This is a genomic window from Hyphomicrobium sp. (genome assembly GCF_036262015.1).
Lineage (GTDB): Bacteria > Pseudomonadota > Alphaproteobacteria > Rhizobiales > Hyphomicrobiaceae > Hyphomicrobium_C.
This window is the reverse complement of the sequence record NZ_DATAJR010000004.1, coordinates 112,062-167,038: the sequence shown is the minus strand read 5'-3', so window position 1 is coordinate 167,038 and position 54,977 is coordinate 112,062. Positions and strand designations below refer to the sequence as shown.

Here is a 54,977-nt window from a genome sequence, read left to right as displayed (position 1 = left end):
AAAATGCCGGCCCCGCATTGTGCCACTCCAGCAGCAGCGGATCCGTGAACGCGATCGCACTTGCTCCGAGCATCGCGATCGCGACAGAAATGCTGACGATCTGGGCTTGCCAGATCTCGAATGCGCGCATCAACAGACGGAAGACGACCTGTCCAACCGGCCTTACTCTCGTTCCGTTTGCGACGAAAGCAAGGGAGCATCCGGCCAGGAAGACGAACAATTCTGCCGCATCGGATATCGCGTAGTTGCGAAGCGTCAGGATCGAGTAGTCGAGGCCAGGAACGTGATTGACGAAGATCATGACGAGTGCGACGCCACGCCAAAAATCAATCGCATTGGGGGGCCGCATGTCGCGCTCTCGGGTCTTCTTGATCTTGTCGTGCCCGATGGGCGTGCCTGAGCGTTAAAGCGTACCTGGGTGCCCGAAACAAGCGCTTGATCTTGAAACCCCCTCAGTATCTCGCTCGACGTGATTGTGCGCCGCGACCTTTTTCGCACTGCAACCTTGAGGTCTACGTGGTTCTCCCTATCTACGCGTCTACAGGAGAAAACTTGGGAGACCTCAATGATCGACGCATCGAAGCTTCTCGACTTGGTACTCGGGGGAGCGCAAGGGCCGCAGGGCGCGGGATCGGTACCTGCGACGCGCCCGGGTTATGATGCCGGCGCACAAGGCGGCCCACAAACAAGCGATCTTCTCGAACAGGCAAAAAGCTTCCTCGGAAGCCGGGGCGGAAGCTTTGCAGGCGGCGCGGCAGCCGGCACGCTGGCAACACTTCTCCTTGGCAGCGGCTCCGGCCGCGAGCTTGCCGGTGACGTGTTGAAGCTCGGCGCCGCGGCGGCCGTCGGCGGCCTCGCCTACAAAGCCTATAGCAACTACCGCGAAGGTAAGCCGCTGGTCGGGACACGAGCAGCCGAGTACATCGCGGCCGCCCGGTCCGGGGCAACGATCCCCGGTGCACCTCCGGCAAACGAACACGCGCTTCTGCTGCTGAGAGCAATGATTGCTTCGGCTCTCTCCGACGGGCTCATCGATGCGACCGAGCGCCAGCGGATCGTCGGGCGCCTGGGCGATGCTGGTGTGGGTGGAGAGGAGCAGCAGTTCCTCGATCGCGAAATCGCGATGCCTTGGTCGCCCCAGCAGTTCGCTGCGGCGGCGGCAACGCCGGAGGTTCGCAGCGAAGTGTATCTGGCGTCGGCGATCGCTATCGAAGCCGACACGCCCGCCGAGAAGGCTTACCTTCGCTATCTCGCGGCTACGCTCGGCCTTGAAGACGCACTCGTCGACCATCTCGATGCAGCGGTTCAATCCGCGAAGGCGCCGGCGAGCTCGGTGCCCCAGGTGCGCGCGGCCGGGGCCTAGTCGGGCTTACCCGTGTGCGGCAAACGGCAAGTTAAATACCTGCTCCGCGGGGCTGAGGGTTCTCCTCATCCCCGCGGACTTCCACGACGCCGACCTCACGATCCAGTACGTAGATCATGCGGTCGGGAAGCTCGCGTGCCAGCCGGATGGCGAGCGGGCGGGCCAAGGCTTCGTGCGCCCGATGCTGATCTTCGCTCCATAGGCTTTCCGCCGGATCGTCCGGATTGAGAGACGCCGTGAAGGAACCTGCCCAGGCGTTGAGATCGTTTGTCAGCTCAACGGAGAGGTTCAGCTCTTCCGGCGCAAAGTCTCCGTAGACATCCTCGTCGAGCGCCCAAAGGGGGTGGCATTGGTAGTCCGCCATCACCTTGATACGGGTGCAATCCGCAGGGTTCTTGTGTGATCCCTCAGGGGAAGCTGCACCGAATCCGGCGAGCGGCGACCTGGATCCAACACCAGACGGCAATTTGGTGAGCATCCAGAACACGTAGACCACGTATGCCACGAAGGCTCCTGCCGGAATGGCAGCAAGAGGCCCGTCGGCATCTCTCCAGCTCCCCAGTTTACCTTGCGAGGCGGCCCAGATGACAAACGCGGTAGCCGCCAAGTAGATCACGAATGCATTCGTGGACTGGCGGCGGCCGGCGGCGGGGGTTGGTTCCGCGGCGTCAAAATATCGGGGCGCAAGAAAGAACAGATAGACGGCCTGTCCGGCGGCGGACACGAGAAACAGCCAAACGGCGACGTCCAATAGAAAAGCGAGCGCCATCCCTCCGGCCAGAACCAAACCCGCCGCCCCGAGCAGCCAATAGGTCTGCGCGGTTTCTCGGGGATCCGGCCGCTGCGCTCCGATCGCCGCGATCGCGCGGTCCAAAAAATGCGATGTCAGAGCAGCCCGCGTCGCTACATATCCGGCAAAGGCATAAAAAGCGCCAATGGCGCACAAACCTATCTTGATCCCGTCCACGGGGCTCAGCTCCGTCCTACGCGAGGTGCTCCGTATGCTTCTTAGCCGAACGGGCATCAATCGTGGCACTTTTTTGGGGTGCCGAACGAGCCCGCGGCCGGGAATGATCAGGAGGTTGCAATGACGGACATGTTTTGGCGCTTTTCAGATGCTGCTTCGCACGCGGTCGGCACGTACTGGGCGTTCCTCCTTGCGTGCGTGGTCGTCGTCGTGTGGGCGGGCACCGGTAGCTTTTTCGGCTACTCGGATACGTGGCAGCTCGTCATCAACACGGGTACAACAATCGTTACGTTTCTCATGGTGTTCCTCATCCAAAATACGCAGAACCGGGACGCGCGCGTGGTGGCGCTCAAGCTCGACGAACTTCTAAGAGCTGTCGAAGGCGCGCGGACCAGCATGGTCGAACTCGACGACATGTCGGACGACGACCTCACGCTCGTTCAGCGGGAGTTTCACCGCTTGCGTGAGAAGTACGCGCCCTTGATCGACGATGATCTTGCCCATGTGGAACAAGAGCTACGCGCGCGCAAAAAAGGCGGGCATTGAGTGCACACTCGACGCCCGCGGTTCTCTGACTGACGGCCTACGCAGGCGACTGCAGGTAGAAGAACACGTACACGATGGCAGCCACAATGACCGCAATGACGAGTGAGCGTGTTAGTACGCGGTAGTTGGTTTGCTGCGGCGTAGCCTGTCGCGCTTCCGTAGGTGTGATGACCTTGCGATCTGCCATATTTCGCCTCCTCGCGATGTCCCAACCAACGCGGTAGCGAGGGGCTTTGTTCCTCTGAAATGGCGGAGGAATCCCGGCGCAATGAGGTTGTTCATTCCTACCTAAAAGGAATGAATTATCGATTTGTTCACCAACATTTCAGATGCTCTCTCAAGGCGCAGGGAATGGGTTTGAACATGGCTATCTGGAAGACGCTGGTATCTACGCTGTCGGGAGACCACCCGTCGAAGCCGACGAAATCCGACGGCCGCACTTTGAAGCCGACCGACTTCCGCAATCCGCAAAGGATGAAGGAGGGTTATATCTGGTCGGAAGGCATGATCATGCCACGCCCCTGCACCATTCGCGACATGTCGCCCCTCACCGCGCAGATCGTACTCTGGCAAGAGGATATCAAACCGCATCTGCTGGCGCGTCCGCTCAAGCTCTATTCCAGCGCCGACAAGAAGGAAGCGGACTGCGTGGTCGCGAGCAGCGATGGAAACGTCTTGTCGCTGCGGTTTCTCGGTGCCTTCAAGGTGCCGACACGCCGGTACCCGTAGCGTCGGCGCCAGAGTTCGCCCTCACGCGGCCATCTTCGCTGTCCTGCACGCCGTGCTGATAAAGCCGACATGACGGCTATCGGTGCCGCAGCAGCCGCCGACGATCGATAAATTGGGAAAGCGCCGCATGAGATCGCGGTATTGATTGCCCAACTCAACCGGGTCGCCTGCGTCGAGATCCGGCGCCTCGTTGAGTTCGGCATGGCTGCGCCTAGATGCATTTGCGCGCAGACCTGTGAGGCGCACGCGCCAATCCCCCTCTGCCGCCAATGCATTCTCGATGTGCGTGGGGTGTGCGCAGTTGATCATGTAGTAGGCTGGCCCGTTTGCGGTTGCCGCATCACAGGCTTCAATCGCGCCGCTCAGGGTTTGGCCCGTCGGCAGCAAACCATCGGTCTCCAGGGTGAATGAAATCGCGACCGGTATAGAGACAGCCTGTGCCGCGCGTGTGATGCCGATCGCTTCGTTGACGTTCGTCAGTGTGAATGCACACACCATGTCAGCTCCGGTATCGGAGAAAACCTCGATCTGCTCGCGGTGATAGGCTTCCGCCTCGTCGAGCGTCATGATGTTTCCCGGTTCGTATCCGTCGCCTCGCGGTCCGATTGCGCCGCTCACGACCATCGCCGCCGCCGGCGTTTCGAACTCGTCCCGCAATTCCTGCATCAGCTCGATACTGTCGCGATTGACTGCCGCGAGGGCGTCCCTGGTGTATCCGAGCTTTGTGCCCCATTCAGGGTTGGCGCGCCACGTCGGGCTGTCCAAAATGAAGCCGAAACCGTTCTGGCGCGCACTCTCGATGTAGGGAAGATAGTAACGGCGCAAAGTTACCCTGCCCTTTTGCGTGCGCATGAGATCGAATGCCGCGAAGTGGGGTAGATCGAGGCCATTGTGGAAGATCAAAGTCGTTTCGAGGCCGCCGTCGGTCAGAAAGAGACCGCCGTCGCACTGGGGCAGCTGCTTGCGGTACTTGCTCATAGGTTCGCGCTCCTCTGATTGCTGCGGCCGAGTTCGAAACTTCGGCCGCCGATCAGCAGAACAGCTATGGAATGCCGCGCGCGGCGGCTAGTGAACCCGTGGTGCAGTTGCGCGAAACTATATTTTCCAGGTATGAGTCAGCCGGTTACAGCCGTTACAGCGCCAATATTTGTGGCGTGAAATACATTTCTCCGAAGCCAAACTGTACCAAAGGTCCAGTTCACATGCTGTCGGACGTGCCAAAGAAAAGAGGCGAGGCCCGGGAGCGCGTTCTGCAGCTTGCCGAGGCGGCTGTGCTCGAGAAGGGTTTCGCGGCGACGTCTATCGACGAACTGATCGCAGCCGCGGGCATTACAAAGAGCGGCTTCTTCTACCATTTCAAGGACAAGACAGAGCTCGCGCGTGTCCTTCTCGAGCGCTACATCGCGCGCGAAACGGGCCTGTTCGACACATTGTTCGGCCGGGCCGACGAACTCAACGAAGATCCGCTGCACGGATTTCTCGTCGGCCTCAAGATGATGGCCGAGATGATGGGTGACCTGCCGAACGGTCATCCCGGGTGCCTCATAGCGGCCTGCTGCTACCAGGAAAGCATGTTCGACCAGGAAGTACGGAACCTGAATAGGTCGGCGGTGCTGAATTGGCGAAAGCGTTTTCGCGACCGGCTCGATAGGATTGCGGAACGATACCCCCCGCGCGCACTTGTCGATCTCGACGATCTCGCTGACATGCTTTCGGCAGTTGTCGATGGCGGCATCGTATTGTCCAAGGTACTCAAGGATAAGGATGCATTACCGCGCCAGGTGATGCTCTACCGTGAATTCGTCCGCGCCACGTTCTCGGATGCAAATTCGTAACGGATCATCCAGCCATGCGGCGTATCGCATTCGGCATTCTGAGCGTCCTGCTCTGGACGTTGGCTGCCTGGCCAATAGATCCGGCGCGCGCCGATGGGGTCGTGCGGCGCGAAATTCTGGCGCTGTACGATTCCGATCATGAGTCCGACGTTGCGAATTCCCGGCTGCATCGCTTTGCGGAAATGCCGCTCAATCATCTCGGTTATCATTTGCTCTATCACGACGTGAACGAGCCGCTTCCGGAGCCCAAAAGCCTCATGGGGTATGCCGGGGTCATGTCGTGGTTTGCCGATCCTCTCAAGAACCCTTTCCCCTTTTTGGGATGGGCCAGCAAGGTGGTCCGTCAGGGCACGAAATTCGTCATACTCGGGGAAACCGGGGCCGATCCCACGGGCACCGCCCGGGTCGCGCTCAACATGTTCGTCGGCAGCATTGGCCTCGGCTTCACCAGCGGCTACGTCAGCACGACCTTCGGCACGCGCGTGCTGGTCAAAGATGCGTCGATGATCGGATTCGAGCATGATCTCGATCCGACCTTCCCTTCCTATCCCATCACAGAGATCGTCGCGCGCGATGTCCAACCCCTGCTCTCCGTGCAAGCTCCGCGCCGCGATCGCGACCGTCGCAGCATTCTCGTTGCTACGAGTCCGCGCGGTGGCTACGCGGCGTTCGGATATGAGTTCTTTCCCGAACTGCAATCCCTCGAACTCGGACAGTGGATCATCAATCCATTTGAGTTCTTCCGCCGCGCATTCGGAAGCGGATTTGCTCCTATTCCCGACGTCACCACCGTTTCAGGCCGTCGAATTTATTTCAGCCACGTCGACGGTGACGGCTGGAACAACGTGACAACCGTTGACCGGGAGCTGCCGCGCGGCGTGCTTTCGGCGGAAATGATGCTCGACGAACTCATCGCACCGTTCCCGGACCTTCCGGTTACGGTGGCCTTGATAGGAGGCGACGTCGACCCCAGGCTTGGCGGAAGCCCGGAGGCTCGCAACATCGCCCGGCGCATCTTCGCGCTGCCGCAGGTGGAGGTGGGGAGCCATACTTACACGCATCCATTCAACTGGGAGTTCTTCGCCAGCTACAATCGAAACCGCGAAATCGCCCTGGTCAAAGAAAATACCCCCGAGCCCGGCCTTGCGAACTACCTGCAGAATTTTAGAGCCGTGCTCGGGTTCGGGCATCGCCACCGGGCCGGTGACTACGTCGCCGGTTCCGCTGATCTACCTCGCGCGTTTATGCGAGACCCATTTGTTCTCGAACAGGAAATTGCCGGCTCCCTTGCATTGGCCGAAAGCCTCGCGCCGCACGGGAAGCGGACGATGGTGCTGCAGTGGAGCGGCAATACGAGGCCTTTCGAGGATGCGATCAAGGCAACGCGTGCTAGCGGAGTTCTCAACATCAATGGCGGCGACTCGCGCTTTGATTCGAGCTATCCGTCCGTCGCCTACGTGCCTCCAATCGGCCGTGCCGTCGGCCGCGAACGTCAGATCTACGCGGTCAACAGCAACGAAAACACCTACACGAACGGATGGACGTCGAACTTCGCGGGGCAGCAACAACTGTCGCAAACATTGGACAACACAGAGTTGCCGCGGCGGCTCAAGGGGATGAATGTCTACTATCACGTGTACTCAGCGGAGCGCCGGGCCTCTCTCGACGTCGTGAAGAGCTTTCTTATGACGGCTCGCAGCTCCAGTATCGCACCAATCACGACATCGCACTATGCAGCGATGGCCAACGGCTTCTTCAGCACCCAAATTGCGCCGCTCGAGCCGCAGGTCTGGTCGATCGCCAACCGCGGCGCACTCGAGACCGTGAGATTTGACGACGCGGAGGAACACACGCTCGACCTCGGACGGAGCCACGGTGTGCTCGGGCAGAACCGTCATGCAGGATCACTCTATGTCGCGCTCGATCCCGACGTGCTCGATCCGATCGTTGCGTTGAATGCCGGAAAAGGCGGCCCGACGGGCGGAGCGTCTCTTGCGGAGAGCCGTTGGCGGCTGCGAGAACTGGCGAGAGGCGACTGCGGCTTTCGCTACCGAACCCACGGCTTCGGTCCCGGAGAATTCGTTTGGGAGGGGCTCACTCCCGGGGCGGGCTATCAGATCACGGCCGAGAGAGCTGAAAGGGAGACATGGACTGCGAAAGTCGAAGCTGACGACGAGGGCAAGCTGGAATACACTCTACCTATTAAGGATATGAGCCGTTTCGTTAACACTAACGAACTCACCACGGTTAGAGTGGAGTGTGTGCCCTAGACTGAGGTCGCTCATGCGCGCGGTGATGCGGTGCCTGCCCGTTGTTGGCGTGGGTGCGCTGGTGATGGGCTTCCTGGCTCTTCCCGGATCCGAAGAGCGTATCACGATGCTGCTTCGCGATGGCAAAACGCTCGAAGCCCGGAACGCCTTGGAATCCCTGTACCGTGCCGGAGACCGGCGCCCCCAGATCTTGCTTCAGGTTGCGAACCTGGATCATGAAGCCGGCAAGCTGACGAACAGCATCCGCTATCTCGAAGCGTACACTTCTGTGCGTCCGGATGATCCTATCCCTCTGCAGCGCCTCGTCGAATTTTATCGGGTGACAGGCCAACTAGATCAGAGCATCGCGACGCTGGAGCGGCTGTTCGCGATCTCGCCTTCGCCGGAGATCGCAGACAAGTTGCTGGGGTTTTACCAGTTGCACGGCCGCCTTGACGCCGAAGAGCACCTTCTCAGGACGCTGATCAACACGCCTTATCTCAAATCCGAGGGGCTCGTGCGGCTCGGCGCTATCGCCGCAAACAAAGAGGATTTCCATACCGCATCAACGGCTCTGGCCCTGCTCGACAGTCAGGCCGATATCCAGATGCAGAGTCCCCGGATCACGCTTTTTCATGTGCTGATCGAGCAGCGACGTTATTCCGAGGCATTCGAAAAGGCCTTGAACTGGACGAAGGCTTGGAAGGACCGTGATTGCGCACTCGATTTCGTTCTCACGTTCGCACGCGCAGGTCAGGGCGATCTGGCTCGCGATTTTGCAAAGTTGCACGACGCGGCGTTCCGGGATTTCACGTTTTCGGCGGTCGATAGCCTCATCGCTACGGGTTTTCGGAACCCCGCCCGCAAGCTGCTGGCCGATTGGATCTCAGAGTCTGGGCCAAAGACGGGACGCGAGGCACGCCGTTTTGTCGAGCTCTCCTCGCAGCTCGGCGATGTCGGTACGCCTTACAGGGCGATGTTCGCGCTCGCAAAGGCATCAGGAAAAGAGCGACAAGCGATGTTGGTTGCGGAGGCAATAGCGGACGGGCATGGCTCGGCGAGCGCGTTTCCGTTTCGAACCCTCTTCTCTCAACGGACCCTCAGGCAACATCCTCTGTTTGCTGCCAAACTCGCGCTGGCAGACGGCAATGTCCCGCTAGCTCGGCAATATTTTGCTACAGTCGACTATTCGCGGCTCGCGCGCGACGATAGGCACACCTGGATTGCCCTCGGGAACAAACTCGATCCGAACGGCATCTATCGAACTCTCATCTACGCTTGGCGCGTAGCGGCTCTCGCTCCAGAGTTTCGCGTGGCATTGGCGGATATCGCCTCCGCGAGAGGCGACTGGCGGACGCATGATGCCGCTCTGCGTGCGAAGAGCGGCAAAGACGCATACGGCTCTTCACGGTGAAACGATAAAATTAATACTAATTAAATCTTTAATTTTAGACACGCTTGAATTGTAGGCACCTACTTACGCTGCTTCAGAATGAAGTTTTTGCAATGGCTCGCCTGTCGTTTCGGACCCTTGTCGGCGATCGCACAGACCGGACACCCGGGCAATCTGGCGTCGGGGCCCGGTTGTTTCCGGCGTTCAAATGGGGAGCTGACTTTTCTCTTTCCTCATTGGCCGGCCTGGAGATCGTAGGCCTCTTCGCGTTGCTGTTGGCCGTCGAACACCTCGCTCCCGGCCGAGGGCCCCTCCCGACCTTTTCTCCGCATCCCTATTGGGTCCCCGTTCTGCTCCTCAGCGTGCGCCATGGTACGGCCGCCGGGCTCGCGGCAGCGCTTGTCGGTATCGCTCTCTATTGGCTGCATGGGGTGCCCAGTCGTATCCCCGACGAAGATTATTATGTCTACGCGCTCCGCGTCTGGCACGAGCCGATGTTGTGGCTGGTGGCCGCGTTGATCCTCGGGGAGATCCGACTTGGACACATTGAGGAGAGAGACACTCTCGCCGAGATGTTGCAGGCGGCACAGCGGCAACGCGCAACAATCGCAGCCCACTGGACGCAGCTTGCGGACCACATCGAGGTGCTTGAACGCGATATCGCAACGGCATCCGAGACGTCCATCGACACGCTGCTTGCGTCTCTTTCAAAGCTCAGGTCTGCGGATGAGCAGGATCTCTCTGCGCCTTTCGTACTCGCTACGACGGCTCTGCTCGGGCCCGATGCGCGCGTTGCCTTCTGGCGCGCGGTCTCTCCACGGGGATCGACCTTCACGCTCGACGAGGACTTGAGCTGCAATCCTGATACCGGTCACGCCCCTCCCACCCTACCCATCCAATTCGGTGGCACGGGCCCGCACCGTGTCCTTTCCATCGCGTGTGATGCCGATCGTCCGGCTCTGAATGGGGCCGGATTGCTCGCTGGACCGGTTCCCAGCTCACGATCCCATGGGCTTCACGGCGTGCTCGTCGTGCAGCACATCGATCGCGATCGGCTATCTACCGGCCCTATCGCTGTATCCATCTTGTGCCAGCAGCTCGCGTTGACACTCGACCGGTGCGACGCCGCCCGCAGCGCCCGGAAGGCGCTGCAAGAGGAGCAACCAAGGCTTGTGTCGTGATGACTTCCCGGCCGAGATATTCCCTCAGATCGTTGCGGAACGCAGACATCTGGAGCTTCTGCGTTCTCGCTGCAACATTCGCTGCCGATACGGCCGTCCTCATGAAGGCGCTTGAGGGAACGCTTTCCCTTTCGTCGGCCGTCCTCCTGCATCTTGCCGTTCTCTGCGCGGCGGCCCTCGCGATATCCCGTGTCATGCCGGACGATCAGACCTTGCCGGTTCTCTGCTTCTCATTTGCCGTGTTTTCGGGTCCCGTCGGAATGGTCGCGGGCATGATCCTCGTTGCCGGCGCATGGTTCTCCGGCAGCGGTGCGCGACTGCTTGAACGCTGGTCCGATTGGTCAAACGGCGGCGGCGCATTCGACTCCAGCATGCTGCTTGCTGAATCCATCGACAATGGGCGCGCGGTACGAACGTCGCGGCCAGCGCGGCGGCTGTTCCCACACATCATGGCCTGCGGCTCCTTCACCGAGAAGCAATGGCTTTTGGGTATCGTGGCTCAGAAATATCATGCGGATTATGGTCCTGCTCTCGATGCAGCTTTGAGCGACACCGAACCGGGACTGCGCGTGCAGGCCGCTGCGGTCCGCGCTCGCCTCAATGATCGTATCAAGGCCGAATACAACGACATCCTGCGAACGGCTGGCGGCACAGCGGCGCAAGTCTCTGCTGCGACCGCCCTCGCTGCGCGCACTGTCCATTGCCTGAAGTCAAACCTGCTCGATCCTTCTGAAGCCCGACGGCTCCGAGAGGCTGTTCTCCGACATTGCCAGCGCGCCGCGGGACTTCACGAGCATTCGCCACGGCTCGAAGAGCAGATCCGATGGCTATTGTGGAACGGCGGCCATTACGAGGCTGCACTCTTCTGGCAACGGAACGGCGAGAACAGCGGCTCTCACAATTGAGACTTCCTTTCCCTGCGGAGACACCAAATGCTCACGCAGACCGACACACACTTCGCTACCGACGCTCGCGGCACAGAGGCTGACGTGTGCCTGATCGTCGAGGGCTGCTACCCCTTTGTTTCGGGTGGCGTGTCGACTTGGCTGGACTGGCTGATGCGAACGCAGCCCTCCCTTACCTTTCATGTCGTCGCAATCGTTTCTGATGAAGCTCCGCGCGTGTCACGCTATGCGCCTCCGAGCAATCTCATCTCGCTCCAGCGGCTCGTTCTTCATCCTCCGGTCGCGAAACGCTCCCGCGGAACTGCGGCATCGGTTGCGGAGAGCGCTGAGCTCGCCAACGCGATGCTGGCTCTCTTGAAACCCAGCGGCGGTTTCGACGCCCTCTCCCATCTGATCCGTGTGATCCGCACCGACGGATGCACTCCGACACTGACCGATCTCAAGGCGAGCGAGACGAGCTGGGACGCCATCGTGAAGATGTACCAGGCCCTGATGCCGCAAGCCTCGTTCCTCCACTTCTACTGGGCTTGGCAGGCCTTGTTTGGTGGTCTCTTTTCTGTCCTGCTCTTTCCACTGCCAAGGGCCCGGATCTACCATACGATTTCGACCGGCTACGCAGGTCTTCTTGCAGCTCGCGCGGCTGCCGAAACAGGACGCCCGGCTATCCTGACGGAACACGGCATCTACACGAACGAACGGCGCATCGAAATCCTGATGGCCGAATGGATCGCGGACACGGTTCAGAAAGGTATTGCCGCCGACGAGCGCATCGATCTCCGAGACCTCTGGACCAAAGCGTTCGAATCCTTTGCACGCGCATGTTACGAAGCGTGCACGGATATCACTACGCTCTATCGAGACAATCAGCGGCTGCAGCTCGCACTCGGCGCCGAACGCGAAAAGCTTTCGGTCATCGCCAACGGCATCGACCCGGCGCGTTTCGGCAGGCTGCCCGTGGCTTCCCACGACACGCCACCGACGCTTGCCCTGATCGGGCGTGTCGTCCCCATCAAGGATGTTAAATCCTTCATTTCGGCGGCCGCTCTGCTGCGGCGCCAAATTCCAGATCTTTGCGCGCTTGTTCTCGGTCCGCTCGACGAAGATCCCGCTTACGCCGACGAATGCTCCGAGTTGATCCGAGAGCTTGCGCTCGAGGACTGCGTTCGCCTGCTCGGGACCGTCAACATCGTCGACTACATGCCACGCATTCACGTCGTGGTTCTGTCAAGCTTGAGCGAAGCCCAGCCGCTCGCCCTGCTTGAGGCGGGCGCCGCGGGCATTCCCTGCATTGCCACCGACGTGGGGGCCTGCCGCGAAATTATCGAGGGCAGCGCGGAAGAACAGCCTCGCCTTGGCCCCGGTGGATATGTGACTGGTCTCGTTGCGCCATCCGAAATTGCAGCCGCTGCCAAGCGCCTTCTCGAAAGCGAAGACCTGCGCCGGACAATGGGCGAAACACTAAGGCAACGCGTCAGGAGATATTACGACTCCGGCCAAGCGAGCAGCAATTATCACCTCCTCTACGAAAGACGCGGCGCACGTACGAGCGGCGCCAGAGAATTGGAGGGTTCGCAACAATGAGCGGTGCAGTGCCAGTCCTGTTGCACGGCAGGAAGGCGGATACGCCTCGCGAGAGAGTGACTTCTTCCGACGCGCTTGGTGCCATCGTCGCAACCGGCCCATGGATCCTGACAATCCTGGCCTTGGCTGCCATCAGCCTGACGACGCGCGAAGACCTTGAACTCGACACGCTCGCCGCCTTTCGCACCATAGTCGTGTACGCGTTTGCACTCTCGCTTGTCGCAACAGCCCCAATCACCATCATCTCCATCAGAATGACGGCGGATCTTCTCCATCTTGGGCGCACGGAACTTTTGCTCGGATGCTTTCTCGCGTCGCTCCTGCTTGGCGCGCTGCTTTCCGCAGCCTCCTTTGCGGTTCTGGCTCTCGTTTCTTCCGTTTCGCCCGCAGGGCTCGCCGTTGTGATCTGCTCGTCAGTCGTAGGTTTCGTTTGGATTGCACTGGCCCTCAGCACGGCGCTGCGGGACTATCGCGGAATTCTGATGGCGTTTGCGGGCGGGCTTGCAGTTTCCGCATTCGTCACAGTCGGCGTTGCACAAGCGGGCGGAAGTTATGTCCAGATGGCCTACGGGTTTGCCGTCGGATTGTTTGTGACCATGCTTTTGCTCTGCTACCGCGTCCTGACCGAGTTCCGGCATCCGATGCGGAACATCCTCGCTCCCCTTCAGGCGTTCGGCCATTTCGGGCGCACTTACAAAATGCTGGCGATCGGCGCCACGTTCGTGACCGCAGGTGTTTGGGTCGACAAGTGGATCATCTGGTCGGGCCCTGAAGGCGAACAGGCGCTCAGCGGCCTTGTCCATGCCCCGACCTACGACGGCGCCATGTTCATCGCCTACCTAAGCATCGTACCCTGCCTCGTCTTATTCGTAAGCATTCTCGAAACGTCGTTTACACGAAACTATCGCCGCTACTATCTCGCGATCAGCGCGCACGCGACGCTTACAACAATCGAACGCAATGCCCGCGACCTTGCGGTACAGACACATCGCGCACTCCTCCGAACTGGCAGAGCGCAATTCATCATATGCCTCATCTTCGTCATGGCCGCTCCGAACATCGTCGAGCTGGCGGGACTGCACTATGAGGATACCGGGCTTCTCCGCGTCGGAGCGATCGGCGCGAGCTTTCATTTTCTGTTTCTCGCCAGCCTCTCGTTCCTCCTGTTCTTCGAGCGGCACACCGAGTTCTGCCTGCTGGGTGCCTGCCAGTTTACTCTCAACAGCATTTTCACAATCGCCACACTATTGGCCGGGCCTGACTACTACGGCCTCGGGTATCTGGCGGCCGCCGTCATATCGAGCCTGATCGCGTTCGCCGTCGTCGACCGTTCCATCGGCCAACTCACGTACTTCACCTTCTCCAGAGCACTCGGGGCAGCGCGTATGTAGCTGTCTCAAGGGAGTTGAAATATGCGTAGTGTTCTTTGCCTCATCGCGTTCTTGCTGGTCAGCGCTTGGAGCGGCCGCACGTACTCGGCTGTCGATACCCACGAGCAAGCAGGCGCTCCGGCGCAGAGAGAGACCGCAAACGGTCCGCGCGATGACGGCATCGGCGAGCAGACCGAAAGCGTGGCACAAGCCGAACGCCTGATGTCCGGAGATACTGTTAAGGTCGCGGTCTTCGAGATGGTCAATGTCTCGGATGATCGTCAATTCACTGGGCCGACAGCGAACGCGGCAGCCCCATTGCCAGCCTCATACTTTCAACGCCTGGATCTCAGCGGCGACTACGTCGTCCAGCAGGATGGCCGCATCAGCATGCCGCGGCTCGGCTTCGTGGCGGCCACCGGCCGCGCGTTGCAGGATGTTCGCGAGGAGATCCAATCTTCATTCACGCAGGTCATGGGAACGGCAGCGGAGGTCAATCTCACCATTGTCAAGCGCCAGCCGATCTATGTGGTCGGCGCAGTCAAGAACTCCGGCGCTTATGACTACGCCCCGGGAATGATCGCAATCCAAGCCATTTCTCTGGCGGGCGGTATCGATCGCGGGGCGGGCCGGTCAGCTCAGCTTCTCGAACGGCTCCGCGGGGCGGAAAAGCTCGAACAAACACGCGCTGGTTTGAAACGCCTCATTGCCAAGAAGGCGCGTCTCGAGACCGAGCGAGATGGGGCGTCGACCATTGCCGTGCCTGCTCGGCTCAAAGAGCTGGCGGGCTCCGATGAAGCCGAACGGCTTATCCGCGACGAAACGGAGCTTCTGCACGCCGGCCGCCGCGCCCGCGCAGCCACGACCAACGATCTCGACCAGCAGATCGAAAGCACGGAAAAGCACCTCGCCCAACTGCGGCAGCGCGCAGACCATTTCGACGCCCAGAAGGAGAGCCGCTCGACCCGCATCGATCTTTTGCAAAGCCTGCAACAACGAGGCGGTGTCGTTCAGTCGAGCCTTATCACGGCACAGAACGAGCTCTCCGACATCGAAGGGCGCAAACAGGATTTCTGGATCACCGTGGCGCAAACCGAGCAGAAGCTCGAAGCCGTGCGCAACGGACGCGCGAAGTTCGAAACGGATACGATGCTTTCGTTGAGCCGTGAGTTGGCCCAGACCACCGCCGAAATCTCCGACGCGGAACGGACGCTCAACGTGGATGCACACGCGACCTCTACCCTCAATGCGATGTCGGGGCCGGAGGGGCTCTCCGAGTTCTACGCGACGCCCGCTTTGGACATCATCCGCCGTTTAGACAACACCCGCTCGGTCATGCCGGCCGAGGACACAACGGAACTCCTGCCGGGTGATGTCGTGCGCGTGCGGCTGGTTTCGCCGCGGGCCCCCTCAAAGGGAGGCCTCAATGCGCGCTGATGGCCTTTACGCGACTTTTCGCGATGGAGGCTTGCGGATGATGACGCGACGCGCCCTGGAATTCGCGGCGCTCGTGAGCGCCGTCAGCGGAGCGATCGCCGAGCCTGAGCTCGCCGACGCCAAGTCGCGTCTCAACGCCGCCAAGACCTGGGGCTGCCAGTTCCAAAATCTCAACGTGGCCGAGGCCGCGAAATCCGCGCTCGACCTGATCGTCATCGATCCCGATGCGGAGGACACGCATGGACGACGCCTCAGCGCATCCGATGTTGCGCTTCTCAAGCAAAAGCCAGACGGGGGCCGTCGAACGGTTCTGGCCTATTTGAGTGTCGGAGAAGCGGAGAGCTACCGCTCGTACTGGCAGAACAGTTGGCGCGCCGATCCGCCCGAATGGCTGGGGCCAGAGAATCCCAACTGGCCCGGCAGTTTCGTTGCTCACTATTGGACCGATGCCTGGAAGCGGCTGCTGTTTGGGACGCCGCAGTCCGGTCTCGATCGCATTTTGGATCTTGGTTTCGACGGCGTGTTCCTGGACCGCGTTGACGCCTACGGCGATTTGGGTGCCGAGCGCGCAACCGCTGCAGCCGATATGGCGCACCTCGTGGAGGAGCTCGCGCGCTATGCCCGTGCGCGTGATCACAGCTTCCTCCTGATCGGTCAAAACTCCGAGGAGCTGCTCCGCAACAACACCTATCTCGCAGCCATAGATGCGGTGAGCAAAGAAAGCCTGCTCTACGGGCTGAACGAGCCGGGCGTCCTCAATACCGACGAGCAAATTGCCTGGAGCCTCAGCAGGCTCAAATCCGCCCAGCGCCAGGGGCGGCCGATACTGGCCATCGAGTATCTCGACGACCCGAGCACGATTGAGGCTGCGAGAACCCGGCTTTCGGATCTGGGCTTCATACCCTTCTTCGCAAACCGCATGCTGGACCGGCTGCCTTAGCGCCCCCGGAGCCGTCTGGGTACCCCGAACGCCGGCGGGCGGAGACGCTAGCCCGTTAAGACTTTCTAAATGGGTGTCCTGATACAGATCACCCTATCGCCTATTCTTGAGCCGTTGCCATCGATCCGTACGGGGAGCTATTCTCCAATGACTATGATCGAGTTTGCGATTGCGTTCCGCGTTTGCGTTGCTGTCGTCTGCTTTGCGGCGGCAGGGCTCGTGATGATTTTCGGCCGTTCTGACAAACACTTCATCGCCGCCGGCATCTCCATCGTGGCCGGGGCATGGATTTCGTTGGCGGCGCTTGTGCTGGTCGCTGGCCAGGAACTCAACGATGTCGTGGTCGCCCTACTCTAGGCGGGAGCGCGACACCGGACTTTCATGGCAACATTCGACCCGACCGCCCGCGCCCGGCGCAGCAAGTTGTAGCGGTTCTTTGTCGAGATGATTGGTCGGAGCGAGAGGATTTGAACCTCCGACCCCCAGTCCCCCAGACTGGATGAAGGCCTACTCCCTGTTACGCTGAGGCCCGCAAAGTCCTTTAAAATATGGGTTGATAGCATTCGGCCTTGCGCCATACTACCCCGGAATTCTCAGTCTCGTGGTACCTCCGTGGTACCTCGGCAGCGTCCGGGTAAAGCCGATGTCCGAAGTGACTCTCACCCTCTCTCGCGTTCGCAAGCTTCAGCCTGGCGAGATCGTCTGGGACAAGGATGTCCCTGGATTCTTCGCCCGGAAGAATGCCAACGGCAGCATTTCTTTCATTCTCAAGACCAGGGTCAGCGGCAAGCAGCGTAAGCTGTCTCTTGGCAAGCTTGGCGTCGTGACCGTCGAGAAGGCGCGCGACCTCGCGCGGGACTATGCCTTCAGCGCGCGCAAAGGCATCGAACCCAGACCCGAAGCGCCGGCGAACCCGTCGCCGCTCATGAAGGACGCTGTCGCCGCCTTTATCGAGACCTACGGCATGCGGATCAAACCCCGGACCAAGGAAGAGTATGAGCGGATGCTCAAGCTCCATGTCCTCCCCCGCTTCAAGAAGAAGACGGTCAAGGACATCACTCAAGCCGACGTCAGGGCCATGCATGAAGCGATGGGCAAGACGCCCAGGAACGCCAACAACGTCCTCACCGCCTTCTCCAAGATGATGAACTGGTCGATCGAGCGCGGATGGCGCGACAAGGACTCAAATCCCTGCAAAGGCGTCGTTCGCTACAGGGAGATGAGGCGCAACAGGTATCTTTCACCTGACGAAGCCAAGCGTCTTGGCGACACGCTTCGGTGCGTGATCCGCGACGGAGCGGAGAGCACGTACGTCGTCGCGGCGATCTGGCTCATAATCTTCACCGGCGCGCGCCGCAATGAGGTCCTGACCCTAAAATGGGACTACGTAGATCAGGAGCGCCGCATTCTTGTCCTGCCAGACAGCAAGACCGGGCCCAAGTCCATCCTCCTGAACCGCCATGCTCTGGCGGTACTGTCCGGGCTCACGAAGGTCAAAGGCAATCCCTACGTCTTTGTCGGCCACGTCACCGGCAAAAGCCTCATCAACATCGCTAAACCGTGGAAGCGCATCCGCAAACTGGCGAAGCTGCCCGGCCTGAGGTTGCATGACCTCCGTCACTCCTTTGGCAACAGGGCCATCGATGCCGGCGGCACGACGCGCGTTCTCGGCATCTTGCTCGGCCATTCTGACGAGGACACAACTGCGATCTATGCGCATGTCTCCGACAGCCGCGCCGTTCAGCTTGTTGATGCGACGGGTGACCTCATCGCCCAATCGATGAAGGACATTCCGGTCACCGCAGGTCTGAGGGCGGGCCTGCGAAGGCGGCCCCTTCCGTTAAAAATTCAGCGAAAGCCAGTTGCAGCGTAAGTCCGCGCTTCCGCAGTCCAAGGCAGACCGGACATTGGTTAGCGCAACCAGCAACGCGCGACGATGACCCAGGGCGGACATTGCAGAGCGCTGGTCGAGGGAAGTGAGCTCATCTAAGGGTTACTAGGCATACGCCAACGTCCGGATCGCTTTCGTCGCCTCGCGACGACTAGAATATATTCCTAGCGGAAACCCCACATGGGTATCCTGGACGCCACTGACTTCCTGTAAAGTCCACTTCCCATTTTTGGAAGGCGACAATCGGTAAGTCCTGCCGTTCTTCCTACAATGCCAATTTGGGAACCCCTCGATTTGAGACCAGTTGCAATCCGCACCTGAGGCAAGCAATTGCCCGCGGCGCAATCGTTTCTGATTTTGGATCTCGCGATACCGCTCTCTCTCTTCAACGCGAGTACGGTCTTCTAGTTCTTGTACATAATCTCGAAGAAGACCGACAATGGCTGTTAGCTCAGTTCCCTTCGCCTTCTCTCTGCGGTAGATGGTTAGGCATCCCTTTTCGAACGCTTGGTTCCGGTGCTCAAAGTACTCTTCCTCTTCAAACGCGCGCAGGCGCTGTTCAACGTCGACTCGGGTCAGTTGCGGTCCTGGCATGCGGTTCAAGAAGCCTTGCATATCCTCAATTGGGATCCAGCAGGGCAACGCTGACCTGACCAGAGCTTCCCGCTTTGCATCCCATTTCCGCCAGATCGAATTGCCTCCGTCCAGCCGATTGACAATGTCCCTTGAGAGCCGAGCAATCGATTCTGGATCGCGAACGTGGCGTAGTGACGGGCTTCGAACGTACTCATCCAGCAGCTTCCTTACCGCCCAAATGCGCTCATCGTCTCTCATGCCAACCTCCTAGTCACTGCAGCTTGAATGAGGTGCTATAGGCAAGATGGTGCGCTTGAATGCGTCTCACAACTTGTGGCACAAGGGCGATCTGTCTGCATCGCGAGCGTGGCGAAACGGTAGACGCAAGGGGCTTAAAACCCCTCGCCCTTCACGGGGCATGCCGGTTCGAGTCCGGCCGCTCGCACCATCTGTTAAGACACCCTATCGGCGAGAACGCCCTAGTATTCAGACGTCGAATTGAACTCACTCTCTTCCAGCCACGCGACTAAATCCGTCCGTCGATAGAGAACGCGGGCCTTCTTGCCCCTGCCCGCCTTCAAGTATCTTGGACCAGATCCCTGCAGGCGAAGACGCTCCAATGTCCGCGGCGACAGACGAACGAGTTGCGCTGCTTCCGCCGTTGTTAAATAGATGTCGCTCTCTGCTGTGCGCACCTCCGCGGCAATAACGAAGTCGCCGCCATTGGCCTTTAGGGGCTTTGTCGTGCTCATCGCAGACTCCTACGCATACAAACTTACTCGTTCTACCTGTCCCGCTCGCGGCCGGGACCGTGATCGCGCCACGCGTCGCGCAAGCGCTGCCGGCTCGCCGATCTCTCGAAATCTCGCCCCGGTTTGATCAGACCTTTGTCGCGCGCGTGCTCACACAACTTGGCGAGCCGATCGAATTCTCCGTTCGTTATCGATGTCATCCGACGGAAGTGACCGCTCTCCGCCTTCAATGTCGCGGCGCGCTGTACCTCGACCTCGTCCATCTTCGCGCCCCGAAACGGATACGGTTCATGCGCACGGTGAGGCGGCTTATCCTCGTCCCGGACGTACTTTGCGTACGCCATGACGCGCGCGTCGTAGTTCCGCGCAAAGCGCGCCCTCTCCTCGTCACGCAGGCGCTGCGCCTTATCTTGAATCTTTTTCGCTTCCTTCCATATTTCCTGCGCCTGTTCGGATTTGACGTTGCGAAGCGCCAGCAACAACTCGCGCATGGACGAGAGGTCGAAGGCGATGCGGATCTCGCGCGCACGTGACACGGCTCCGGCTCCTTAGATCGGCGCTGCTAGGCGGCAGCGCATTTCATCTCAACTGACGACATCAGAACGTTTCCACCTGAGCCAGGGGCAGCGGCCCGACACAGCCGTTTCGGTCCAACGTCCGTAAGGGCCGACGAAGGTGCACGAGTGGTAGTGGCGCTTCTCGATCGGATCGATGGAGCGCGCCGAAAACTCGTAGGAGAAGCACAGATGGGGAAGGCCGACGAGTTCGTAGACCGCAAACACGACTCCTAGCAACGGCACCCAAAGCAGATAGCGCATCGCCCTCTCCTACAGCTGGTACCTGATGTTGATCACCGGCTCGCGGTCCTCCACGTGATTGCGACCCAGCCATTGCGCATAAGGGCCGATCTCGGACTGGTGGACCTTCAGCGCGAGAACCCAGCCCGCGCCCCGAATGTGAATGAGCTGTTGGTTGATGGACATCGACAGCAACCGTTCCTGCGACATCAGCGGCTCTCGCGATACGCTCCAGGTGCCGCTGTAATCGGCTCGACTGGAAGTCGCGCTGACGCTCGGCTTAATGACGATCTTTTGGCCAATGGCGGCGCTGATGCGCGCAGCCTCTTCGGGATCGCTGAAGCTCAAATATTGCTTTACGACAGACTCGTTGGCGATGATCTTTGCGCCGGTGCGTCCGAACGCTTTTTCCATACCCGGGACCGATTGGAATACCAGTGCAAGCCTTGCCCCTTTGGCTCTGACGGTCTGTATACGGCCTGTTAACTCGAAAATCGGCGTGCTGGCGGCCTCGTCTGCATAGTAATGAGTCCGCCAGAAAGGCATCGTGAGCTGGGCCCTGAGGAACGCCTGAAGCTCGAGTGCGAAGTAGGATTTGGCCTGCCCGGAGGAGTCGGATCGGCCGACGATGAACACCACCATCGGGCTCGTCATCAGCTTGTCGTGTGTGAAGATCGGCTTTGTCGGATTGGACGGAACGAGTTCGTGAAGCCATCCGCTCGAAGAGAATGCCGAGACGCACGCAAGGGCCTTGCCAACGTGCGACGGTTCGTGCGGCTGCTTGTTAGCCATATACTGCATGACCTTTAGCGCCTGGCCGCGTAGCGCTTCGTCTCCCTGCTTTGCAGCAATCTCTAGCGCCTTAGCGTATTGTTCGGGAGAATTGAATATTGCCCAGACATGACCTGGCTCGAGCCTGTCGCCGTATAGGATCAGGCCAACTTTGATCCCGATCACCAGGCGTATTTGCGGCTCGAGATACCAGTACTCCTGATGGCTCACGTGCTCCGGCATCGGGCACAGGGCCGCGGCGATCGCCTCGATGTATTCTTCCGCCGACGCAGGGTCACTCTTGCGAATCCGGTGCAGCATCGCGAACGGATTGAGATGAACGCTGGCAGGATGACCTTTGAAGACACTCCAGTTGTCGACCAGCACGTAAGGAATGCCCAGGCGATCCAGCACTGGCGCGACCTGGCCGAACACCTCGCCGTCCTTCGGGTCATTTATTAGTAGACTGACTTTCTTGCCGGCCGCCATCTGGTGCAGGATCGACAGGATCATAGGTACGCCGGCGCAGCTGGTCTTGCCGCCGCCGTTAGCGGCGAAAACCGCGCTATGGCTCTCCGGGAGCTTCTTCGGCGCGTAGATCAGCCGCCCGGAAAACGTCGCCCCGAGCAGCCGGCCGCCCTCGAAACAGCCTAAGCGTTCGAGATCCTCGTCGCTCAGGAACCTCGCAGAGTTTGGCCCGCCGGCCTCGTTCCATAGCTGCTCGAAGGCTTTCTTTTTGCGATAATCCTCCCAGCCGGTATTGAGGGCCTGCCACGCTGCCAACACGCTACCGGCCGACAGCACGAAGCCGGTGACGTACACCTGATAATGTTGTCGCTCCATTCCCCACAGGTGCGAACCCGCGAAGGCCATGATGGCAGAGATTGCCAGGAGCAGATTCACACGGACTATGCGCGACCATTTTCCTGAGTCGGGCATCGGTGTTTGTTGCGTGTCTGAGATCATTGCCCGCGCTCCTGTTCCGTAAGGACGGTTCTGATCGCGCGGCGCATAGCCGAAAGCGTTCGATGCCGACCGATCACCTGCCCGGTTTCGGTACCGCGTAGCGCTTCCATCGAGACACGTAGGATCGCGATCTGGCTGCCGATACCGGCGATCACGCCGATCGCGGCAAGGCCGAGCAGGGTTTCGTGGAGATAGAGAATAGGTTGTAGACCCCAGATCATCAGAAGGCCTGCGAAGGCGATTGAGAGCGACGACAAGAACGGGACCCGGCTAACTTCGACGGCAACGACCTCGGACATTTTCCAGTCATGCCGATGCGTTGAGATGAGTTGCCGCGACACGGAATAACTGCCGGATCGATAGAGAGGCTGATCGCTCATGATCCCGCCTCCGGATCAGCGAGTTCTCCGGCGTCGATCAGCATGACCTCAGCGAGCACGATGTATTTGATGCCCACACCGTCCAAGACGCGGCCGACCTGTTCGAATGTTTCCTGTCCCTTGGGATCGATCACCAGGATGCTCGCCTGACTCACGCGACGTTTCTGTTGCTTCCGTCTCATCTCGTGGCCACCCATTGCTCGAATTCGCAAAGGGCTTCCTGAGCAAGGATCGCAAGTTCGAGATCGTCGCCTTTCGACAGCTCTTCAAGAATTTCGCGCAGATCCGAGCGCCACTCCGGGTAGATCGCATTCAGTTCGGCGACGAGTTCGTCATTGAGCCCACCAACCAACAGGGTCGCGCCGAATAGATCGAGTTGTGCTTGTCGCATCACAAAACTCCTTTTTCACACTGTGAGATTATTTCGCGAGCGGCCATTGCGGCGCTCCAGTCCGTGAGCGGAGCCCACCGAACCCAGCCGCCGGTGGCCGTGAACAGAGCGAGCGAGTTGATGCCCGCGTTCACAGCAAGTCGTGCGCGGCAGGCGCAGACGCCTTCATGCGCCTCCGCTTGCCTTTCGAATTTTTCCTTGATTGCCGCAGCAGTTCGCTCCGCTACCTGTTGCGCAGCTTCCGCCTGAGCGGCTGCCGGCCCCTGCAGAGCATTCGTGATATTCTTCAGACTCTGCCCGTAGCGGTCGAAGAATTCTGTGCTTCCAGGCCGTCCGCCAAACAATCCTTCGAAAAGCTTGCCTGCATCGATCGTTGCCGGCGCATGCGAATTAATTCGAGACAAGGCCTCATCCCGCGCGCGCCTGGCCTCATCTGCTAGGCCCTTCTCACAGCGTTCGACGACATGGGAATTCGCGACCAGGCGGGTGCCGACCTCCGGCGCCAGTACATAAGCGGCGCCACCAATGACCATTGCCGCTACCAGAACAGCGCCGGGAACAGAGACTTCCGGGGAAGAGAACATCTTTGCCTCCTACTCGAGTACGCAGCCGCGCTTCGCCGCCGCCGAAAGCGCGGCTGGCGCGAGCCCAAAAATTGCCGTTTGTTCGTTTGTGAGTTCGTTCCAGGTCATGAGCGGCGAGCCGCCAATGATCAGGCCCTGCCCGACCTGCAGACTCCGATCCGCGTCGTGAGCACCGCCGTCCCAGCGCACGTAGCACCAGAGGTAGGTAGAGCGACGGCCGGTAATGAATAAGAGACCGCTCTCCATCCGCTCCTCAAAGCTGGCGCCCTGATCATCCGCTCCGATGAAGCCGGTATCCGTACTCGACGACGGTCCGAGCAACGCCGCCTTCGCTCGCTCAAAGCGATCGCGCACCTTCTGCAGATCGACGTCCCAGAGAACGAATGCCGTGACTGAAAAGAGAGCGAGGAAAGCCGCACAAAACACCGCCAGCTTTCGCGCCGCCCAGGGTAGCAGGCTTGTCGCCTGCACCCAGAGCTGCGCGCTCATTGTTCGCCGATCCTTTTGACGAACAGTGGCAAGTCGCGATGTTCCGGCGGCGCAGTAGAGTGGAGTCTGATGGCAGCCGGCGAGTCACCGCCGTCCAGATCGTTCGGCGGGCGCCGGCGTCCAAGCTTGCGCTCGAGGTCCCAGTGAATTGCTAGGCAGGCACAGAGCCAAACCAAGATCGGCAACACACATTCGATCGCGAGAATGATCGCCGCGAGCGGCAGGAAGTGTCCGATATAGCGAAGGGCAGTGGTGACGCCGGGCCGGCTCGGAAACGATGGCAGAAGAGCGCGAACGCCCATTTGCGATTGAGCTGCCCTAATTCGATCCGAGTGGCCAGCCAGAAGAGTGCTCATCCGCGCAGTGGCTTCGGGCAATCCCTCAAACGAGATCCCCTGAGCCAGTTCGCTGGTGAACGCTGCGACCGCTGCCTCTGGATAGGCATCGTCTATATCATTGAGTTGCTGACGAAGCCTGGCATCGATCAACTGCGCTTCACCGCGCCGCGTCCACACGTCGCCATCCGTTTTGCCGATCGTGTCCTGAAATGCCTTTGCCGACACATTAGCCGCGGCAAGAGCGGCCAAACCCTTCTCTTCGCCCTTTGCGAGCACAGCCAAAATGGCTTCGCCGCGCTTAGAGACTGGTTCGAGTTGCCGTGTGACCTCTCCGCGGCCACCCTTGGCCTTGAGTGAAATGCAAGAAACTTCCTCTTCGCACCGGGTGCGCTCTCTCACGTCCGCCACAACGAACAAGACCGCGGCCGTTTGCTTTTCTTTGGTCCGCAATTCTTCCGTTCGCGCCGCAATCACCTGCGACTGCATCTCGGCGTGGCTCAAGAGCTCTAACTGCCCGACATCGCTAAGGATCAGACCGGAGAGCGTCGACGCCCAAAGCGCGCCGCCAACAAGCAGGATCGACAGCACACTCGCGACCCCGGCGCTCCAATACCCGATGGCCGCAAAGTAGGCACCCTTGCGGATGCCGATCATACTCACGGCAAAGGAAACGCCGCCGGCGCCGATACCGATCAGCGCCGCCTTGAGACGAGCGACGGGCCCGGTCTCGGTGATCAGGTTTTGCAGTGCCAGGATCGCCATAACGCAGGCAACCACGCACAATGCCAGCAGCCACTTTTCGAAGACCGGCATCGACGACGCTTTGTCCTCGCGCCTTTCCGACGGTTGCTTTGGCAGATTGTTGAGTTGGGAGTACGGGAAGTCGCCGCCCCGCCCGTCCGGCGGGGGAAAACAAAGTTCGTTCATGACTGCACTCACTATAAAAAGCCCCGAAAGGCGGCTTCAAAGTGAGCAGAGGACCGGTCTTGCTCGCAGATTTCTCCGCAAACCGATCAGATCATGAAAGCAGCAGATTTCATATTATGAAATCGTGCGATCACGATATCGTGATCGCACCTTGTCACCATCCGGAAAGTTGATCGCCTTTGGAATATTGAGTTCAGGCACGTCGCCATTGGCGCGAATAAATCGCGATAGCTCAGCTTCACAAGTGGCGTCAAAATCACGAAGAATCTTCCTTGTGAGATATCCTTTTAACAGCCCGCGTCGGCCATATTCTCTCTTTAGGAAGCTCACAACGTCTTCGCCGGGTTCACGGTCCTTAAATTTGGGAGGCTGGTTTTCCGGATGCGCGAGTATCGCAAGTACTTTTGCCTCAGCCTCCTCTCGGCCGTGCATGAATACCATTCGGTCGATCCGCCGCCGAATTTCCACCAGTTCTTCCAGCGTAAGAAGACCTGCTTTTTCAAATACTTCCTTTAATAATTGCTCACGCGTAACCATATGTGTCTTATTTGACACATCAAGACGCTCATCTGCAACTTGTTTTCGCTCAACCCCATTTTCCTTCAAGAATTCAACGGAGAATTGCACGTCTTCCGACAGAATGGGCAGTTGCTTCAAAAACGCATATAGTCTCCGGGTAATACTTTCCGGCTCCCAAACCAGTTCCGGTTCATTGAGATACTTTTCCTTCGCGCCAACGACCGCTTCCACGATTTGCCGCTCACATTCGTTGGCATATGGAAAGGTTGCGAAGGAGCGAAGGATGAACTGTCGCGACGTACCTTGAACGATACCTGCGAGCGCGGTGAGACGAGCGATATCGAGTTCACTTAGCTTGAGCTGCTTTTCCTGCGCAGAGCGATACGGATCTACATTCTTCGAATAGAACGACTCCCAGAACGTTTCCAGGGACTCGCTATCTGTCGGCGTTTGCCGCTGCGAGTATGCGCGGAAAGCTTCGCCGGACATCTGGCCGGTCGGGGTTTCCTTGTCTCTTTCGTTCTGGTTCATAGAAGCTTTTTCTGTGCCTTTACAGATTCATAATTGAAATCGGGCAGCTCAAAAAGCCGACCCCCTCTCTAGTCTACCACGGAAAAATCCCGCCTTGACCGAGCTGCTTCCGTCAAGGGCCCGAGGAGGACGTACTTGCCGACAACGGAGGCCGTCCGAGCAGGTCCTTGACGGCCACCCCCCCCTAGGCTGCCCTGCTGTTCTGCGGTCCATGACCGCGGAACTGCCTCGCGGCGAGCATCGCCTTCCCTCCCCCAGCTAATCGCTCTGACGTCAGCAAAAGAGTGCGTGCAGTTCCAAAGCTGTCACGAAGCGGACGCTGTATTCGGCAGCAAGCCAATTGCGATTGTCGGCGTTCATGATCGATGGCCGGTTGTTGCCGGCCTTGTCCTCGGTGCAGAAGAGGTCGTTGCCGTAGGCGATGTGCGCGGCGATGTTGTCGCCGTCGACCCATTCACCCACGGCAGATGCGATTTCCTTGCGCTCGTCGTCGTTGAAGAAGCGATCGTCATCCAGGAGCTCGAACCAGGTGGCGGGGCGCTTCGCTCGGGTTCGGGCGCGCGCTCCGATCACCTTCGCTCTGGCAAAGCCGACCCCTCGGTCTTCGATGGCCCTCCCAACTTCCGCGAACTTGTCCTGACGGGCAGCAATATCTGTATCTGCCGCAAACCTGTCGGGGTGCAGGTCCGGCCTGACCGGTTCCGGCCGGGGCGTTCCAATGCGTGGTTGGGCCAGGAGACGAAACCCTAGCTTCAGCGCGTTCTCGAGCCGCTCGGTCTCGCGCTCGGATAGGCCCGGATGCTGAGAGTGGTCCGGCCCGAAGGTCATAGTCGCTCGAGCATGCCCGTCCGGAGTGGTAGTTTCTACGATTTCGGTCTGCGGGCGGCGGCCTGCCAGGTAGGGTGCCCGGGCAACCTTTCGGATGGCCTCGATCGTGAAGAGCGCCTCTCCGATGAACGGAGCAATGCGCCCGTCGCGGATTGCTTCGTTGAGGTATACGAAGGCCGCGTGATCGGGGTGATTGGTGTACCTGTCCGGCTCGGCGACAGGTCGATACGTGTTGGTGTCGAAGGTTACTCGCATGGTGCCTACAGCTCGATAGCAAGAATTGAATCTCGTTACTTTGTAAGTGCGGACGCCAAGTTCGTTAAGTGGCCTTACCAGTCACCAGTAGTGACCGATATTGGCATTCTTTGAACAACACCTCGCAATCCCTGCTCCTTTGTTCAAGGTCCGCTGTCGCACGCTACGCAGCATCCGTCCAGGGCCCGAGGAGGGCGCGCTTGCCGACAACGGAGGCCGTCCGAGCAGGTCCTTGACGGCCACCGCTCCCCATAAGCTTTTCTGCTGTTCTGCGGTCGAATGACCGCGGAACTGCCAAGCGGCGAGCGTCTCCTTCCTGCTCAACCCTTCCCGTCCAACGACAGCGATCTGACGCACGATTGCAGTCTTGACGTGATCCCTAGCGCAGCGCGCCCGAACAGGCGCAAAAGCGCGCCTTCCAACAAGCCAGCCCAAACAGAAGACGGCCAGCCGGCGACCAGTCGCCGGGCCGCCTAACCGTTCGTTTGGCTTGCAGGTCGGGCTAACCCCGCCGCGCTCGTCCGGGTTCACGACTGCAATGGTGCAGATCGCGAAAACGGAAAGGCAATACATGAGCACGAAATCCAACAAGCCGACGCATCGCGCATACGCGGTCACGCCCGGCAGAACCAAGGACGACAAAGGCTACTGGACGGAGATCGGGGCCGCATGGCCGCACAAGGACGGCAAAGGCTTTCGGGTCTCGTTGCGCGCCATACCCGCCGGAAACGCCGACCTCGTTATCCGCGAGATCGACGCAGACGAAGCGACCGATCAACGGGGGTACGCATGACCCTCAACGCCGCATCGCACGGCGCGCGCGGCGCCCCGCCCCGACGGGCGGGGTTCCGCACGGGGCCCTTCCGCGCCAGGAACGAATACTACCCGACACCGCCAGCAGCGACCCGCGCACTCCTTGCAGCGCACCGTTTTGATTACGGCATCTGGGAGCCCGCCTGCGGAGAAGGTTGGATCAGCAAAGAGCTCGAGCGCTTCGGTTATGACGTGACCTCGACCGACATCGCCGACTACGAGTACGGAACACCGGGTATCGACTTTCTCACGCAGCGCCTTCCGCGCGCCAAGAACATCGTCACCAACCCGCCTTACGGCAACGGTCTGGCCGACGCGTTCGTGCGCAAGGCGCTCTGGTTTATCGAACGCACCGGCGGACAGGCCGCCATGCTGCTGAACCTGGCTTCGCTCTGCCACCCTGATCGCCACGACAGCTTCGTCAAGCGGCCACCAGCGGTGATCTACGCGCTCGACGACTGTGTCTGCTACCCGAACGGCAAACCTGATCAGGCAACTCGCAGTACTCATCAACATCGCTATTGCTGGGCCGTATGGACAGCGGAGCGTTCCACAACCACCGAAGTCCGGTGGCTCACGACACGGCCTCGCAAACGCATGGCCGCGCCGAACCTCTCTGAAACCTTCAACACAAGGAAAGCAGCATGACGACACCAAATCTGGAAACCTACCACGCGCTCATCCGCGAGATGGACGAGCGGCTTATGACGGCATCGCACAGTAGCTGCTGTGCAATTGAGGCGATCAAACACGGCGAACGCAATCAGGCGATCGGCGCCCTGCTTCCGATACAGGACGACATCGAAGCTGCTGCCGCGATCCTCCAGACGCTCCTGACCCTCCACCGTGGCCGCCGCGTCGGACAAGGGGGTGCACAATGATGGCCCATCTCCGCAACATCCCAACCGAGACGAGTGACGGACCACGCGCCAATCTCATCATCGACTTGGGCGGCGACGGTTTCGCCGATTATCCGGCGACACGGCTGGCCATCATCCTACGCGATATCGCCGCCCAGATCGAAAACGAAGGGCCAACGTCCATCATCTGCCGCGATGTCAACGGCGACACCGTTGGTCTCTTCTGGATCGATGGAGGCCGCATATGAAAAAGCCACGTCACGCCACCACCGATCCGGCCAAGTTGCCCCCTGCGGGACAGCTGCCTCGCCTCTTCGGAGCAGCCCATGATGCGTTTCCGGAGCTTCGCAAACAGCACTACGCAGCCTTTATGGCCGTGTTCAACGCCCCCGACGATCGCGTGGTCTTCTACCCGTGTTTCGTTGACGGCAAGGCCACTAGCGCCATCGGAATCATCGACACGATCAATAACGCCGTCATCATCGTGCCGCTGTTTATCGCGCCAACCGCGACCATGCAGCTGACCGGTCACGCCGGGCAGTCAACGCTCGATTGGCCCGACGACGGCGGTGTGCGATGAGCGTTGAACGCCTTCCCCTGTCACTCCATCCCGCCGCAACCACAACGACGCCGTCGTCATGGGGACGGGGCGCGTGTGTCTCGAGCGCTTCGCCGCTTGTCGACCGAGATCATGTCCAGCCTCGACGATGACACCTATCGCGGCGCGGCTCTGGTCAACGCCTGCGAAACAGGGCCCGCCTAGGGCGCTAAAGCGCCGAGGCGGACAGCCCGTTTCGTTACATTGACTGCGCGCCTTCTCCGCCGCGATCGGCAGGTGTCACCGGCTGGAATGATCCGGCCCGACAACAAAAAGGAGAAGCACCATGAAAACATCCAATCGCCCCGCACCGCTGAAAGACTACAGCGTCAACCTCTGGCCGCTTGAAGGCTGCGAGATGAACCTGAAAGCCCGCGATCCCGCCCACGCTCGCCAGCTGGCGGCCCGCTCCTGGGGCGATGACATCACCGCCGTATTCGCGGAACCCGACTACTTCGAGATTTCCGAGGTCCTGACCCTGCCTGTACCCCGTCCCCAATAGCACGCAATGCCGATCGCAATGTTCCGGACGATCGGCTGAAGACCGTATGAGTTCGTACGCAATCCAGGGCGGCCGCCAACGGATTTGCACTTTTCTGCGATAGTCACTGGCGACCGTAACCGGGCGCACCAGTACGCGCCCAGCACAGGACGCCGAACGCCATGAACAGCACGTCCGACGATACGCCGGAAGTCCGCTTGCCCGATGTGTTGACGCGCCTTCTGCACCCGGTTCGCTACACCGAACGCGAACTTGCCGCCGCTTTTGCCGACGCGCTCATCGGGCTCTCGCTGTTCAAACAACTGAACACAAGCGATCAGGACATCACGGCGTTCTGTCGCAAAAAGGGGCTCACAGTTCTCGGCTACGACTACGACGCTCCGCCCCCGCTGGGGGAATTTCTGCCGGGAGCGCCGCCCGAACGGCCTCCTGTCGGCGACGGTCCTAACGACTTATGGAGCACGTGGCTCGCGCTCGGCGACGACCTCGCTGGCGCAATGCATCAGCGCGATCTTGCCGATACCATGGACGCGCTCAGAAAGTGGCCCACGGTCAGACCCCAGCCGGTTGCCCCGGCGAACACCGTTGTCATTCCCTTCAGACGTCGGGCCGATCCCGCGTCGTGACGTTCGACGCGCTCCGAGGTACTTGCTTGTTTGGTCGCGCGGAATGTCCTCACTGCGATCCCTCTGCGCGGGGCCCCTGCCGGGGCCATCACGCGCAGAGGGACACGGCTAGTACTAGCACTCGCTTCAGCTAGGCTAAGGCTCGCAGGCCACCGCCGTTCGTGGGATTTTTCAACCTAGCGCTAGTGCTAGGCGGCAGCCTGAGCCGATGCGCGAGGGGCGAAACGGCTAGCTTCGCCCCTTCCTTATCGCTCACATTCGGCATGCGCTTCGCTCACTGGCAGCAATCGACGGGCGCGGACCCATTGGGCCGCGCCCGTCTGTGCGCGCGGAGCTTCGCCCGCAGCGCACTTACGCCCTGCCCACCCCAAATTAGAAACATCTCATGAACTGTTGTGAACGTTTGATGGACAAAAGACCCGATTTTATGGTATCTGACAGAGGGTAGGGCGTAGCCAGATATTTTTCGGTGTCACCGAAAATCTGGGCAGGGGCCTAAGGGAGAGCTGCGCTTCTCCCTTCCCCTGCACCCCGAACCCATCGCCAGACGCCGCACATGTCCTAGGGTCATGGCGCGTCAAAGCGGGTCGCCATTGCACCCGTTGAACCGTGTATGCGTCGAGTTTGCTATGTGTGCTGCGTCCACTGAAAACCCGGGTCATCCCGGGTCGACCACCGAGACGCCCGACGGATCGATGAACGATCCAACCGGGCTTAAGTCTCTGCGTCCGCCGCGCGGGTTTACCGGCCGCAAGCCGCTTCCTTATGGTCGCGCCCGCACTACCTCCATGACCATCAAGGTGTCCGACGAGGATCGCCACCGCATCGAGCAGCGCGCCATCAAGGCGAGCATGGCGCCTGCCACGTTCGTGCGCGAAGCCGCCCTCAAGGCCCGCGTCGCCAACGCCCGGCCGTCGACCGCGCCCTCCCTTGCCGAGATGGCCCAGATCACGCAACTCAACGAGATCGCGCTCGTGATCACGCGCGAAGCCGGCAAGCTCGCCAAGCCGGCCACGCTGCCGGCCGCCACCCTCGAAGCCTTCGCCAAGCTCTCGCGCCTGCTCGATACGCTGATGGCACAGGCTGAAGCCCGCGACCGCGAGGAAGCTCACCGCCAGAAGGTCGCCGCCGAGCTCGCTCACATCGGCCGCAACCTCAACCAGATCACCCGCGCCGTGAACACCATGGCGAAACGGCGCGACGGCGATACGGCCCTGCCGAATTACACGCGGGCCGTACTCGCCGATATCGACCGGCTGTTCGCACAGATCCCGGATCTGAAAGAGCCCAGTGCGGAGGACGCCGCATGATCCCGCGCGTCGCGAAATCGGGCCGCTCCTTTAAAGGCGCGATGCTCTACTACAGCCACGATAAGGAGGCCAAAACGTCCGACCGTCTGGGCTTCGTCGAACTCGTCAATCTCCCCATCCTTCCCGGCGAAGACCGCGTGCGCGATCTTGAGCGCGCCGGCGCCATCATGGCCTGGACCGCCATCCACCAGGAGGAGATCAAGCAGCTTCACCATCAGCAAACATCGCCTGGCACACCCTTTCGCCGCTCGGGGCGCAAACTAGAAAAGCCGGTCTATTCCTTCTCGCTCCGCTTCGCGCCCGAAGATGCCACCAGGATCGATGAGGCTATGCTGAAACGCGCGGCTCACGGCGCCCTCAAGGCGCTCGGCATGGAACGTTGCCAGGCTGTGATCGTCGAACATAAGGATTCCATTCCGGCGCACGTCCATGTCCTCGTCTGCCCGATCGATCCGAAGACGGGCCAGACGGTCAATCGCCAAAAGGATTTCTATAAGCTGTCCCGCTTCGCGCAGGCCTTCTCACGCGAACACGGCTTGCGGATTTTGCACGAACGGGAAAAGAACAACGAGCGGCGTCGTCGCGGCGAGATCGCTAAGTACAAGGGCCTCACACGTTCCGAATGGGAAATCGTCCGCGGGTACCGCAACAAGACCCGCGCCAAGGTCGAGCGTGAGCGCTTCGAGCAGCAGCAGACAGACCGCGTCCAGCTATCCAAGCGCCAGCACGACGAGATCGCGCGCTTCAAAGCGTTTCTCGCCAAGACCTGGAAACGGGATCGCGACACCATTGATGCAGAGATTCAACGAAGGCGCGTGCGCGAGGCGATGCCCGGCATTTTTGCCAGAGCGTCGCGCGCTGTGCGTCGGCTCACCGGCAGGGCGCGCGACGAGTCGCGCGAGCTCGCGCAACTTATAAAGACACGCGACAACATCACCATGCGCATGAATGAGGCGCGGATCCCGCTGGCGCGGAAACTCCGCGATCAACGCCTGGCCCTCGAGAACCGGCACAAGGCGGAGATGCTTCGCGACCAGCAGTATTTCGAAGCCCGCGCGCGCGGACAGAGCGAAAGCGATCGGGCTGCCTCCGCCGTTCGCAAGAAGTCATTCCGCCAAGCGAGCCGCGACCGGCGCGGCGACGGATTGGACTCGATCCTCGAAGAACTACGCACCGATATCGTCGCCGATGCCCATCCGGACAAAATCATCGATGACTTCCGTCAATCCCTCGCCGGCGAGACAGAGTCGCGCCGGGGAAAATGGTCGCGTGCGACCGGCCGCAATGAAGACCGACCCAAACGACCCCGGCGACCGCGCAATGCCGATCGCAACCGGGATGGCGACCGCGAGCGCTAACGCTCTCGCCGCGGACCGCCGCGATCCTGTTCGACGGATCGTTCGTTATCTTCTCGATCACGCTTGGGCGCGTTCTTCTCGCGCTGCTCACGTTCGCGCCGGAAGGTCTCGAAGCGATCACGCAGGACGTCGTCACGCGGATCGGGGTATGCCCTTTTGTTCGTGGCCATGGTCACTGCCTTACATTGCCCGCGCTAGAGATCGTGCGGCCGGCCGGTCGAGACACCGACAAAGCGGTCTCCGTCGCGTTCGAGTTGGAGCAGCCTCGCAATATCCAGGAAGTCGGATTCAAATTCGTCGCGATCGACGGCTTCAGTATCCCTGAGGCGCGCCCAATTCTGATAATCCCTGTACAGCGCCAGGAAGGTAAGCCCTCCATGATCGGTCGGCACCAACCGCTCGACGCAAAATTGCTTCACGTCGTTCGCAAAGGCTTCCGCTCGCGAAGCCGGAGCAGGTAATGCGGGAACAGCCGGCTCAGTCTGTACCAAAGCCGCTGTCGCGTGTAATGCTGAAACATCGGCCCCCTCCTGTCTGCGGCGAGACGGCTTATCGGAATGGCCAAGGGCCAGCCAAAGGCCGAAACCAGAACCAAGCTCGACCAGAAGCGCTGCGCCGACCACAAGCGATGTCTTCACCGCATCACGTTCCTGGTGCAGCAGGCGCGCGAGGATCGCCACCTGCGGATCGGATTCGCTACCGGCCCCTCTCGCCCTCAAATCCGTCATTTGTTTCTCGATTGCTTGTATCTCACGTCCCAGGCGAACCGCCTCGAGCGCTGTCGCCTCCTCGCCCTTGAGCGCGAAATATCGCTGGCAATAGCTCCGGCTTGCCGCGAGTGTCGCGTTCGCGCACTCCGCCGATGTGTGGAACCGCTTATCCTGTCTCATGACGGCGAGATCGGCCGCAATCACGCTTGTCGGCCGCTGCGTGCCCAGCGCGGTTGCCGCGTCGCGCAGTGCTGCTTCATCGCGAACCAGCCGCGACAATTCCGCGGACGCCGCCTCCCGCGATCCAACCATAGCGCCCCTGACGTCAGCGGCAAAACCCAGGGCAGATGCAAACGAGAACAGCGAAAAGGCCACGAATACGACGGACCCGACCGCAGCAAAGACCCACCGCCTGGCGACGAAGGCCAATGAAATGAACCAGGGCAGACAGGATTTAATGATGTCGGACGCCGCCGACGCGCCGCCCAGCGCGCAGCCTTCCGCGTCGGTCTGCGCGAGCGACTGCATGAAGAGAAAGTTCATCGACGTCGAAACGGCAATCATCATAAGCGCGGCGCCGACGCAAACCACCATCATCAAGATGCGCACGGCCCTACTCCCTTAATTTGCCGTGCAGTTCCTCGTAAGCATCGAGGGCTCGCCCCAGCAACCCCGCCTGGCTGAGCCGATCCCGCTTCGCGAGCTTCACCAGCCGATCGGCGTCCTGATCGCACAGCGAAAGATTTTTCTGCCGCCGCCGTTGGATTTGATTTGCAGGATGCTGGGCGCTGGATGCGCGTTCATCCCGGTTTGAAAACCGACTGGCCAGCATGCCGTCGCGTTCGTCACTCACGATTCGCTCCTGCGTTTCCGGTGAAACAAACTGCGAACTAGTGACACGCGGCCACGCGCACAAGGGGCGATTTGCGAGCATCTCGGGGGTTTATACGCGCCAATACGCAAGTTCCCTCAACTTCCCTCCCCTTGTTGGGCGGTGCTTCAAAAGGGCATCCTTACCCTCATCCGAAATGCAGAAAAATCGGGTCTGCCTTTCGGTCTCCGACGTCCGTGGTTTCGGCATCCGGATTAAGCGGGCCCATTCGCTTGGTCCTAAATGTTCATTTTAGACTATTACCCTATTATGAACACCATTGACCGCCATTGATCCGCGAGCGCCGCAAAGGAACGCTGCACATGCCCGCCGTACCTGGCTCATTCATCGACCCGGAGTTCGGAGCCAAACTCGAACATCTGAGCGGCATCATCGGCTTCCTGCACGAAGCGCGGAAGTTCAGGAACGCCTACCTCGCGCGTGCCATGTCGACTGACGCGGCCAGCTTCCGGCGCAAGCGCATCGGCAAGGAAGCCATCACCTATCAGGAACTCTCGATCCTGATCGCGCTCTACAATCTGGGCGACAAGCTCGATTACGCCGTATTCCTGCTCGCTCTCGACGATTTCAAATCCGCCCTCCGAAGCGCCCGCGTCGGCACCTATGCCGGGCGGCCAGGCCATTTTGGACGGCAGACGTTGCTTGATCTGGCCGCCGCAGGCGATCCGCAATCGCCGCGATTTCTTATCCAGATCAAGGTTGTTCCGGTCACGCGCAGGCGCGCGCCGATCGCCCCCACGCAACCGACCGCGGTTGGGATCGTGTGCGGCGCCGACGATCGCATGATGATCCAGGCAAGCGTACCTCCGCACGGACACCTGATCCTGGTCGCCGATGATCTCTCAAACAGGATCACCTGCCTGATGCCTTCGTGCCTGGCGCCCACGACCGCCGTGAGCGACACCACTGTGCTGCTCCCGTGCAAAGAGGACGAGGACGCCTATTCCCTCGCGGAAGATCCAGGTCTCTACCGGCTGTTCGGCATCTGGACATCCACACCGGTCGACATTCCCGGCCAGCCCGCTCACGACCCGCAAACCCTTCCGCCCTGGCCGCTGGCAGGGTTTCACCTCGACCGATTGGCCACAACCGTGCAGGCGCTCCCCATCACGGGGCGCGCTGTCGCGGCGGTGGACTTCCGGATCACCGACTAGACCCTGTGTTTCAAGGAGCCCGCCATGACATCGACACGCCTCCTTCTCACGATCGCCCTGTGCGGCCTCGCCGTCACTGCACGCGCGGGCGCGGATGACGATCCGCAGATCCAAGCACACATCATTCGCGAAGCCGAAACTCTCATCGGTTCCGTCAACGGTATTGATCAGAAGTTCGTCACCGCAAAAAGCAGTCCCCCCGCTTTCCGGAAGCTGCTCAAGTCGGGCGAACTCGCGACACGTCGCTTCAACGTCAACACGGCGGCCATCAGTCTCAGCCAAACCAAGTGGAAGCCCTGCGTGGAGCTGACCGGCGACTTCACCCACCTCAAGGTGGCGTCGAGCTACCTTTTCCTAAAGCCACAAGACCTCCGCGCGTCGAGTAGGGCGGAGTACGACAAAAACCTCGACATGTTCGTGGAAAAGCTTGTCACAGCCATCGGCGCTTGCGCCGACGTGCTCGCCAAATCCAAGACACCGTAGGCTGCATAGGGGCGCAATCCATGACCCTCCAGGAGTTCGCCTTCGCAAACCCGGAAGCGGCCGCAACCATTCTCTCCGTGCTCGCTGCCGTCTGCGCCGGCTTCTTCGGATATCGCGGTTCCAATGCCCGCCATCGGCGCGAGTACACCCTGTCGGTTCTGGCGCCGCTTTTGACCAACGATCGCTTTTTCCGGACACACCACGCGATCGTCAATCACCGCATCAACGATACCCGGCCCGACTACAATGCGCTGAGCGACGCGGAACGCGAGGATATCCTGCAGCTGCTGGGCTACTATGAGTTCCTGGCGGCATCCTACCTCCGCCGCGACCTGCACCGCGGCACCGTCTTGCAGCAACGGCGATCCACCTTCCGCGGCGCATGGGATACGCTTGCCCCCTTCATCAGCGCGCGCCGGAAGCTGCTCGGCAACAACAAGGTCTATTGCGACTTCGAGGCCTTTGTCACCAGGCACTGCTCATAGCCCCTGTTGACTATGTCTCACGTGGGACAATTACTGAAAATGTACGCCAGACCGACTGGGGACAAAAAAGTGAAATTCAGTTGACTGAGCGGACGTGGGTTACGCACGATGTCGGCGTGTCTTCTGAACTGATCGATAACGTTTCTCCGTCCGCCCTGCCCTCGCCGGTCCAGGACCTCCAGTACGACCTCTTCACGCAGTTTTTCGGAAAGTCGGAAAACCTCTCGAACACGATCGAGCTATGGGACGCCATCCCGAAATACTCGTTCACGGCCCGCATGCAGGCGCAAAAGCGCGACAGCTCCGGTCGCCTGCCCGTCTATCAGAGAAGCTTCGAATACCGCCCCGCTCCGAAGGCGGATAACCCCACCCTCGTCTGTACGGTCAGCCTGCAGCCCGCCAGCATCCTCATCGACGGCAAGCGGGTCGATTGCTACCCTTCCGCTGACGAAGAACTCGTTGAGGAGGTCTTGAAGAAGATCTTCACCGCCCAGGCCTGCGGTCTTCACAACAGCCGCCGCGGTGAAAGCTGGGTTCGCTTCACTTTGCATATGATCCGCACCGAGCTCGCCCGCCGCGGCCGGACGCGCTCCATCGCCGAAATCAAGCAGTCCCTCGAAATCCTCTCCAAAACCGTGCTCGACGTCACCATCGAAGGCCGGGGCGCCAAGAAGATCGTCTACACAAACCCGATCCTCAACGATCTCACCCGCGTGACCCGCGCCGAGCTGCGCGAGGACCCGAAAGCCATGTGGACCGCCCGGTTGCCTGCGCTGATCAGCACCAGCATCAATGCGCTCTCCTACCGCCAGTTCAATTACGCCATCCTGATGGACCTTAAATCCCCCCTGGCACGGTGGCTCCACAAGCGCCTCAGCCATGAATACACCAACGCGCACTTGAGCCACCCCTACAGCATCCTGTTCTCGACCATCGCGCGCGACAGCGGGCTCCTGCATAATTGCCGTCCCAGCGCCAACCTGCAGACCGTCGAGCGCGCGCTCGATGAACTCAAGGAGCGCCGCGTGCTCTGGACCTACAGCGCCGAGCGTCGCGACGAAAAAACCGCCATTCTCGACGTGCTGTTCACGCTGACGCCGCACTCGGACTTCGTCGACGACATCAAGGCCGCCAACGCCCGCGCCAGAGACGCCCGCTCTATCCTGCTGAACGCGGGTTTATTGAGCGCGCAGCGCCCGGAAGAGCCGGCCACAGGTTTCCGCCAGCTCTCCCCGCCGCGCTTGCGCAAGGCGGTCGAGGCCTGAGCCGTGGCCCCTTGCACGTTCCGCCTACCATCGCATGACGGGAGGTCGAGAGGCGATTCGGGGCCAGGAGGTGGAGCATGCAGAACTCGACGCGTCGCTGCTGTAGAAACGCTCGATCAGCGCCGGTTTTGGGATATTTCGGTCCGATCCGGTAGGTAGAGCGTGCAGCATCCGCCTTTCTCCGGAAATTTCAGTCGGCCCAGAAGGCGCAGCGCGCAGCGGACAGGAGGTGGACCGTGCGGATCGCAGGAGGCGCAGCGTGCAGAGGCGTTTCCCAGGCCCCATGAAGGGGCTTGCGTGTCACCCAAGGCCGAGACGTGGAGCGTGCAGCTCACTCAAAACCCGGGAGGTGGAACATGCAGCTCTGTGATTGGAGGCACAAAATTGGCCCGCAGACGGAAGGCAGAGCCTGCAGCGCCCCTGCTCACGGGAGGTGTAGCATGCAGACCGGTTCGCGCGACTCGCCGGAAATCCGCGCCGATTCCGAGTTTCCGGCCTCCGTATCCCTTCCCTATTTGAATCCTTCTTATCCCTTGTTCGACAAGGAAGTGAGATAGCCTCGCTCTGCTCGGCAAAAAGGAATGGCCGCATAAGCGGCCATGAGTCTAGGTCCCCTGCCCTTCGCTCGCGCAAGCGCTCGCTGCGCCACACCTAATATGGCATCGGCCCATAAGGGCCGATCGGTTGAAGGTTTTTGAAGGATGCCTTGGCTTCCGATCCCACAAGACTGAAACCCTGACGGAACCCCAACTCCTCAGCCTTGCTCGGCGGGACGAGCAACCGGCCTCTCTTGTGAGCGCGCGCCAACCCCCTACCCCAAGCCGCAACCGCTTCGTGTGGCCCGTTCCAACCACGCTGATGCACATTGGCTGTGATCGGCACTCTCCGGAGAGCCAAAATCCGAAACCGCTCTCAGTGGCCACCGTTCGCGCCTTGCTGGAGTCATCATCGTTGCCCGGCTTCGCCGGAGCATGTTTGTTTTGGGATTGGTCCTGCACGAATCACCTACCGGCTGGGCGGAATCACAGCTTCAGGGATTTCGCCTTTTTACGTATCTCAGCCGGCGTGCGCTGAAGTGCGTCCGCGATCGACTCGTCGGACATATTCACCCGCTTCATGCCCTTGAGACGTTTGACCTCGGCCGCGGTCCAGGGTTTGTTCCGCCGCAACGACCTGCCGTTGGCCAGATCGCGCAAACCGTGGCGCGCCGGCTTGATCTGGCTCATCTCATCGAGCGTGGCCGAAAGTTGATCACGCCTTTCCCGGCGAGCCGCATAACCGCCGACCGCCTGCGCGTTGACGATCTCGAGACCCCTGCCCCGCAGAAGCTCGATCCAGAAAATTTCCGCCGACAGCGAATCCGTTTCGGTCTTGTTCGTCTCGAGCACTACGAACAACGGCACGAAGCCGTTCAGTCTCATCTGCTTGATGACAAAACCCGAGAGCTGGTCGGTGCCCTCGATGTGTTCCGCCTTGCGATACTCGAAACGCGAGGTCTGACCGACGTAGAAGATCATGTCGGTGCGCGGGTCGATGATGCCGTAAACGCAGTAGCTCACCCTTCGATTCTAACCGGTCTTGCCCCTTCGGCACAACATTAGCGACTGGCGACGTATGGTGGCCTCGTCGTTCTTACCCGTTAGGGCAAGAGGGTGTTTGCCCAAAAAGGCAACTTCGCTTTTGACCTTCTGCGCATTTGCCCCACTTGCCCAATCCGGCCATTCCATATGGAAAATAGCCGCGCCCTCGCCGAGCAAAAACGTCTCAAATCTGCGATTTGTCGTTGAAACTCGATATTTATTCTTTATACTGACTATATTTACGGCCGTTCGGCCAAATGCCCAAGTACTCCACGACCCAAGTTCCTAACTGCCCAAGTCACCAACTACACAAGTACGCTCTCGGGCAAATTCCCTTTTGCCCCTTCATTCAACCCAGGAGGTTCGGGCGCGGAGGCCCAAGCACCATGATCGTCGTATTCGCTTCGTCCAAAGGAGGTGTCGGAAAATCCACAACATGCGCCGCAGCCGGCGCCGCGCTCGCGCTCGAAGGCGCCCGCGTTCTCATCCTCGATCTCGACCAGAACCGCACCGTGCACAGGTGGAGCCAAAAATTCCCCGTCGACAGGCTTATGGTCGAAGCCGCGACGGCGGACAATTTCACCTCGATCTTCAAAAGCCGCCACGGGGCAGGGGACTTCGATCACATCCTGATCGATCTGGCCGGGGCCCGCGAGCTCACCATGCAGAAGGCCATTGCGCGGGCCGATCTCGTCATCATCCCCGCCCAGGCATCAGAGCCCGATATTCGTGAAGCGCTCGTCATCGCCGGTGACATCCGCGATATCGAGGAGACCGCCACCCGCAAGATCCCTTATCGCCTGTTGCTGACCAAGATGTATCCGCTGCGAACACGCGTCAGCGATTTCGCATTCAACGAATTGGCTCGCCTGGGACTGCCCATGTTCAAGACTGTCCTCGTTGAACGCACCGCCTACCGCGAGATGTTCCTCAACGGCGAACCGCCCAGCAAGGCCGAGACTGGCAAAGGGGCGGGGCTCGAGATCGCCACCCTTCTCGACGAGATCGAAGAGATCATCGATCCGATGTCGCACGCACAGCACGCCCTTCAAGCCGCGGAGTAAGCCATGACCGACAAACGCAAGGCTTTTGCTCCCATCACCGACGATATCGACAGCCGGATCGAGGCCATGGCCCGTGCCAAAGGCGTGCCGTCGCTGACTGCGCCGGAAGCTGTTCTACCGATACCGACTAGTGCATTAGCTCGGGAGCCGGACTACGGGGCAGGGGGGCAGCCCGTCGATGCGCTAGCTGCACCCGACGGCAGGTCTGCCCAGGCGGCGTCACCGCCCAAGACCAAAGTTACGCCGGTCAAATCCTTCGTGCCGGACTACGCGTTCATGGAAATCAAGCTGCGCGCTGCGCGTGAGCGCGTTTCCATCAACCACATTGTGCTGAAGGCTCTCCATGCCGCCGGCTACCACATCAAGCCCGAGGACATGATCGAGGATGGACGTCGCCTTAGAGGCAAACGCGGCGGTACACATTCCATTGACGCTTTGGCCGAACTACTGCGCAGTCAGGGACTGGTGATCGAACAACACCGTAAGACGAATTGAGGCGAGCAGGGTGGGAGAGACTGGCCGGCGAGATAGATCGGGTGCCAAGCTGTGGATATGCTCAATGCGCCGGCCGGCCCGACCCAATCCCGAGCTAGGGTTTCGCCCGAGCAATTTCTCAACCCGCACCGACGCATCATGACAAAGCATTCCTTATGAAAGCCACCACCGCCCCTATCACACTCGCCGGCGTCATGGAGCTGATCCCCCGATCACGCCTCCCACTGGCCGTGCTCTATGAGGCGATCACCAACGCGCTCGAATCCATTGCCCTCAGGCAAAAGAAATTCGGCGTCGACCCCGTTGGCGAGGTTCGGGTCAAACTCTTCTTCAGCGGCATACTGGAAGAAGCCAAGGAACTTGAGCGCGTCGAGATCGTCGACAACGGAATCGGCTTCGATGGGGAGAACTTCGAACGGTTCGAGATGCTGCTCGACAATAGCAAGGGCTACAACAACCGCGGTTCGGGACGGATCCAGTTCCTGCATCGCGCCGACCAGATCGAGGTGACGAGCTTTTATCGCGAGGACGACCGCGTCTTTAAGCGTCATTTCACCTGCAATCGCTCGAGCTACATACGCGACAGCTCGATTGAACCGGTGCCAGATGATGTCCCCAGCGGGACGACACTTGCTCTATCCGGCTTTTCCTTCAAGGGAGAGGAGAAGGCGTTCTTCGATCATCTGACCCTCGAAGGGGTCAAGAATGCCATCAAGAGCCACTATCTGCTTCGGCTGTATCTCGACAAAGAGCGCAATCCCAGCGCGGTTCCTGCCATCAAGATAGAGCTGATCCGGAACGGGAAGCCTGCCGGCTCCGAGACGATCACTGCAGATGATATTCCCTCTCCCCTGACGCACGGGACGATCAATGTCCCTTACGTCAAAATCAAAAGCAGGACGTCGGACGACATCGAGTGGGTCCCTCAAATCCACCACCGCGAGACGCTGAACTGGGCTCATTTCAAGCTGCCCGAATCCGAGCTTCCCACAAACGGCGTGGTCCTTTGCAGCAAGAACGTCCCCGTCGACGAACTGAAATTCCGCGAAATCAAAAAGACCGAAGCCGTCGAGGGGCACAGGTTCAAGACCGCCATCTACGGCGACGCCCTCGACAGCGAACACAACGTCAGTCACGCCGTGGATCATTTTACCTTCCCCTCTCAGAAGGAGACGGAGAAGCTCGTTCGGGAAGATCTGTTCTTTGATCCCGAACAGGAGTTCCTTTTCTTCGATGATATCGAAAAGGCCGTCGAGACGATCATCCCTGGAATCTACAGCGAACTGTTTGAGCTGAAGGAGCGCCAGCAGAAGAACGTTGCCGAGATCGCGAAGGCCCATGGCATACCCGATGACATCGTTCGCGGCGCCAACATCGGGCTGTCCGATAACGAGCAACAGATCACCGACAAGCTGTACCGCAAGCAGGCGGATAGCCTGGCCAGGCAGAACCTGAAGATCAAGAAGCTCTTTGAAAGCCTTTCGAGCCTGAGCCCGACCGAACCCGACTATCAGGAACAGCTCGCGCAGAAATCTTCAGAGCTTCTGGATTTGATACCGCCGCAGAATACTCAGGAGCTGAGCCGCTATGTGATCCGGCGGCAAATGGTCGTCGATGTTCTGCGCCTGATCCTCGCCAACAAGCTCGACGTACAGACAAAGACGGCCAAAAATTCAAAAGGCAAGAAAACGAGACAAGACAGGGAAGGGCTGATTCACGATCTCCTGTTCAAACGCAAGGCCGTCTCGGCGGAGGGTCTCAATGACCTCTGGGTCCTCAACGAAGAATTCGTCCACTTCGACGGTTGCTCTGACAAGCCGCTGAACCAGATCACTGACATTAAAGGCGATAAGCTTTTCCGGCCGATCACCCAGGCCGATAAAGACCGATATGGCATCAAGGACGACCGGCGACCGGATATCTTCCTGTATCTTGACGAAGCGCAGTGCATCCTGATCGAACTCAAGGAACCCGGCGTCGATCTCTCTGACTACCTCCACCAGCTGCCCAGGTACTGCACGCTCATCGCCAATTTCTCTGTCAGGAAGATAGAGCGCTTCTACTGCTACCTGATCGGGGAGAATTTCAGCCCGATCGATCTCGGTAGCGACTACCGCCGCAACGTGCACGGCGATTGGGTGAGGCGTTCGGACGTCGCCATCAACGCCTATGAAGAGGGCAAGGAAGATGTCCAGATCGCATCCGCCCAGGTCGAGATCATCAAACTCTCGTCCATTCATTCCCGCGCCAAGCGAAGGAATAGAAGCTTCGCCGACAAGCTGGGCATCCATGACATCGAAGATGCCCCGTAATTTTTCGGGACGTGCTTCATAGACACATTCATCCGCATCAACGTCGAACCATACGCCATGTGATCTGGGCGCCTCGGCTCTGCGAGCCGATCGGGCTCTATGGCGCGGCCACGGAACCCGAAGACTGGTTTCCGCCCATGCGGGTAACGATCCCTGGCGCAATAAGTCCTGCGCGCCCTGAATTTCAGAAACTGCGTAAGCGGGGGCCTTACACTTAAAATCGACGCGCCCGACGCGGGACCGCCTTGGGTGCCCGCTTCATTCGATGCGGGGCAGGGGCCTCAACGACCTTTAGTCGACCGGTGCCCACGCATGGGCGCGCCAAATCGAAGATCTCCAACCTCAAATGCTCAACGTCGCCAGCATCGTCCGCTAAACCCAGTCGACGCCCGCGAGCATTTTGCAGCGCCAGCTCCACGGAGATTTCTTCGACGGCCTCAGCACCCAGGGCTTCAAGTTGAGCAACCAAGTGCTGAAACACGGCTATTAAATCTACGGTCCGGTAATTGCCATTTATTTCTATTTTCATATTAGAAAGCTCAAATATATTGCATAATAATTTCTTGACATATACATCCAATGTATTTTTATTGTTTACTCATAATTGCAAATGATTGCAATAAACAACCAACCAAAAACTTTTGAGGTCTATTATGAGTAAAACTTTGAAAATAAACGGGGGTGCTGTTGTTCCCGTCTCAGCTATCCGAAAAATCAAGCCGGTCACCGAAGAAGACCGCGCCCGCCTTGCCGAACGCTACGATCAGATCGGCGACGCCAGCAAGTTCCAGCTGCAGATCGAGTTCGCAGACAAGACGACCAAGCTCACGGTCGAAAGCCTCGATGACATCAAGGGGCAGGGAGTTGCGCTCGTGAACCTCGGCTCCGATCGCTACGTGCCGGCGGCTAACATTAAGCTGGCGCAGCCGTTCACAAAGGAAGACGCGGCGAAGATCAAAGAGAAAGACTACACGTTGAACCAGACGTTCCGCTCTCGCGTCGAGACGACGGCAGGAACGCTTCTCTCGAACGCGACGGCCGCTCAGGTGATCGAGCGCCGTGAAAAGGCGCTCGAGTCCGTCCCGGCCAAGGCCGAGAAGAAGAGTGAGAAGGGGCCAAAGGCGCCCACAGCCTAACCGTCAACCGCTCTTGCAAGCGACCCGCGGTCCCGACTCCCCTCGGGGCCGCGTTTCGTTGTCCAAAAAGTCCAATGCGACCCGCCGGTGGCGTGATCCTGCCGGAAACCTGGAACGAGCTCGCCGCTGCGGATGCTGCCGGTCCCCGCGTCAAATTCATTCCAATAGTCTGGGCTTGCACACTGTAGATCCGGTCCAAACCAGAACTGGTGCGTGATTAACTCGACGATGGCTTCTCCGGAAACAGGCCTGGCATCCAGCGAGAGGCGAGACTTGCCGGAAAGGCAAGTCTGAGAGGAGCCCGGGTACTGTCGGATTGAACCACACCGGCATCAACCAAGGCGGACACGGCGCGTCTGGCGTTTCGCGGTCCCGTCTGCAGCAAGTCCGCGACATCGCCACGTGGAAGCTCGCCGCGATAAAGGATCGCTTCGAGCACGCTGCCGGATTTCGGGGGCAGCCTGTCTATCCGGGTCTCCTCCTCGCTCCACAGCAGAATGCGATTCCGCAGTTCGTCTGGACGGACGAGCTCTTCCATGAATTTCACCTGGTCGACGCAAATCTCCAGGAAGAAGAGCGTAAACTCGGCCAGCGCCTCCTCACTTAAGTTGCCTCTGCCGTCGAGATCGTTGCGGCGGGTGAGATCGCAGGCGGCAAGATGCTGCTTGTAGGCATCGACATTGCGCGCAAGGCCGCGCGCAATGGACCACACCCCACCGGTATCGAGGGCTTCCCGCAGCACGGCGTGCGACATGAGCCGCATAACGCGTCCGTTGCCGTCGAGAAACGGGTGAATCCATGCTAGGCGGTGATGTGCCGTGGCCGCGGCCAGGATCGTATCCGTCCTGCCAAGCTTCGCGTAGCCCTCTTCGAAACGCGTCATGAAACGTGGCACCGCTCCTGGGCTGACCGGGATGTGCCGCCCGACTTTCACGTCGCGCGTCCGGTACGCACCCGGGATGACGGGCAACGATTCACCGGTGCCGGGGTGCTTGACGGTGAGCAGGGCGTCCGGCAGTTCGTCGCAGAAGCGCTTATGGACTTCGCGGATGCCACCGGCCGTGAGCGCGCGGCCATTCAAACCGCCGCCGTCAATCCAGCGCTGCACCTCGATGTGTGCCTTTGCCTCCAGCTGAAGGTTCCGCTTCTCCGGGTCGGCACTGTAGTCGTTCTTCAGCGCGCGCTCGATATCGACGGGATGCGTATCGTGGCCCTCGATCAGGTTGCTGTAATAGCAATTCATCGAGCGCACGAGATCCGACAGCGCCACCATCACACCGTTCGGCAAACTCTTGCGAAAACCGGCTGAAAGCTGGCCGAGCTCGAGCGCAACGTCGGTCAGTCGGGTTCGCTTCGGCGAACTCTCCGATATCAGAAGCGGCTCCATCAAGCCGACCGTCTCGCCCCGATCCTCCGCCACCTTTTTGGCCGCTTTCATGTCCACATGCAGTGTCACCATATATGCATATATAACATGATATTATGCGCAGTAATAGGAGCTTGTTGGCCGGTATTATGTCCGCTTTAATGGCCAGTTCAGGCACTCAAGCGCCTGGAGAAGGCTCTTGAAGCTCTTCCTACCAAGTCTGACGGGAAGGCAGACAAAGGCCCGAAGGCTCCCGCAAACGGCTAACCCCCCCCCGCCGTTGTGTTCAGCGCGGTTCCGGCTCCCCTCGGAACCGCGTTTTTATACGCGATCCCGCATAAGCCGACTTTATACGCGTTCGCGCATAGAATGGTCTCGTGCGTGAAGCGTCAGCCCAGCTCCTCGTAAAGCGGGACGGTTGGCGCATGGTTGTCGATTGCCTCTATCACGTTCTTCGCGAGCGGCAGCTTGGACTTCTCGGACTTCCAAACGTCCTTGAAGCGTTGGACGGTTTCCTTAGCAGCGCTCATCACCAAGCGCTCAGGAAGCAGGGCTTTGGCGGCAAGGTGCTTTAGCTCGTCGGTCGTGAGCTTTGCCATCTTTTTGGTGCGCGAATAATTGAGCGCTGCCGTATCCTCTCCCTTGATGTAGGGGATCGTCGAGAGCAGGTCATAGGCGGGCGAGAGCGCGGCCGTCTTCTTGTCCGGGTAAATGAGTGACCAGTTCTTGAGGTGCATGTCGCCGTTGCCAATCAGCGCGCTAAACACGAGCCGGCGAATATACTCGGACACACCGCTGTCCCCGACTTCGATGCCGATGACCCTACCGATAGTCCGGTAGCTCGCACCTTTGTATTTATCGTCCGGGAACACGGAAAACACCTGGGCAAAGTCCTCTATGTGGACAGGTCCTTGCGGACTGCGGTCGAACCGGCTCACGGCGAGCGCCGGGCCTTTGAGTTCTCCGATACCTTCGGGCAGACCGTTGATTGCTCCAAGGTCGACAAGCTGCAGGTCCGGAACGTCCATCCCGAGCTGTTTGGCAATGGTCATCATCGAATATTCGTTTTCGGGAACGCCCGCGAATTGCTGCGAGGGAAGCTTTACGATCCAAGAGCCGCCCACGCCCTCTGCAGGAATCGTCAGGCCGCCGCGTTTCGCGCCGTTCTCGAGCGCGGAGAATTTGAGCTGGACGCCTGCAAGAGAAAACCTCAGGGCATTCGGTCGATTGTCCTTCGGCTCCTCGTCAACGCCCGGCGGCAGCGCTTCGCCCTCTACGGGGTGTACGGATAGCGCACCCGGAAGATCGCGCCCCAGCATCCAGAGCAGAAAGAATTCGCGTTGCGGATTGACGCCAGCGCGCTCCGCCAGATAACGGCGAAGATGCCCCTCGGGAAGAAGGTTTGAGAAGAAAGGCGGCACCACACGCTGGGTGGGCTTGAAGTCCGTGAGCAGACCGCCGAGGTCGTCCTTGAAGGAAAGACTGAGCGTTGGGCGGTTCTCATCGGCAACGTAATCTTCGTTGAACGCGAAGATGGTTCTGTCGCCCTGAAGGTTGGTCAAGGTGGCGATCGAGCGGCCATAGAGCCTGACATCGAGTACGGACACGTCAGGCATCGCTGTCATCCTCATCATCAAGCGCGTAAGCCGCGCGAGGCGAAGGTGACACGTTGTGCGCACTCATGTTGCGGAGATGCTGGAGCTTGATCGCAATGTCGTGGAGCGTTCGCCCGTCGGGTTGATCGCTTTTCTCCAGAGCTTCGAGATTGTCGAGAAGCCGATGATAAGCGTCCGCCTCCGCCACACCGAGGCGCGCGTGCTGCAGTAGTTCCAGGCTGCCCTCGATCCGGTCGAAGTCGGCCGAGCCCCCAAGCTTTTGCCTGACCCTTTTCAGGATGCGAATGAGCTTCTTGTCGATCGTCCGTCCGTCTCGGATCATGGCGTCCGGCCCAGCCTGCGCTCGGATGATTCCAAGGACAGCAGGGATCAGCTTCTTGGGAACAAGTATCGGCTCCAGGTCGAGCGCGCGCGCGAGCTCGATGAAGCTGGAGAGGCCCGGCTCAAGCTTTCTGCCTTCGATTTGCGAGATGTGGCTTTGAGTGAGTCCGGTCCGCTCGCTCAGCGCGCGTTGGCTCGTCCCGGAGGCTTCCCGGACTTCCCTGAGCTGTGCCAAAAGATGTTCACTCTTGTAAGTCATGATATATTATCCTGATCGACTGGTTACGTCGATATAGGATTATATATCACATTCGTGAGGCTGCGTCAAGATTTGATGCATCATACTGATACTCGCGCGCGTATGATACAATATTATGAATAATCACGCGCGACGCAGGATGGGTGCCCGAGCCCGGTAAGCGGGGAGAGAGCGTCTCGAATGATGAACCGATCTGACTTGCTTACCTCTACCTTCCGCACCTACGTCGTGGTGCGGCGACCTTACTTTCCTCGCCAAGGAGAAAATAGCAATGCCAGCTGGGCAAGACAGAGAGCGGTGATAGCCAATGAGAATCGGGGTGCTTGCTTGGGGCTCACTTGTCTGGAACCGCGGCGAACTATTGCTGGCCGATGACTTCCGACCGAACGGACCACGGCTCGCTATTGAATTTTGCCGCGTGTCCAGCGATGGCCGCCTCACGCTCGTAATAGATGAGACTTTCGGCACTCCCTGCCCGACCTATTCGGGTGTGAGCTCATTTGAAGATCTCGACAAGGCTATCGAGAACCTCTGGGTTCGGGAAAGTAAACCGGGCGCAAAGATTCCGGCCGACCTACGCGGACAAGCAATGATCGGATTCGTTGACTTGCAGGACAACACTGAAAGCGCGGTGGCCAGACAACGTCATCCGCTCGCCGTTGATGCAATCAGGGAATGGGCCGGCCCAGAAGGCTTCTCAGCGATCGTCTGGACTGCCCTGCCAATCAGATTCAAGGACACCTTGAACGTTCCGTTCAGCACCGAGGCTGCGATTGCATACCTTGATAGCCTTGAAGACGAAGCTGCTAGATCGATGGCCCTGGACTACGTCCGGAAAGCGCCACCCGAGGTCAGAACACCCGTTCGAGCTGAGGTCCAAAAACGCTGGCCTGGGTAACGCTGGTGCCCACTTATCAAGTAGGCACCACATCCACTTGGCGGCGATCTTTGCTAACGTTGTTCGTCCGATAGCGGATATCAGCTTCAGTTGAGATGGACCCAGAACTGGCGAAGGCGCTCCTTCTTATCCGTGCACAAGCGTTACAATTGTTATGGTTCTCGTTTGGTTTGCAGTAGCTGTGCCAACGTCAACACATCACTCGTCAAGTTTGAATTGAGCATCGCGTTTACATCGGGGAAGGCCGGATTGCCAGGAGACCACAGTTCCACGCTGTCGGCGTTTTGATCATAGTAGCTCGGATCTGTAGTTACCCGCACGTCGCGTCCCATGCCAGGCTGACGGAATCGATATTCGCGACGTCCTAGTGCCGAAGCTTCGATGCCTGCCGGAAGAAGCTCAGATCGAGTGATAACGCCCTCCAAATCATCCAATGTCATCGGCGGCGCAATGCGCTCCGGCTCCAGCAGCTCCGGGTCGGTGACGGCATCCAGATCAAACCCCGTCTGTTCGAACTGATTGGCTTCGGCTTCTACGCCAGAGACAATCGCTTCTCGTTGCTCCTTCGGTTTTGTACGGCCATTCAGGACAGAATCCGACAAGATCGAAGGCAGCCGCGCCAAGATTGGTTGAAGGCGACCAACAACGGTCTCGAAGAGACCAATGCGCTCGCGAAGTGCGCAGTAAATATCCGCCTCCACGGTATCAGCGTAGTGCAGATTTATGATTCTGATTTCAGGAAACTTTTGTCCGAGCCTGTCGATACGGCCGATGCGCTGTTCCACCCGCATAGGATTCCATGGCATATCATAATTGATCAGCGAACCGCAGAACTGGAAGTTCAACCCTTCAGCGGCGGCGTCTGTGCAAAGAAGAATGTCGGCTTGCTTGTCGCGAAATCTTTTCTTCGCATCGTCGCGACTGATGGTTCGCCACGAATTATCCGCTCCGGGCACTTCGCCTCCCCGGCCAGAAAAGCACATCAGCTTGTGGCCGCCGGTTTTGAAAAGTTGATCACGAATGAAATCCATGGTGTCCGTGAACTGAGTGAACACCATTACCTGCTGATAGCCTTCGGCTTGAAGTTCTTCGATGGCCGAACGCAAGGCAGTAAGCTTTGTATCAACAGGCAGAGATCGGATTTGATCCAGCAACGCTTTGATGTCGCCCGCTTCCTCAATTGCTAGTGCTTCCTGCTCTAGCTTCTCCACATCATCGGCATCGCGATCTGCTCGCTCGTCATCATCGAGATCGTCGAACAACTCAACCTGTTGCCCGGGGCGCGACGTTCCTTCGACGGCATCAAGGTGTCCCTGAAGTGTTTGACCAAGTGCAAAGAAGCTGCTTGCCAGCCGGCGACGATAGATTGTCATTACGAAGCCGACAGCGTTCCGCTCTTGCATTGAAGCCTGATTGTAGGTCGAGGAAATATAGTCTTCGACCCCATCATAGACGGCGCGTTCGGCCAGGCTCAAGTGGATGAACTGGTCTTCGACGACGCGATCGGCAATCGGTGTCGAGAGCTTTCCCGCCTTGAAATACTTGCGGAGAAGCTCACGCGTATGTCGCGAAATCAATCGTTGAACAGGAGTGTGTCGCCGCATCAACGACAGTGCGGCCTTTCTGTCGGCGGTTTCGAGTTGCCGTCGCGGTATACTTGCTTCGTCTCTCAACGCAGCCAAGATGCGCTTTCCTCGAAGGCTGCTCGTCACGCCGTCTTTTTCAAGATCTTCTGTGTGGACTTTGCCATAGGCATTTTCGATAGAGCGGAACATCGCGGCCAGACGGTCGAATGCTTCGTGGCTTGGTGAGTCATCCACGAGTTGATTGAAGAACTGGAGGAAGCCCTGTTCAGTCCATTCTGGCGGCAGGCCCAGCAATGCCAGAAGATCATAAATTTCAACCGGATGGACTTGCATCGGCGTCGCCGTCAGTAGGACTAAACCCTGCGTACGATCGACAAGCCGTCGCATCAAGCGCAGCAGCGCATTTGGGCCACTCTCTGCTGCGGTCCCAGCACCCCTGCGCCGGGCATGATGCGCTTCATCGAGAACAATCAAATCCCAGGGTTCTGCGGCTTCCAGCAACTCACGCTGGCGATCGCCCCGGCGCAGCAGATGACTCGACGCGATAACGATGGGCTCCTTGTGCCAAACATCTCGTCCAACAGACCGCTCGTGCTGCCCGCGCATGACCGGCGACGGATACCAGTTGAGTTTCTGCCCATCGTAAATCGGCCAGTTCAAATTGAACTTTTCCCGAAGCTCGATCTGCCATTGGCGACAGACGTTCTTGGGCGCCATGATGAGAATTCGCTTAGCTTTTCCAGCCAGCCATGCTTGGCGGAGCAAAAGCCCGGCCTGGATTGTCTTGCCGAGACCGACCTCATCGGCAATCAAGAGTTTCGGCGGCCAATTGTCGTACATCCGGTGAAAAGCACGGACTTGGTGCGGCCATGGTGCGATAGCTGCTGTCGCTTCGCCGACGCGATCACCGCCGTTCGGGTGGTTCGGGGCGGCGGCGACAAATGCCCAAACGCGCTTGCGTAGCTCATCCGCGGGGACCGGTGTCGGTCCGACCTCGGGATGTCCGATCATAATCGAACTTGCTGGTTCTTGCGCTTCTGCTTCGGTCTTCTTCATCCGGGCAGGGCCGTCGGAATCAGGCATGAAGCGCATCAGGTCAGCCTGGACGGCGGTAGGCACATCGAGTGTGATCACATGCTTGGCCTTATCGGCCCAGATACGAGCAAAGTTCTCGTCCTCCTCGTTAACGCGGTCCTTATCGCGCCAGGACGTGAAGACGTTCAGACTTTCCCAATTGCGGGTCCATCCGGCCTCGGTCTCGTTCAAGCTGCCATTGAATGCAATCCGATCGCCGGTCTTGTCCTCGATGATCCCCGATTTTTCATGAAAGATGCCGTCGGCGGGAATAGGCCGTCGCGAGCTGTTGCATGGCACGGCCACCTTGATTTCGAGAAATCGCTCCGTCACCATCCAGGCAACAAGTTCAAGTGCCTGTGCGGCTTCGAAGTCCGGAGGAGCAAGCGGGTGCGCGATCAGGTTCTTCTCGACCTGCGCGCGGATGCTCTCACCATTTTCGATAGCAGCGATCTCAGGCGGTGCCAGAGTACAACCCACGACCATTCGCATGCGCCCGCCACGGGCAACAAGCCGCTCGACGCCTCGCGCTGCGAGGGCAAGCGCCGACGCCCGAAAGTATCCGGTCAACCGGTCGTAGCGCACAGCGCTCGAAAGTGCGGGAATGTAAAGGGACTTCACCAGATCGCCATGATCCGGCGTGTACTTAAGGCGCCAGGTCTGGTCCTGGAGGATGCTCATGCCGACGCTGCATCCTTCCAGAGGTCGAGCTGCTTCGGTTGGTCAACTTGCTTCGAGAACGCCAGCTTGCGCAAATTCTCCAAGGCTTCGAAATCACTGCCGGCGGATGCAACATCACCTTCCAGCTCAATGCCACTGAAGGCCTTCGAAACCGGCAGAACTTCCAAGACAGCTTCTAGTGCCGAAAAGAAAGCAGGCTCCCGGTCGACGCCTGCTTTCGCAAGCATCTCTTTGGCAGCTTGCAGGGTTCGCGTACGGCCGATGTGAGCGGCGTGATGGACGGTGTCGATCATGGCGCGTGAGCCGTCCGGCGACCCGAGTGATCCTTTCGCCGCTCGCACCGCACTGTCCCACAAGATCAAATCGCTCCCATTTTTCTCGGCAAGAACACCGACAACTTGACTGTCGAGATCCACGCCTACAGCGCGAGCAAGCCGCAAGGCTTCGTCATACGGAAAGACCGGCGCCTTGAATGCGTCCCACGCCAGGACAAACCAAGCCGTCAGCGGATCGACTTCCGTATTCGCCTTCAAATGGGTCAGCTGTTCGAGCCGCCAGTTCTTCACCTCACGGCGTGCAGCATCAAGCGCGTCTTCGGGTGTGACCGCGTAGGGGTCCCACTCCTCCTCAAACAGCTCTGCTTGTCGGCGACGGCGCACTACTTCAGGCTTTGCACGCGGCGTTCCACGCTTCAACGGCCAGTGTCGAGAAAATTCCTCTAGCGCGGGACCAAAGCAAGCCAAATAAAGATCAACGCCGCCAATGCCGGCTTCTTGAAATTCCTCAACCCTCTTCCTGACGGCCTTGGCAACTAGCGGTTCAACGTCCTCCCAGTAGTCGGCGGCAGCATCGACATGGATCGAGTCTCGCGGTCGGCACACCAGGAAAATCGTACTATTCGCCGCGGACTTATTCTTGATGTGAAGGCTGCTCTCTGATTCAGTATTTATCGGCCAAGAAGCAGAAATAGAGAACCCCGCCTGCATCAATCCGGTCGTTAACGCATCCCAGGCTCCTGTTGCCTTGTGAGTAAACATGAGCGTCATTAGACCATTCGGCTTTAGAACGCGCTTGCACTCTTGAAAGATGCGAGCCATCCGCTCTTGGTAGTCGCGTCCGGCAAGAGCCTTTGCTCCCTTTTGACCGGTAAACTTAGCTGGATTAGCTACCGCTTCATTGTATTTGTCTGTCAATCGCCGAGTAAATAGCTCGGGCAGAACAAGACCTGCGGTGCGCTTCAACCATACATAAAAAAAGTCGGACAGCTCCGCGTACATAACGTTGTCGTAATATGGCGGATCCATAACGACAATGTCAGCCGTCCCATCACGCAAATTCACCAAGCTTTCACCAGGCTTGCATGTGATCAAGACTGAAGAGGGAACAAATGGTGCTTGAACCCTTGTAACTAGGTCATCTTTTACTGCTGCGTCTGGACGTAGCAGCTCAACCAGCTCCTTGATGCATTTATCGGTTTGCTCAACGATCCAATCGAACCCAAGGCCGTCAACAACAGGGGCCATTTCTGCGTATGACCACTTAAATGCGAAATCGTGTCGGTCAAATGTGTTTACAACGGTCTCGCGTTTGGAATGCCAACGCGTCATTCTGGAATTGTAGTCCCGCAATTTGTCCAAACTCAGAGACAAGTAGACGAACGCGGCTTGAGTAATAGGATTAAGCCCTCCATCCTTCTTTTCGCTGTTCAACAATCGTTGAAACGCTTCCACCGCCGTTCCGTGCCCAAGCAATTGCCTAGGTGAAAACATGTCACGCCATAGAGGCATCCCATACTGAATAGGTCTGTCGTCATTCGTTTGTTCAGGAAAGGGTTCTGACGGCACTACGTCATTCGCTAGCCATTCCGGCATCTTGCCGTCTAATAGTTTTTGAACCTGGTCCGCGTTGTCATCTGCCGGCGTTGCTGCTCGGTAGCCGCGGATCCATTTGTCCTTACCTAACTTGCCAGACTTGAGGCGTCGTTGCACACGCTGCTTAAAAACGACAGCGTAAAGTTGCTCACCCATGTTTCCGTTCTGAGC

At 59.4% G+C, this 54,977-nt stretch carries 58 protein-coding genes and 2 tRNA genes (2 of these 60 cut by a window edge); 33 read left to right on the top strand and 27 right to left on the bottom strand.

Going from position 1 to position 54,977, the window contains the following annotated elements:
- Nucleotides 1-349, bottom strand: partial view of an OpgC family protein gene (locus VHO05_RS01805; protein WP_329644901.1) — the start only. 725 nt of this gene lie to the left of the window's left edge; the window shows 349 of its 1,074 coding nt (coding positions 1-349); its start codon is at nt 347-349; its stop codon lies off the left edge, out of view.
- A 216-nt stretch (nt 350-565) separates the two neighbouring features.
- Here VHO05_RS01805 and VHO05_RS01800 point away from each other — a divergent pair, with 216 nt between their 5' ends.
- A complete protein-coding gene (locus tag VHO05_RS01800; RefSeq protein WP_329644900.1) occupies nt 566-1,363 on the top strand; it encodes a tellurite resistance TerB family protein in 798 nt (265 codons plus the stop codon).
- A 31-nt stretch (nt 1,364-1,394) separates the two neighbouring features.
- On the opposite strand, the gene VHO05_RS01795 is transcribed toward VHO05_RS01800, so the two are convergent.
- The gene (locus VHO05_RS01795; protein ID WP_329644899.1) at nt 1,395-2,330 is read right to left on the bottom strand and encodes a hypothetical protein; all 936 of its coding nucleotides are present in this window, start codon (nt 2,328-2,330) and stop codon (nt 1,395-1,397) included.
- A gap of 120 nt (nt 2,331-2,450) precedes the next feature.
- Here VHO05_RS01795 and VHO05_RS01790 point away from each other — a divergent pair, with 120 nt between their 5' ends.
- A complete protein-coding gene (locus VHO05_RS01790) occupies nt 2,451-2,876 on the top strand; it encodes a low affinity iron permease family protein (RefSeq protein WP_329644898.1) in 426 nt (141 codons plus the stop codon).
- Nucleotides 2,877-2,913: 37 nt separating this feature from the next.
- On the opposite strand, the gene VHO05_RS01785 is transcribed toward VHO05_RS01790, so the two are convergent.
- Nucleotides 2,914-3,063: a hypothetical protein gene (locus VHO05_RS01785; RefSeq protein ID WP_329644897.1), complete on the bottom strand. Its 150-nt coding sequence runs from the start codon at nt 3,061-3,063 to the stop codon at nt 2,914-2,916.
- A 176-nt stretch (nt 3,064-3,239) separates the two neighbouring features.
- On the opposite strand from VHO05_RS01785, the gene VHO05_RS01780 reads away from it, so the two are divergent.
- Nucleotides 3,240-3,605: a hypothetical protein gene (locus VHO05_RS01780; protein ID WP_329644896.1), complete on the top strand. Its 366-nt coding sequence runs from the start codon at nt 3,240-3,242 to the stop codon at nt 3,603-3,605.
- A 21-nt stretch (nt 3,606-3,626) separates the two neighbouring features.
- Here the strand turns inward: VHO05_RS01780 and VHO05_RS01775 are convergent, their stop codons facing one another.
- Nucleotides 3,627-4,583: a homocysteine S-methyltransferase family protein gene (locus VHO05_RS01775; protein ID WP_329644895.1), complete on the bottom strand. Its 957-nt coding sequence runs from the start codon at nt 4,581-4,583 to the stop codon at nt 3,627-3,629.
- Between the two features lie 224 nt (nt 4,584-4,807).
- Between VHO05_RS01775 and VHO05_RS01770 the strand changes: the two genes are divergently transcribed.
- The 10 genes from VHO05_RS01770 to VHO05_RS01725 all read left to right on the top strand — a co-directional run bounded on the left by VHO05_RS01770 (nt 4,808) and on the right by VHO05_RS01725 (nt 16,853).
- On the top strand, nt 4,808-5,440 hold the full coding sequence (locus VHO05_RS01770) for a TetR/AcrR family transcriptional regulator (RefSeq protein WP_329644894.1): 633 nt from the start codon (nt 4,808-4,810) through the stop codon (nt 5,438-5,440).
- Between the two features lie 14 nt (nt 5,441-5,454).
- On the top strand, nt 5,455-7,710 hold the full coding sequence (locus tag VHO05_RS01765; RefSeq protein ID WP_329644893.1) for a hypothetical protein: 2,256 nt from the start codon (nt 5,455-5,457) through the stop codon (nt 7,708-7,710).
- A 13-nt stretch (nt 7,711-7,723) separates the two neighbouring features.
- A complete protein-coding gene (locus VHO05_RS01760) occupies nt 7,724-9,103 on the top strand; it encodes a hypothetical protein (RefSeq protein ID WP_329644892.1) in 1,380 nt (459 codons plus the stop codon).
- 92 nt (nt 9,104-9,195) lie between these two features.
- The gene (locus VHO05_RS01755) at nt 9,196-10,263 is read left to right on the top strand and encodes a hypothetical protein (RefSeq protein ID WP_329644891.1); all 1,068 of its coding nucleotides are present in this window, start codon (nt 9,196-9,198) and stop codon (nt 10,261-10,263) included.
- Nucleotides 10,264-10,295: 32 nt separating this feature from the next.
- Nucleotides 10,296-11,168, top strand: a complete 873-nt coding sequence (locus VHO05_RS01750) for a hypothetical protein (RefSeq protein ID WP_329644890.1) — start codon at nt 10,296-10,298, stop codon at nt 11,166-11,168.
- A gap of 27 nt (nt 11,169-11,195) precedes the next feature.
- Complete coding sequence (gene pelF / locus VHO05_RS01745) at nt 11,196-12,749, top strand: GT4 family glycosyltransferase PelF (RefSeq protein WP_329644889.1); 1,554 nt, start codon at nt 11,196-11,198, stop codon at nt 12,747-12,749.
- Nucleotides 12,746-14,140, top strand: coding sequence for an exopolysaccharide Pel transporter PelG (gene pelG / locus VHO05_RS01740; RefSeq protein ID WP_329644888.1), 1,395 nt, complete (start codon nt 12,746-12,748; stop codon nt 14,138-14,140). Before pelF ends, pelG begins: the two co-directional genes overlap by 4 nt.
- Nucleotides 14,141-14,161: 21 nt before the next feature.
- Entirely contained in the window at nt 14,162-15,556 is a 1,395-nt protein-coding gene (locus VHO05_RS01735) for a polysaccharide biosynthesis/export family protein (RefSeq protein WP_329644887.1), read from the top strand.
- 37 nt (nt 15,557-15,593) lie between these two features.
- Nucleotides 15,594-16,496, top strand: coding sequence for an MJ1477/TM1410 family putative glycoside hydrolase (locus tag VHO05_RS01730; protein WP_329644886.1), 903 nt, complete (start codon nt 15,594-15,596; stop codon nt 16,494-16,496).
- Between the two features lie 147 nt (nt 16,497-16,643).
- Complete coding sequence (locus tag VHO05_RS01725) at nt 16,644-16,853, top strand: hypothetical protein (protein ID WP_329644885.1); 210 nt, start codon at nt 16,644-16,646, stop codon at nt 16,851-16,853.
- Nucleotides 16,854-16,945: 92 nt separating this feature from the next.
- Here the strand turns inward: VHO05_RS01725 and VHO05_RS01720 are convergent.
- Nucleotides 16,946-17,013 (bottom strand) — tRNA-Leu (locus VHO05_RS01720).
- Nucleotides 17,014-17,139: 126 nt separating this feature from the next.
- On the opposite strand from VHO05_RS01720, the gene VHO05_RS01715 reads away from it, so the two are divergent.
- Nucleotides 17,140-18,369 carry a site-specific integrase gene (locus VHO05_RS01715; RefSeq protein WP_329644884.1) on the top strand — a complete coding sequence of 410 codons (1,230 nt, stop codon included), beginning with the start codon at nt 17,140-17,142 and terminating at the stop codon, nt 18,367-18,369.
- Nucleotides 18,370-18,492: 123 nt separating this feature from the next.
- Here the strand turns inward: VHO05_RS01715 and VHO05_RS01710 are convergent, their stop codons facing one another.
- A complete protein-coding gene (locus VHO05_RS01710; RefSeq protein WP_329644883.1) occupies nt 18,493-19,221 on the bottom strand; it encodes a hypothetical protein in 729 nt (242 codons plus the stop codon).
- Nucleotides 19,222-19,323: 102 nt separating this feature from the next.
- On the opposite strand from VHO05_RS01710, the gene VHO05_RS01705 reads away from it, so the two are divergent.
- Nucleotides 19,324-19,411: transfer RNA gene (locus tag VHO05_RS01705), tRNA-Leu, on the top strand.
- Between the two features lie 31 nt (nt 19,412-19,442).
- On the opposite strand, the gene VHO05_RS01700 is transcribed toward VHO05_RS01705, so the two are convergent.
- The 12 genes from VHO05_RS01700 to VHO05_RS01645 all read right to left on the bottom strand — a co-directional run bounded on the left by VHO05_RS01700 (nt 19,443) and on the right by VHO05_RS01645 (nt 27,491).
- On the bottom strand, nt 19,443-19,715 hold the full coding sequence (locus VHO05_RS01700) for a helix-turn-helix domain-containing protein (RefSeq protein WP_329644882.1): 273 nt from the start codon (nt 19,713-19,715) through the stop codon (nt 19,443-19,445).
- Between the two features lie 32 nt (nt 19,716-19,747).
- Nucleotides 19,748-20,251: a hypothetical protein gene (locus tag VHO05_RS01695; protein ID WP_329644881.1), complete on the bottom strand. Its 504-nt coding sequence runs from the start codon at nt 20,249-20,251 to the stop codon at nt 19,748-19,750.
- 48 nt (nt 20,252-20,299) lie between these two features.
- Entirely contained in the window at nt 20,300-20,533 is a 234-nt protein-coding gene (locus VHO05_RS01690; protein ID WP_329644880.1) for a hypothetical protein, read from the bottom strand.
- 9 nt (nt 20,534-20,542) lie between these two features.
- Nucleotides 20,543-22,249, bottom strand: a complete 1,707-nt coding sequence (locus VHO05_RS01685; protein WP_329644879.1) for a type IV secretory system conjugative DNA transfer family protein — start codon at nt 22,247-22,249, stop codon at nt 20,543-20,545.
- Nucleotides 22,246-22,629, bottom strand: a complete 384-nt coding sequence (locus VHO05_RS01680) for a hypothetical protein (protein WP_329644878.1) — start codon at nt 22,627-22,629, stop codon at nt 22,246-22,248. Before VHO05_RS01680 ends, VHO05_RS01685 begins: the two co-directional genes overlap by 4 nt.
- The gene (locus tag VHO05_RS01675) at nt 22,626-22,811 is read right to left on the bottom strand and encodes a hypothetical protein (protein ID WP_329644877.1); all 186 of its coding nucleotides are present in this window, start codon (nt 22,809-22,811) and stop codon (nt 22,626-22,628) included. The genes VHO05_RS01680 and VHO05_RS01675 overlap by 4 nt, the downstream gene beginning before the upstream one ends.
- The gene (locus VHO05_RS01670) at nt 22,808-23,020 is read right to left on the bottom strand and encodes a hypothetical protein (RefSeq protein ID WP_329644876.1); all 213 of its coding nucleotides are present in this window, start codon (nt 23,018-23,020) and stop codon (nt 22,808-22,810) included. Before VHO05_RS01670 ends, VHO05_RS01675 begins: the two co-directional genes overlap by 4 nt.
- Entirely contained in the window at nt 23,020-23,604 is a 585-nt protein-coding gene (locus tag VHO05_RS01665; protein ID WP_329644875.1) for a hypothetical protein, read from the bottom strand. The genes VHO05_RS01670 and VHO05_RS01665 overlap by 1 nt, the downstream gene beginning before the upstream one ends.
- A 9-nt stretch (nt 23,605-23,613) precedes the next feature.
- Nucleotides 23,614-24,093: a hypothetical protein gene (locus tag VHO05_RS01660; RefSeq protein WP_329644874.1), complete on the bottom strand. Its 480-nt coding sequence runs from the start codon at nt 24,091-24,093 to the stop codon at nt 23,614-23,616.
- On the bottom strand, nt 24,090-25,358 hold the full coding sequence (locus VHO05_RS01655; protein WP_329644873.1) for a hypothetical protein: 1,269 nt from the start codon (nt 25,356-25,358) through the stop codon (nt 24,090-24,092). The genes VHO05_RS01660 and VHO05_RS01655 overlap by 4 nt, the downstream gene beginning before the upstream one ends.
- Before the next feature lie 114 nt (nt 25,359-25,472).
- Entirely contained in the window at nt 25,473-26,408 is a 936-nt protein-coding gene (locus VHO05_RS01650; protein WP_329644872.1) for a hypothetical protein, read from the bottom strand.
- Between the two features lie 273 nt (nt 26,409-26,681).
- Nucleotides 26,682-27,491 carry a hypothetical protein gene (locus VHO05_RS01645; protein ID WP_329644871.1) on the bottom strand — a complete coding sequence of 270 codons (810 nt, stop codon included), beginning with the start codon at nt 27,489-27,491 and terminating at the stop codon, nt 26,682-26,684.
- Nucleotides 27,492-28,062: 571 nt separating this feature from the next.
- Between VHO05_RS01645 and VHO05_RS01640 the strand changes: the two genes are divergently transcribed.
- From VHO05_RS01640 to VHO05_RS01600, 9 genes are all read left to right on the top strand, one after another.
- Nucleotides 28,063-28,284 carry a hypothetical protein gene (locus VHO05_RS01640; protein ID WP_329644870.1) on the top strand — a complete coding sequence of 74 codons (222 nt, stop codon included), beginning with the start codon at nt 28,063-28,065 and terminating at the stop codon, nt 28,282-28,284.
- On the top strand, nt 28,281-28,952 hold the full coding sequence (locus VHO05_RS01635) for a hypothetical protein (RefSeq protein ID WP_329644869.1): 672 nt from the start codon (nt 28,281-28,283) through the stop codon (nt 28,950-28,952). The genes VHO05_RS01640 and VHO05_RS01635 overlap by 4 nt, the downstream gene beginning before the upstream one ends.
- Nucleotides 28,949-29,185: a hypothetical protein gene (locus VHO05_RS01630; RefSeq protein WP_329644868.1), complete on the top strand. Its 237-nt coding sequence runs from the start codon at nt 28,949-28,951 to the stop codon at nt 29,183-29,185. Before VHO05_RS01635 ends, VHO05_RS01630 begins: the two co-directional genes overlap by 4 nt.
- Nucleotides 29,182-29,412 carry a hypothetical protein gene (locus VHO05_RS01625; RefSeq protein WP_329644867.1) on the top strand — a complete coding sequence of 77 codons (231 nt, stop codon included), beginning with the start codon at nt 29,182-29,184 and terminating at the stop codon, nt 29,410-29,412. The genes VHO05_RS01630 and VHO05_RS01625 overlap by 4 nt, the downstream gene beginning before the upstream one ends.
- Nucleotides 29,409-29,744, top strand: coding sequence for a hypothetical protein (locus VHO05_RS01620; protein WP_329644866.1), 336 nt, complete (start codon nt 29,409-29,411; stop codon nt 29,742-29,744). The genes VHO05_RS01625 and VHO05_RS01620 overlap by 4 nt, the downstream gene beginning before the upstream one ends.
- A gap of 304 nt (nt 29,745-30,048) precedes the next feature.
- Nucleotides 30,049-30,264: a hypothetical protein gene (locus tag VHO05_RS01615; RefSeq protein ID WP_329644865.1), complete on the top strand. Its 216-nt coding sequence runs from the start codon at nt 30,049-30,051 to the stop codon at nt 30,262-30,264.
- A gap of 161 nt (nt 30,265-30,425) precedes the next feature.
- Nucleotides 30,426-30,890 carry a hypothetical protein gene (locus VHO05_RS01610; protein WP_329644864.1) on the top strand — a complete coding sequence of 155 codons (465 nt, stop codon included), beginning with the start codon at nt 30,426-30,428 and terminating at the stop codon, nt 30,888-30,890.
- 695 nt (nt 30,891-31,585) lie between these two features.
- Nucleotides 31,586-32,200 carry a plasmid mobilization protein gene (locus VHO05_RS01605; RefSeq protein ID WP_329644863.1) on the top strand — a complete coding sequence of 205 codons (615 nt, stop codon included), beginning with the start codon at nt 31,586-31,588 and terminating at the stop codon, nt 32,198-32,200.
- A complete protein-coding gene (locus VHO05_RS01600; RefSeq protein WP_329644862.1) occupies nt 32,197-33,558 on the top strand; it encodes a relaxase/mobilization nuclease domain-containing protein in 1,362 nt (453 codons plus the stop codon). The genes VHO05_RS01605 and VHO05_RS01600 overlap by 4 nt, the downstream gene beginning before the upstream one ends.
- Here VHO05_RS01600 and VHO05_RS01595 read toward each other — a convergent pair.
- From VHO05_RS01595 to VHO05_RS01585, 3 genes are read right to left on the bottom strand one after another with little or no spacing between them, the layout of a single operon-like run.
- Nucleotides 33,555-33,728: a hypothetical protein gene (locus tag VHO05_RS01595; protein WP_329644861.1), complete on the bottom strand. Its 174-nt coding sequence runs from the start codon at nt 33,726-33,728 to the stop codon at nt 33,555-33,557. The genes VHO05_RS01600 and VHO05_RS01595 overlap by 4 nt on opposite strands.
- 24 nt (nt 33,729-33,752) lie before the next feature.
- Nucleotides 33,753-34,877 carry a hypothetical protein gene (locus VHO05_RS01590; RefSeq protein ID WP_329644860.1) on the bottom strand — a complete coding sequence of 375 codons (1,125 nt, stop codon included), beginning with the start codon at nt 34,875-34,877 and terminating at the stop codon, nt 33,753-33,755.
- A 4-nt stretch (nt 34,878-34,881) separates the two neighbouring features.
- Nucleotides 34,882-35,121, bottom strand: coding sequence for a hypothetical protein (locus tag VHO05_RS01585; RefSeq protein WP_329644859.1), 240 nt, complete (start codon nt 35,119-35,121; stop codon nt 34,882-34,884).
- A 341-nt stretch (nt 35,122-35,462) separates the two neighbouring features.
- On the opposite strand from VHO05_RS01585, the gene VHO05_RS01580 reads away from it, so the two are divergent.
- The 4 genes from VHO05_RS01580 to VHO05_RS01565 all read left to right on the top strand — a co-directional run bounded on the left by VHO05_RS01580 (nt 35,463) and on the right by VHO05_RS01565 (nt 38,547).
- On the top strand, nt 35,463-36,314 hold the full coding sequence (locus VHO05_RS01580) for a hypothetical protein (RefSeq protein ID WP_329644858.1): 852 nt from the start codon (nt 35,463-35,465) through the stop codon (nt 36,312-36,314).
- Nucleotides 36,315-36,338: 24 nt separating this feature from the next.
- Nucleotides 36,339-36,797, top strand: coding sequence for a hypothetical protein (locus VHO05_RS01575; RefSeq protein WP_329644857.1), 459 nt, complete (start codon nt 36,339-36,341; stop codon nt 36,795-36,797).
- Nucleotides 36,798-36,817: 20 nt separating this feature from the next.
- Entirely contained in the window at nt 36,818-37,282 is a 465-nt protein-coding gene (locus VHO05_RS01570) for a DUF4760 domain-containing protein (RefSeq protein WP_329644856.1), read from the top strand.
- A gap of 80 nt (nt 37,283-37,362) precedes the next feature.
- On the top strand, nt 37,363-38,547 hold the full coding sequence (locus VHO05_RS01565; RefSeq protein ID WP_329644855.1) for a hypothetical protein: 1,185 nt from the start codon (nt 37,363-37,365) through the stop codon (nt 38,545-38,547).
- A 1,022-nt stretch (nt 38,548-39,569) separates the two neighbouring features.
- Here VHO05_RS01565 and VHO05_RS01560 read toward each other — a convergent pair.
- A complete protein-coding gene (locus VHO05_RS01560; protein ID WP_329644854.1) occupies nt 39,570-40,106 on the bottom strand; it encodes a hypothetical protein in 537 nt (178 codons plus the stop codon).
- A gap of 407 nt (nt 40,107-40,513) precedes the next feature.
- Here VHO05_RS01560 and VHO05_RS01555 point away from each other — a divergent pair, with 407 nt between their 5' ends.
- The 4 genes from VHO05_RS01555 (at nt 40,514) to VHO05_RS01540 (ending at nt 45,134) form a co-directional block, all read left to right on the top strand.
- Entirely contained in the window at nt 40,514-41,191 is a 678-nt protein-coding gene (locus VHO05_RS01555; RefSeq protein ID WP_329644853.1) for a ParA family protein, read from the top strand.
- A gap of 3 nt (nt 41,192-41,194) precedes the next feature.
- A complete protein-coding gene (locus VHO05_RS01550; RefSeq protein ID WP_329644852.1) occupies nt 41,195-41,686 on the top strand; it encodes a hypothetical protein in 492 nt (163 codons plus the stop codon).
- Between the two features lie 155 nt (nt 41,687-41,841).
- Nucleotides 41,842-43,998, top strand: coding sequence for a hypothetical protein (locus tag VHO05_RS01545; RefSeq protein WP_329644851.1), 2,157 nt, complete (start codon nt 41,842-41,844; stop codon nt 43,996-43,998).
- Nucleotides 43,999-44,651: 653 nt separating this feature from the next.
- Nucleotides 44,652-45,134, top strand: coding sequence for a hypothetical protein (locus VHO05_RS01540; protein ID WP_329644850.1), 483 nt, complete (start codon nt 44,652-44,654; stop codon nt 45,132-45,134).
- Nucleotides 45,135-45,351: 217 nt separating this feature from the next.
- Here VHO05_RS01540 and VHO05_RS01535 read toward each other — a convergent pair whose 3' ends face one another.
- The 3 genes from VHO05_RS01535 to VHO05_RS01525 form a co-directional block, all read right to left on the bottom strand.
- Complete coding sequence (locus VHO05_RS01535) at nt 45,352-46,572, bottom strand: Fic family protein (protein ID WP_329644849.1); 1,221 nt, start codon at nt 46,570-46,572, stop codon at nt 45,352-45,354.
- Nucleotides 46,573-46,889: 317 nt separating this feature from the next.
- A complete protein-coding gene (locus VHO05_RS01530) occupies nt 46,890-48,116 on the bottom strand; it encodes a type II toxin-antitoxin system HipA family toxin (RefSeq protein WP_329644848.1) in 1,227 nt (408 codons plus the stop codon).
- Nucleotides 48,109-48,696 (bottom strand): helix-turn-helix transcriptional regulator, encoded by a 588-nt coding sequence (locus VHO05_RS01525; protein ID WP_329644847.1) that lies wholly within the window; start codon nt 48,694-48,696, stop codon nt 48,109-48,111. The genes VHO05_RS01530 and VHO05_RS01525 overlap by 8 nt, the downstream gene beginning before the upstream one ends.
- Before the next feature lie 307 nt (nt 48,697-49,003).
- Between VHO05_RS01525 and VHO05_RS01520 the strand changes: the two genes are divergently transcribed.
- A complete protein-coding gene (locus VHO05_RS01520) occupies nt 49,004-49,594 on the top strand; it encodes a hypothetical protein (protein WP_329644846.1) in 591 nt (196 codons plus the stop codon).
- A gap of 152 nt (nt 49,595-49,746) precedes the next feature.
- Here VHO05_RS01520 and VHO05_RS01515 read toward each other — a convergent pair whose 3' ends face one another.
- Nucleotides 49,747-52,935 (bottom strand): SNF2-related protein, encoded by a 3,189-nt coding sequence (locus tag VHO05_RS01515; protein WP_329644845.1) that lies wholly within the window; start codon nt 52,933-52,935, stop codon nt 49,747-49,749.
- On the bottom strand, nt 52,932-54,977 hold the 3' portion of the coding sequence (locus VHO05_RS01510) for a DUF1156 domain-containing protein (protein WP_329644844.1). The gene runs 894 nt beyond the window's last position; the window shows 2,046 of its 2,940 coding nt (coding positions 895-2,940); its start codon lies beyond the right edge, outside the window — the gene reads right to left on this strand; its stop codon occupies nt 52,932-52,934. Before VHO05_RS01510 ends, VHO05_RS01515 begins: the two co-directional genes overlap by 4 nt.

Excerpts from the sequence above, each read along its gene's own strand:
- VHO05_RS01800 (WP_329644900.1), top strand. The coding sequence starts at position 566 with ATGATCGACGCATCGAAGCTTCTCGACTTGGTACTCGGGGGAGCGCAA.
- VHO05_RS01790 (WP_329644898.1), top strand. The coding sequence starts at position 2,451 with ATGACGGACATGTTTTGGCGCTTTTCAGATGCTGCTTCGCACGCGGTC.
- VHO05_RS01785 (WP_329644897.1), bottom strand. The coding sequence starts at position 3,063 with ATGGCAGATCGCAAGGTCATCACACCTACGGAAGCGCGACAGGCTACG.
- VHO05_RS01780 (WP_329644896.1), top strand. The coding sequence starts at position 3,240 with ATGGCTATCTGGAAGACGCTGGTATCTACGCTGTCGGGAGACCACCCG.
- VHO05_RS01775 (WP_329644895.1), bottom strand. The coding sequence starts at position 4,583 with ATGAGCAAGTACCGCAAGCAGCTGCCCCAGTGCGACGGCGGTCTCTTT.
- VHO05_RS01770 (WP_329644894.1), top strand. The coding sequence starts at position 4,808 with ATGCTGTCGGACGTGCCAAAGAAAAGAGGCGAGGCCCGGGAGCGCGTT.
- VHO05_RS01765 (WP_329644893.1), top strand. The coding sequence starts at position 5,455 with ATGCGGCGTATCGCATTCGGCATTCTGAGCGTCCTGCTCTGGACGTTG.
- VHO05_RS01760 (WP_329644892.1), top strand. The coding sequence starts at position 7,724 with ATGCGCGCGGTGATGCGGTGCCTGCCCGTTGTTGGCGTGGGTGCGCTG.
- VHO05_RS01755 (WP_329644891.1), top strand. The coding sequence starts at position 9,196 with ATGGCTCGCCTGTCGTTTCGGACCCTTGTCGGCGATCGCACAGACCGG.
- pelF (WP_329644889.1), top strand. The coding sequence starts at position 11,196 with ATGCTCACGCAGACCGACACACACTTCGCTACCGACGCTCGCGGCACA.
- pelG (WP_329644888.1), top strand. The coding sequence starts at position 12,746 with ATGAGCGGTGCAGTGCCAGTCCTGTTGCACGGCAGGAAGGCGGATACG.
- VHO05_RS01735 (WP_329644887.1), top strand. The coding sequence starts at position 14,162 with ATGCGTAGTGTTCTTTGCCTCATCGCGTTCTTGCTGGTCAGCGCTTGG.
- VHO05_RS01730 (WP_329644886.1), top strand. The coding sequence starts at position 15,594 with ATGATGACGCGACGCGCCCTGGAATTCGCGGCGCTCGTGAGCGCCGTC.
- VHO05_RS01725 (WP_329644885.1), top strand. The coding sequence starts at position 16,644 with ATGACTATGATCGAGTTTGCGATTGCGTTCCGCGTTTGCGTTGCTGTC.
- VHO05_RS01715 (WP_329644884.1), top strand. The coding sequence starts at position 17,140 with ATGTCCGAAGTGACTCTCACCCTCTCTCGCGTTCGCAAGCTTCAGCCT.
- VHO05_RS01710 (WP_329644883.1), bottom strand. The coding sequence starts at position 19,221 with ATGAGAGACGATGAGCGCATTTGGGCGGTAAGGAAGCTGCTGGATGAG.
- VHO05_RS01700 (WP_329644882.1), bottom strand. The coding sequence starts at position 19,715 with ATGAGCACGACAAAGCCCCTAAAGGCCAATGGCGGCGACTTCGTTATT.
- VHO05_RS01690 (WP_329644880.1), bottom strand. The coding sequence starts at position 20,533 with ATGCGCTATCTGCTTTGGGTGCCGTTGCTAGGAGTCGTGTTTGCGGTC.
- VHO05_RS01685 (WP_329644879.1), bottom strand. The coding sequence starts at position 22,249 with ATGATCTCAGACACGCAACAAACACCGATGCCCGACTCAGGAAAATGG.
- VHO05_RS01680 (WP_329644878.1), bottom strand. The coding sequence starts at position 22,629 with ATGAGCGATCAGCCTCTCTATCGATCCGGCAGTTATTCCGTGTCGCGG.
- VHO05_RS01675 (WP_329644877.1), bottom strand. The coding sequence starts at position 22,811 with ATGAGACGGAAGCAACAGAAACGTCGCGTGAGTCAGGCGAGCATCCTG.
- VHO05_RS01670 (WP_329644876.1), bottom strand. The coding sequence starts at position 23,020 with ATGCGACAAGCACAACTCGATCTATTCGGCGCGACCCTGTTGGTTGGT.
- VHO05_RS01665 (WP_329644875.1), bottom strand. The coding sequence starts at position 23,604 with ATGTTCTCTTCCCCGGAAGTCTCTGTTCCCGGCGCTGTTCTGGTAGCG.
- VHO05_RS01660 (WP_329644874.1), bottom strand. The coding sequence starts at position 24,093 with ATGAGCGCGCAGCTCTGGGTGCAGGCGACAAGCCTGCTACCCTGGGCG.
- VHO05_RS01655 (WP_329644873.1), bottom strand. The coding sequence starts at position 25,358 with ATGAACGAACTTTGTTTTCCCCCGCCGGACGGGCGGGGCGGCGACTTC.
- VHO05_RS01650 (WP_329644872.1), bottom strand. The coding sequence starts at position 26,408 with ATGAACCAGAACGAAAGAGACAAGGAAACCCCGACCGGCCAGATGTCC.
- VHO05_RS01645 (WP_329644871.1), bottom strand. The coding sequence starts at position 27,491 with ATGCGAGTAACCTTCGACACCAACACGTATCGACCTGTCGCCGAGCCG.
- VHO05_RS01640 (WP_329644870.1), top strand. The coding sequence starts at position 28,063 with ATGAGCACGAAATCCAACAAGCCGACGCATCGCGCATACGCGGTCACG.
- VHO05_RS01635 (WP_329644869.1), top strand. The coding sequence starts at position 28,281 with ATGACCCTCAACGCCGCATCGCACGGCGCGCGCGGCGCCCCGCCCCGA.
- VHO05_RS01630 (WP_329644868.1), top strand. The coding sequence starts at position 28,949 with ATGACGACACCAAATCTGGAAACCTACCACGCGCTCATCCGCGAGATG.
- VHO05_RS01625 (WP_329644867.1), top strand. The coding sequence starts at position 29,182 with ATGATGGCCCATCTCCGCAACATCCCAACCGAGACGAGTGACGGACCA.
- VHO05_RS01620 (WP_329644866.1), top strand. The coding sequence starts at position 29,409 with ATGAAAAAGCCACGTCACGCCACCACCGATCCGGCCAAGTTGCCCCCT.
- VHO05_RS01615 (WP_329644865.1), top strand. The coding sequence starts at position 30,049 with ATGAAAACATCCAATCGCCCCGCACCGCTGAAAGACTACAGCGTCAAC.
- VHO05_RS01610 (WP_329644864.1), top strand. The coding sequence starts at position 30,426 with ATGAACAGCACGTCCGACGATACGCCGGAAGTCCGCTTGCCCGATGTG.
- VHO05_RS01605 (WP_329644863.1), top strand. The coding sequence starts at position 31,586 with ATGAACGATCCAACCGGGCTTAAGTCTCTGCGTCCGCCGCGCGGGTTT.
- VHO05_RS01600 (WP_329644862.1), top strand. The coding sequence starts at position 32,197 with ATGATCCCGCGCGTCGCGAAATCGGGCCGCTCCTTTAAAGGCGCGATG.
- VHO05_RS01595 (WP_329644861.1), bottom strand. The coding sequence starts at position 33,728 with ATGGCCACGAACAAAAGGGCATACCCCGATCCGCGTGACGACGTCCTG.
- VHO05_RS01580 (WP_329644858.1), top strand. The coding sequence starts at position 35,463 with ATGCCCGCCGTACCTGGCTCATTCATCGACCCGGAGTTCGGAGCCAAA.
- VHO05_RS01575 (WP_329644857.1), top strand. The coding sequence starts at position 36,339 with ATGACATCGACACGCCTCCTTCTCACGATCGCCCTGTGCGGCCTCGCC.
- VHO05_RS01570 (WP_329644856.1), top strand. The coding sequence starts at position 36,818 with ATGACCCTCCAGGAGTTCGCCTTCGCAAACCCGGAAGCGGCCGCAACC.
- VHO05_RS01555 (WP_329644853.1), top strand. The coding sequence starts at position 40,514 with ATGATCGTCGTATTCGCTTCGTCCAAAGGAGGTGTCGGAAAATCCACA.
- VHO05_RS01550 (WP_329644852.1), top strand. The coding sequence starts at position 41,195 with ATGACCGACAAACGCAAGGCTTTTGCTCCCATCACCGACGATATCGAC.
- VHO05_RS01545 (WP_329644851.1), top strand. The coding sequence starts at position 41,842 with ATGAAAGCCACCACCGCCCCTATCACACTCGCCGGCGTCATGGAGCTG.
- VHO05_RS01540 (WP_329644850.1), top strand. The coding sequence starts at position 44,652 with ATGAGTAAAACTTTGAAAATAAACGGGGGTGCTGTTGTTCCCGTCTCA.
- VHO05_RS01535 (WP_329644849.1), bottom strand. The coding sequence starts at position 46,572 with ATGAAAGCGGCCAAAAAGGTGGCGGAGGATCGGGGCGAGACGGTCGGC.
- VHO05_RS01530 (WP_329644848.1), bottom strand. The coding sequence starts at position 48,116 with ATGCCTGACGTGTCCGTACTCGATGTCAGGCTCTATGGCCGCTCGATC.
- VHO05_RS01525 (WP_329644847.1), bottom strand. The coding sequence starts at position 48,696 with ATGACTTACAAGAGTGAACATCTTTTGGCACAGCTCAGGGAAGTCCGG.
- VHO05_RS01520 (WP_329644846.1), top strand. The coding sequence starts at position 49,004 with ATGAGAATCGGGGTGCTTGCTTGGGGCTCACTTGTCTGGAACCGCGGC.
- VHO05_RS01515 (WP_329644845.1), bottom strand. The coding sequence starts at position 52,935 with ATGAGCATCCTCCAGGACCAGACCTGGCGCCTTAAGTACACGCCGGAT.